Annotated in this window: 49 protein-coding genes; 16 read left to right on the top strand and 33 right to left on the bottom strand. The window is 40.3% G+C overall.

Features of this window, described 5'->3' with window-relative positions; translation table 11 throughout:
- Positions 1–332 precede the first annotated feature (332 nt).
- Entirely contained in the window at positions 333–1,244 is a 912-nt protein-coding gene (locus QNI22_RS32250; RefSeq protein WP_314517414.1) for a helix-turn-helix domain-containing protein, read from the top strand.
- 64 nt (positions 1,245–1,308) lie between these two features.
- Here the strand turns inward: QNI22_RS32250 and QNI22_RS32245 are convergent, their stop codons facing one another.
- The 5 genes from QNI22_RS32245 to QNI22_RS32225 form a co-directional block, all read right to left on the bottom strand.
- Entirely contained in the window at positions 1,309–1,800 is a 492-nt protein-coding gene (locus tag QNI22_RS32245; RefSeq protein WP_314517412.1) for an Imm26 family immunity protein, read from the bottom strand.
- A 208-nt stretch (positions 1,801–2,008) separates the two neighbouring features.
- On the bottom strand, positions 2,009–3,043 hold the full coding sequence (locus QNI22_RS32240) for a hypothetical protein (RefSeq protein WP_314517410.1): 1,035 nt from the start codon (positions 3,041–3,043) through the stop codon (positions 2,009–2,011).
- Between the two features lie 11 nt (positions 3,044–3,054).
- Positions 3,055–3,315: a hypothetical protein gene (locus QNI22_RS32235; protein WP_314517408.1), complete on the bottom strand. Its 261-nt coding sequence runs from the start codon at positions 3,313–3,315 to the stop codon at positions 3,055–3,057.
- Between the two features lie 45 nt (positions 3,316–3,360).
- Positions 3,361–4,398, bottom strand: a complete 1,038-nt coding sequence (locus QNI22_RS32230) for a hypothetical protein (protein ID WP_314517406.1) — start codon at positions 4,396–4,398, stop codon at positions 3,361–3,363.
- Positions 4,399–4,674: 276 nt separating this feature from the next.
- Positions 4,675–5,202 (bottom strand): hypothetical protein, encoded by a 528-nt coding sequence (locus tag QNI22_RS32225; protein WP_314517403.1) that lies wholly within the window; start codon positions 5,200–5,202, stop codon positions 4,675–4,677.
- Between the two features lie 118 nt (positions 5,203–5,320).
- Between QNI22_RS32225 and QNI22_RS32220 the strand changes: the two genes are divergently transcribed.
- Positions 5,321–6,172, top strand: coding sequence for an RpnC/YadD family protein (locus QNI22_RS32220; RefSeq protein WP_314517401.1), 852 nt, complete (start codon positions 5,321–5,323; stop codon positions 6,170–6,172).
- Between the two features lie 106 nt (positions 6,173–6,278).
- Here QNI22_RS32220 and QNI22_RS32215 read toward each other — a convergent pair whose 3' ends face one another.
- A complete protein-coding gene (locus QNI22_RS32215; RefSeq protein WP_314517398.1) occupies positions 6,279–7,556 on the bottom strand; it encodes a hypothetical protein in 1,278 nt (425 codons plus the stop codon).
- A gap of 283 nt (positions 7,557–7,839) precedes the next feature.
- Between QNI22_RS32215 and QNI22_RS32210 the strand changes: the two genes are divergently transcribed.
- Positions 7,840–8,277 carry a hypothetical protein gene (locus QNI22_RS32210; RefSeq protein WP_314517396.1) on the top strand — a complete coding sequence of 146 codons (438 nt, stop codon included), beginning with the start codon at positions 7,840–7,842 and terminating at the stop codon, positions 8,275–8,277.
- Positions 8,278–8,517: 240 nt separating this feature from the next.
- On the opposite strand, the gene QNI22_RS32205 is transcribed toward QNI22_RS32210, so the two are convergent.
- Both QNI22_RS32205 and QNI22_RS32200 read right to left on the bottom strand, forming a co-directional pair.
- Positions 8,518–8,661 (bottom strand): hypothetical protein, encoded by a 144-nt coding sequence (locus tag QNI22_RS32205; RefSeq protein ID WP_314035150.1) that lies wholly within the window; start codon positions 8,659–8,661, stop codon positions 8,518–8,520.
- Positions 8,662–8,850: 189 nt separating this feature from the next.
- Positions 8,851–11,856 carry a TonB-dependent receptor domain-containing protein gene (locus tag QNI22_RS32200; protein ID WP_314517394.1) on the bottom strand — a complete coding sequence of 1,002 codons (3,006 nt, stop codon included), beginning with the start codon at positions 11,854–11,856 and terminating at the stop codon, positions 8,851–8,853.
- A gap of 442 nt (positions 11,857–12,298) precedes the next feature.
- On the opposite strand from QNI22_RS32200, the gene QNI22_RS32195 reads away from it, so the two are divergent.
- The 5 genes from QNI22_RS32195 to QNI22_RS32175 all read left to right on the top strand — a co-directional run bounded on the left by QNI22_RS32195 (position 12,299) and on the right by QNI22_RS32175 (position 17,711).
- Positions 12,299–13,456: a Gfo/Idh/MocA family protein gene (locus QNI22_RS32195; RefSeq protein ID WP_314517392.1), complete on the top strand. Its 1,158-nt coding sequence runs from the start codon at positions 12,299–12,301 to the stop codon at positions 13,454–13,456.
- 250 nt (positions 13,457–13,706) lie between these two features.
- The gene (locus tag QNI22_RS32190; RefSeq protein WP_314517391.1) at positions 13,707–14,558 is read left to right on the top strand and encodes an RpnC/YadD family protein; all 852 of its coding nucleotides are present in this window, start codon (positions 13,707–13,709) and stop codon (positions 14,556–14,558) included.
- A gap of 225 nt (positions 14,559–14,783) precedes the next feature.
- The gene (locus tag QNI22_RS32185; RefSeq protein WP_314517390.1) at positions 14,784–15,560 is read left to right on the top strand and encodes an ABC transporter ATP-binding protein; all 777 of its coding nucleotides are present in this window, start codon (positions 14,784–14,786) and stop codon (positions 15,558–15,560) included.
- A 37-nt stretch (positions 15,561–15,597) separates the two neighbouring features.
- Positions 15,598–17,265 (top strand): hypothetical protein, encoded by a 1,668-nt coding sequence (locus tag QNI22_RS32180; protein WP_314517388.1) that lies wholly within the window; start codon positions 15,598–15,600, stop codon positions 17,263–17,265.
- Between the two features lie 83 nt (positions 17,266–17,348).
- Positions 17,349–17,711 carry a CoA-binding protein gene (locus tag QNI22_RS32175; protein WP_314001949.1) on the top strand — a complete coding sequence of 121 codons (363 nt, stop codon included), beginning with the start codon at positions 17,349–17,351 and terminating at the stop codon, positions 17,709–17,711.
- A 716-nt stretch (positions 17,712–18,427) separates the two neighbouring features.
- Here the strand turns inward: QNI22_RS32175 and QNI22_RS32170 are convergent.
- From QNI22_RS32170 to QNI22_RS32125, 10 genes are all read right to left on the bottom strand, one after another.
- Positions 18,428–19,069 carry an NUDIX hydrolase gene (locus QNI22_RS32170; RefSeq protein ID WP_314517386.1) on the bottom strand — a complete coding sequence of 214 codons (642 nt, stop codon included), beginning with the start codon at positions 19,067–19,069 and terminating at the stop codon, positions 18,428–18,430.
- A 30-nt stretch (positions 19,070–19,099) separates the two neighbouring features.
- Complete coding sequence (gene tgt / locus QNI22_RS32165; protein ID WP_314517384.1) at positions 19,100–20,230, bottom strand: tRNA guanosine(34) transglycosylase Tgt; 1,131 nt, start codon at positions 20,228–20,230, stop codon at positions 19,100–19,102.
- Between the two features lie 282 nt (positions 20,231–20,512).
- Positions 20,513–21,436 carry a sugar phosphate isomerase/epimerase family protein gene (locus QNI22_RS32160; protein ID WP_314517382.1) on the bottom strand — a complete coding sequence of 308 codons (924 nt, stop codon included), beginning with the start codon at positions 21,434–21,436 and terminating at the stop codon, positions 20,513–20,515.
- Positions 21,437–21,523: 87 nt separating this feature from the next.
- Complete coding sequence (locus QNI22_RS32155) at positions 21,524–22,672, bottom strand: Gfo/Idh/MocA family protein (RefSeq protein WP_313983735.1); 1,149 nt, start codon at positions 22,670–22,672, stop codon at positions 21,524–21,526.
- A 105-nt stretch (positions 22,673–22,777) separates the two neighbouring features.
- Complete coding sequence (locus tag QNI22_RS32150; protein ID WP_314517380.1) at positions 22,778–23,128, bottom strand: Imm51 family immunity protein; 351 nt, start codon at positions 23,126–23,128, stop codon at positions 22,778–22,780.
- A 67-nt stretch (positions 23,129–23,195) separates the two neighbouring features.
- Positions 23,196–24,146, bottom strand: coding sequence for a polysaccharide deacetylase family protein (locus QNI22_RS32145; protein WP_314517378.1), 951 nt, complete (start codon positions 24,144–24,146; stop codon positions 23,196–23,198).
- Positions 24,147–24,421: 275 nt separating this feature from the next.
- A complete protein-coding gene (locus tag QNI22_RS32140) occupies positions 24,422–25,492 on the bottom strand; it encodes a hypothetical protein (RefSeq protein ID WP_314517376.1) in 1,071 nt (356 codons plus the stop codon).
- Between the two features lie 376 nt (positions 25,493–25,868).
- Positions 25,869–26,594 (bottom strand): hypothetical protein, encoded by a 726-nt coding sequence (locus QNI22_RS32135; RefSeq protein WP_314517375.1) that lies wholly within the window; start codon positions 26,592–26,594, stop codon positions 25,869–25,871.
- Between the two features lie 77 nt (positions 26,595–26,671).
- Complete coding sequence (locus QNI22_RS32130) at positions 26,672–27,433, bottom strand: porin family protein (RefSeq protein WP_314517374.1); 762 nt, start codon at positions 27,431–27,433, stop codon at positions 26,672–26,674.
- Between the two features lie 185 nt (positions 27,434–27,618).
- Positions 27,619–28,437 carry a metallophosphoesterase family protein gene (locus tag QNI22_RS32125; RefSeq protein ID WP_314517371.1) on the bottom strand — a complete coding sequence of 273 codons (819 nt, stop codon included), beginning with the start codon at positions 28,435–28,437 and terminating at the stop codon, positions 27,619–27,621.
- 266 nt (positions 28,438–28,703) lie between these two features.
- On the opposite strand from QNI22_RS32125, the gene QNI22_RS32120 reads away from it, so the two are divergent.
- The 5 genes from QNI22_RS32120 (at position 28,704) to QNI22_RS32100 (ending at position 36,907) form a co-directional block, all read left to right on the top strand.
- Positions 28,704–29,873: an imelysin family protein gene (locus QNI22_RS32120; protein WP_314517368.1), complete on the top strand. Its 1,170-nt coding sequence runs from the start codon at positions 28,704–28,706 to the stop codon at positions 29,871–29,873.
- 139 nt (positions 29,874–30,012) lie between these two features.
- Complete coding sequence (locus tag QNI22_RS32115; RefSeq protein WP_314517366.1) at positions 30,013–31,446, top strand: di-heme oxidoreductase family protein; 1,434 nt, start codon at positions 30,013–30,015, stop codon at positions 31,444–31,446.
- 34 nt (positions 31,447–31,480) lie between these two features.
- Positions 31,481–32,587: an imelysin family protein gene (locus QNI22_RS32110; protein WP_314517364.1), complete on the top strand. Its 1,107-nt coding sequence runs from the start codon at positions 31,481–31,483 to the stop codon at positions 32,585–32,587.
- Positions 32,588–32,968: 381 nt separating this feature from the next.
- Positions 32,969–34,390, top strand: coding sequence for an HTTM domain-containing protein (locus tag QNI22_RS32105; protein WP_314517362.1), 1,422 nt, complete (start codon positions 32,969–32,971; stop codon positions 34,388–34,390).
- A gap of 63 nt (positions 34,391–34,453) precedes the next feature.
- Positions 34,454–36,907, top strand: coding sequence for a TonB-dependent receptor domain-containing protein (locus QNI22_RS32100; protein ID WP_314517361.1), 2,454 nt, complete (start codon positions 34,454–34,456; stop codon positions 36,905–36,907).
- Between the two features lie 307 nt (positions 36,908–37,214).
- Here QNI22_RS32100 and QNI22_RS32095 read toward each other — a convergent pair whose 3' ends face one another.
- The 3 genes from QNI22_RS32095 to QNI22_RS32085 form a co-directional block, all read right to left on the bottom strand.
- The gene (locus QNI22_RS32095; RefSeq protein WP_314517360.1) at positions 37,215–37,607 is read right to left on the bottom strand and encodes a hypothetical protein; all 393 of its coding nucleotides are present in this window, start codon (positions 37,605–37,607) and stop codon (positions 37,215–37,217) included.
- A 97-nt stretch (positions 37,608–37,704) separates the two neighbouring features.
- Positions 37,705–39,108, bottom strand: coding sequence for an NADP-dependent phosphogluconate dehydrogenase (gene gndA / locus QNI22_RS32090; protein ID WP_314001975.1), 1,404 nt, complete (start codon positions 39,106–39,108; stop codon positions 37,705–37,707).
- Positions 39,109–39,349: 241 nt separating this feature from the next.
- Positions 39,350–39,793, bottom strand: a complete 444-nt coding sequence (locus tag QNI22_RS32085) for an RpiB/LacA/LacB family sugar-phosphate isomerase (protein WP_313983772.1) — start codon at positions 39,791–39,793, stop codon at positions 39,350–39,352.
- A gap of 161 nt (positions 39,794–39,954) precedes the next feature.
- On the opposite strand from QNI22_RS32085, the gene zwf reads away from it, so the two are divergent.
- Together zwf and pgl are read left to right on the top strand one after the other, a co-directional pair.
- Positions 39,955–41,472: a glucose-6-phosphate dehydrogenase gene (gene zwf, locus QNI22_RS32080; protein WP_313983774.1), complete on the top strand. Its 1,518-nt coding sequence runs from the start codon at positions 39,955–39,957 to the stop codon at positions 41,470–41,472.
- A 153-nt stretch (positions 41,473–41,625) separates the two neighbouring features.
- Positions 41,626–42,378: a 6-phosphogluconolactonase gene (gene pgl, locus QNI22_RS32075; RefSeq protein WP_314517358.1), complete on the top strand. Its 753-nt coding sequence runs from the start codon at positions 41,626–41,628 to the stop codon at positions 42,376–42,378.
- A gap of 881 nt (positions 42,379–43,259) precedes the next feature.
- Here pgl and QNI22_RS32070 read toward each other — a convergent pair.
- The 11 genes from QNI22_RS32070 to QNI22_RS32020 all read right to left on the bottom strand — a co-directional run bounded on the left by QNI22_RS32070 (position 43,260) and on the right by QNI22_RS32020 (position 54,462).
- Positions 43,260–44,495: a DUF1028 domain-containing protein gene (locus tag QNI22_RS32070; protein ID WP_314517357.1), complete on the bottom strand. Its 1,236-nt coding sequence runs from the start codon at positions 44,493–44,495 to the stop codon at positions 43,260–43,262.
- A gap of 102 nt (positions 44,496–44,597) precedes the next feature.
- Complete coding sequence (locus QNI22_RS32065) at positions 44,598–45,479, bottom strand: helix-turn-helix domain-containing protein (RefSeq protein WP_314517355.1); 882 nt, start codon at positions 45,477–45,479, stop codon at positions 44,598–44,600.
- Positions 45,480–45,485: 6 nt separating this feature from the next.
- Positions 45,486–45,959 carry a nucleoside deaminase gene (locus tag QNI22_RS32060; RefSeq protein ID WP_314517352.1) on the bottom strand — a complete coding sequence of 158 codons (474 nt, stop codon included), beginning with the start codon at positions 45,957–45,959 and terminating at the stop codon, positions 45,486–45,488.
- A gap of 31 nt (positions 45,960–45,990) precedes the next feature.
- Positions 45,991–46,908, bottom strand: a complete 918-nt coding sequence (locus tag QNI22_RS32055) for a pyridoxamine 5'-phosphate oxidase family protein (protein ID WP_314517348.1) — start codon at positions 46,906–46,908, stop codon at positions 45,991–45,993.
- Positions 46,909–46,968: 60 nt separating this feature from the next.
- Complete coding sequence (locus QNI22_RS32050) at positions 46,969–47,334, bottom strand: hypothetical protein (protein ID WP_314517347.1); 366 nt, start codon at positions 47,332–47,334, stop codon at positions 46,969–46,971.
- 309 nt (positions 47,335–47,643) lie between these two features.
- Positions 47,644–48,738 carry an Ldh family oxidoreductase gene (locus tag QNI22_RS32045; protein ID WP_314517345.1) on the bottom strand — a complete coding sequence of 365 codons (1,095 nt, stop codon included), beginning with the start codon at positions 48,736–48,738 and terminating at the stop codon, positions 47,644–47,646.
- A gap of 127 nt (positions 48,739–48,865) precedes the next feature.
- Entirely contained in the window at positions 48,866–50,287 is a 1,422-nt protein-coding gene (locus QNI22_RS32040; RefSeq protein ID WP_314517343.1) for a S41 family peptidase, read from the bottom strand.
- Positions 50,288–50,421: 134 nt separating this feature from the next.
- A complete protein-coding gene (locus tag QNI22_RS32035) occupies positions 50,422–51,207 on the bottom strand; it encodes an SDR family NAD(P)-dependent oxidoreductase (RefSeq protein WP_314517342.1) in 786 nt (261 codons plus the stop codon).
- Between the two features lie 75 nt (positions 51,208–51,282).
- Entirely contained in the window at positions 51,283–52,191 is a 909-nt protein-coding gene (locus tag QNI22_RS32030) for a helix-turn-helix domain-containing protein (protein ID WP_314517341.1), read from the bottom strand.
- 146 nt (positions 52,192–52,337) lie between these two features.
- Positions 52,338–53,333: an SMP-30/gluconolactonase/LRE family protein gene (locus QNI22_RS32025; protein ID WP_314517339.1), complete on the bottom strand. Its 996-nt coding sequence runs from the start codon at positions 53,331–53,333 to the stop codon at positions 52,338–52,340.
- A 73-nt stretch (positions 53,334–53,406) separates the two neighbouring features.
- The gene (locus QNI22_RS32020; RefSeq protein WP_419836258.1) at positions 53,407–54,462 is read right to left on the bottom strand and encodes a DUF6807 domain-containing protein; all 1,056 of its coding nucleotides are present in this window, start codon (positions 54,460–54,462) and stop codon (positions 53,407–53,409) included.
- 278 nt (positions 54,463–54,740) lie between these two features.
- Between QNI22_RS32020 and QNI22_RS32015 the strand changes: the two genes are divergently transcribed.
- Complete coding sequence (locus tag QNI22_RS32015; RefSeq protein WP_314517335.1) at positions 54,741–56,180, top strand: choice-of-anchor L domain-containing protein; 1,440 nt, start codon at positions 54,741–54,743, stop codon at positions 56,178–56,180.
- Positions 56,181–56,316: 136 nt separating this feature from the next.
- Here the strand turns inward: QNI22_RS32015 and QNI22_RS32010 are convergent, their stop codons facing one another.
- Entirely contained in the window at positions 56,317–57,663 is a 1,347-nt protein-coding gene (locus QNI22_RS32010) for a Gfo/Idh/MocA family oxidoreductase (protein WP_314517719.1), read from the bottom strand.
- Positions 57,664–57,671 lie beyond the last annotated feature (8 nt).

Here is a 57,671-nt window from a genome sequence, read left to right as displayed (position 1 = left end):
AAACCTTGTTTTTGCAAAAGATATAGGCCAAGAAAAGACTCATGCCTTTTCTGAAAATGAAGGAAATAAGCTACAAAGAGAGCAAAGATGACTTCAATCGTGTATGGTCGTATAGGTGCGTTGGCAATCTTTTCTCCGCGAGGTTGGCCTTTGGCCTGCGGGCGGAAGGATCGGAGAAAAGTGCCCTTTTTTGCTTCGTTTTTTGGGCAAGCAAAAAATGAAGGAGCCACAGGAAGAGTGAAGAAAGGGACTTTAAACAAACTCAGGAAGAGAGTTATCTAAAAAGTTATCCAGCGTCTATAATTCAGCTTCACTAGTGTAAATTACATCCCATGAAAACTATCAACTCCATATCTCACTTTCATCGTTTGCTATCCCTACCCGAACCCTTGCATCCATTAATCAGTGTGATTCGTGTAGAAGATATCCGACTAACAGAAGAATTTTCTTCAGAGAACTTTCTTTTCAACTTTTATAGCGTGTCGCTGAAAAGAGATGTACAGGCGAAAATAAAATACGGGCAACAATATTTCGATTTTGATAAAGGAGTCATGAGCTTTATTGCTCCCAAACAAATCCAGTCCGTTGAAGTGATGGATCTGGCTTTGGAAAGCCAGCAATCAGGCAAAGGCTACGCCCTACTGTTTCATCCCGACTTTCTTTACGGCCATCCACTTGCCACCACTATCAAACAGTATGGCTTCTTTTCCTATACAGTCAATGAAGCATTGCACCTTTCAGAAAAGGAGGAAACAGACGTGGTAGATATCTTTCAACGAATGGAACGGGAGTGCCAGCATATTGATCGCCATACCCAGGATATTTTGATTGCACAGCTGGATTTATTGCTGAAATACAGCAACCGCTTTTACGAAAGACAATTCCTGGTTCGGAAGTCCGTAAACAACCACTTGCTTACCAGAATGGAAACCTTACTCCAGGACTACTTTGACAGCGAAGAAACATTAAAAAACGGACTTCCTACTGTGGACTATCTGGCAGGTGAATTAAACGTCTCCCCACATTACCTGAGCGACATGTTGCGTACATTAACCGGACAAAGTGCCCAGCAACATATTCATGAAAAGCTAATCGAAAAGGCCAAGCAATACCTGGCAACGAGTAATTTAACTGTGGCTGAAATTGCGTATGAGTTAGGCTTCGGTCACCCTCAATCGTTCAATAAGTTATTCAAGAAAAAAACAAACATGTCCCCACTGGAATTCCGTCAAGGCTTTAACTGATGTCATAAGTGCCATTGATGTTTGGTTGCGACATAGGTTATATACACATGTTAATATACAAAAGTTACACTAAAGAGTTTTGCAGAAATAACCGTGTTAATCGCTTTTCCACAAACCCTGATCCTCCTATGCCATCTTCATAATATAGTGACAAATCTGTTCCTTCAGGAATATTTTCACTTCCTGTTTCCTCCATGTCTTCATTATAGTATACAAAACAAGCAGGAGTAGAACCTGGCCTTCTCAGAAAAACAGGAATAGGCCATTCTGCCTTATCAAAAGTATCAAGCTTACTTATAATACGCCATGTATCTTCATCGAATCCCTGTATCCCAAATCTTTTCACTAAGATTACATTTCCCTTATTTATAATTTCGCTGTCTCTAATTGTAGGAATCTGATCATACAATTTCCTGAAAAACCACCCAAGAGGTACTTTAGTGCGAGGATGTATATGGGTAATCAGTCCCAGGCAATATCCCTTTTCTGCTAAGGGTACACAAAACACATCTCCTATAGAATATCTGCGTTTTTTTAATAGGCTAATCTTTGTCATAAGGGGAATATTGTCAAACTGTTTCTTGTTTCTGGAATCCATAAGCCTTAGAAATGCGTTCGTTACTTTTGTTCTATAATCTGATTCCGATTGAAAGATACATATAAACTGACTATATTATTTTGGAAATAAAGACCAGGACTCTTATCTCTGTCCCTGAGCAGGTCTCTATACAAAGATTAAAACGAAACAATGGGTGTTTGTCTTATTATTGAAATAGGTTTGTAAAGTTTGCTCCAAGAAAAACGCCTAATACAAAGTTGTTTTTGTCAGTGTTAAATGCAAATCCTTTATCACTTACATAGCCTGTAAATATTCCTCCATTGAAGTTAGCCCGGTCTTTGTCTGAAGTCAGGAAGTAAACCGGAAACTCAAATGAAAAAAGTTCCTGGTTAAGATCCAGATTGATATTGGGATTTATTCGCAACAATTTTCCCTGGTATCCACTGGAAAGATATTCGATCCGTACTCTATTGCTTGTTTGTCGTGTAGGAGCAGACGAACTCAGGTTTTTTTCAATAAGGACCCCTGTACTATTTACCGGCACATAATACTTGATAGGATCGTCTGTCTGATACCCTGCCGTATGTGTAAATGACAATGCAAAAATGCCTATACTGGTTAATGCCCCTACCGTAGCTGTGAGTTTTACAGCAGCTTTAGAGTCTGTTTGCGATAGAAACGATGTTGTGTCTGTAATATATTCAAAATCCTGTTGTTCAACTCCGAATTTAAGCCCTCCATACCAGGCAACCCCCCACTGTATCTTAGCCTTTCGGTCAAATATCCGTTGTTCTTCAGGTGTCAGATCATCGTACTTAAAATCAGCCATATCCTTCCCAACGGCTTTTATCGCCTCATTGTATTTTTTGGCATCATAGGCAAAGCCAGTGCCCCACCATATTTTCTGAGTTCCTATAGTGAAAGAGCTATTATTGGACAAACCCGCAATTGTCAGGGGCTTTACCCGCTGTGTTTTACTGGCAACAGGGGTTGAAATACTGGTATTGAGATTCCATGAGCTTTTTATCCTGTAGTTGATATTGCCTTCTGCAATCAATCCGTCATTCGTAGCACTTAGTTTTGTGAAACTATTATACGACTGAAACCCTGAAGCTGGAGACGACTGAAGCGTCAGTGAAGGTTGAGTGGTTTTTACGCTGTCAGTTGTTTTATCAGAAAGTTGACAGTAAGAACTGAGCACCTTACTAAAAAGTAAAAGAGTAAAGATGATTTTTTGCATGAGCGCTGGACTTAAATAGTAATACCGTGTTGGCCTGTAGTATGATTTAATTTTAAGTTACCCTTCACTGCCCATAATTCAGCAGGCGGATCGACAATGGCAACACTATAGTTGTCGCCTGGTAAGCCTTGCACAAAATAGGTGAGAAAGTGAATTCCGTTGTCCAGTTCGATAGTTGTTGTACCGGAACCATGAAGTACTTTGTCTCCATTGATATATACTTTCACCCAACCAGAATCTGAGAATGCGGAAATAGTAATGGGAGTTGCCATATTTCTGAATCAAAAAAGTGAATAGTAGTTTGACAAAACTGCGTTTTATGATTGGTTCTGCTGCTGTTGCTGTGAAGTAGGAGCAGGACTTACTTTATCTTTATTTTCATTGACCTTAAGTGCCGCATACGTACTGGCACTGATACCCATCAACGTAAGTATGGTGTCACTGAAAACAGGCATTTCCAGGTCTTTATATACTTGTACCCAGAAGATAAAACCCAGGATCAGGGTAAACAACAGGTTTTGAAAACGATGGATGCTGATTCCGCTTTCATCTGCGAGCAGATCTTCTATCAATCCCGCACTTCTTTTGTGTTGCAGCGCATGAGTTGAATCTTGTCGTTCCTGGTTGTTGCTAATGATTGTGCCAGACAGGGCAGTACCTGCGCTGATGCCAAGAAGTATAAGTGCTGTACTGTTCAGGGAGTTATAGTCATCTTTGATGATCCAGATGTAGATATAGGAACTGACAATAAGAAAAGTCCAGAACGCCAGTTGGAAACGTGCCAGACTATAGGGAGGGTCAGAACTTTTATTAGGATGTTTGATCAGGCGGGTATATTTGCCCAATAGTATAAAACCTATCAGTAAAAAAATGATTACCCCCAAAGCTCCTCTCAGCCAGTAGGTATCATAGAACACAATGGTGAAATTATTTGGCTGAACTACGGGTAATGGATTTTCTCCCCGTACCCCTGCACTAATGGTAACTGTTCGCTTCGACTCGCCCCGTGTGTAAAAGAGATTCCATAGTGTTTCAGTTGTTGTCTTCTCGTTCAGATTAAATATCAGATCCTGACGGTTTTTGACATTGGGACGTGCTTCACAACTATCGATAGGAATATTGTTGATGAACAAAATAATGTGTTCATTTTTTTGCAATAGCTCTGATGTACCTTTGGTTTTAACTAAAATCTTCTGATTCAGATAGGCTTGTTTGATAGTCAGTTCAGGCCACCGCCCAACATTGATGACAGAATCCGACAATGGTTTCTCCTTGGGTGACTGGGAAGTTGTATCGGTCTGTGCCTGAACCGTAGTGATACATACTGCAATCAGAAAATAGATAGCATTTTTCATAGGGATGACAATAGAAATTCAGATGATGCCTTTCTAAACAGTTCAGGATTTGTACTATACACAGTAGTAAGAACTTTATAGTACGTATACAGAAAAAATGCCATTTATAGTGGTGCAAATGGCGCTTTGGTATATAAATATAACTTAATTAAGGGAAAATACCTGACAGTTTTTTGAAATTATTTCTTCATAACTATCAGGTTAAGAATGGAGTAGTGGTTAAATTCATCAACATAACCATCTAGTAACAGGAGATTGTCTCGCTGTAAAATGATTCTATTTTTTAGCCTTTGTTACAGCTTCGTGGCTAGTATATATTTCTAATCCCAACAGCAATTCACTCCACTTTTCTTTTCCTTTTTTATTGAGTTGACCCCTTGCAGCCTGATTTTCTGGCTTAAAGAAAACTTCATGGCATGTTGGACTTATTTCAATAACTGCAACAATTGAATTATTAGCATTATAAAATAGCAGACCTCCTATGATAAATACCGTTGAGCAATCTCCTATATAGTAATTTTTGGTGTTATTTACAACGCTGAGCAGTTTATCTATTGTACTTCTATCTTCTATGGTTTTAAAAAAAGCAAAGTACTTGGATATTTCCTGTTTCTCAATAGAGACCAGCTCTCCAGGTTGCAGAGGGCTATACATTTCTTTCCTTATTTCTTCATATTGGAGAGTATCGATCAAATAGACCTTTACATAACTAAAGTCTTGGTATGGGAATTTCCGTTTTTCTTGTCCGCTCACTGTATATACAATCAGGAAGCAACATAAGGCGGAAGTAATAATTTTTAACATGACCGGATGGATATTTTATGCAATTTACTTCCTTTTTATAAGCTTCCTTTTTGCCTGCTTTACATATTTTTATTGTTCATTAGTTACTTTCGCACTCTGTTTATTTTTCTATCCATATATGAGCAACAAAAAAGAAGGGAATCAATATGATAAAATATTTAAAGAAAACCTGGAATCTGTTACTTTGGCACTGATAGAGAAAGTGTTGCAGATCCAAGTAGCTTCCTATGAAAAAATGCCTCTGGAACTACAACGGACTTTGGAGCGAAAGCCAGACCAGCTTTTAAAGATCACAGATAAGCAGGGCAATACGTTTTTGCTGCAACTTGAATTCCAACTCGCGGATGAGGAGAGGATGGTGGATCGCATGCTTGAATATCGAGCCATTCTTAACCGAAAATATGATTTCAATGTACGTCAGTATGTGCTGTTCTTATCAGATCAGATACCCCAGATGAGTACTCGTATCGAAAAAGAAAATCTTACGTTTTCATTCTATCTGATTCAGCTTTCACAAATTGACTATGAGTTATTTCTCTCTTCTGATAAAGGAGATGAGATTGTTTTTGCTGTATTGGCTAACTTTGGTACTACCACTCCTGAAACTGCGGCTAGTCTGATTGTGCAACGATTAAACCAGACTTCAATCAATAAAGTGGAACGAGATAGGCACTTGCAACAATTACGTGTATTGGCTAACTTGCGTAAACTAACACCCTTTGTAGAAATCATGATAGAATCTATTTCTCAATACATAAAAGAAGAAGATGACTTCCTTTTTAAGAAAGGCCAGCTAAAAGGGAAAGAAGAAGGAATAAAAGAAGGCAAATTGGAAGGCATTGAACAAAAGACTCGTGAAACGATTGTGAAGTTCCTGAAAGATGGCGTATTAACTACCCAACAGTTGGCTTCTTATTTTGATGTAACCGAAGAGTTTGTCGAAGACCTGCGTAAAAATCTTAATAAATAGATTATCCTTTATAAGGCAAAAATAGCATGAGTCCGAATTTTATATTTGGACTCATACTTTATATTTGGACTCATACTATACTCTTTACAAAGGTAGTATGCTTGTACTATCTGATATGGATTGTTAAATCCTTCTTATCCTCCATTATTTTTTTGGAAGCTTCTTCACATTTCTGTAGCCACTCTTCAATAGACATCGGAGGCATCTTGACGATTTCATATTTGGTACCGCTGGAAAATCCAGGCCGTCCATCACGGTGTACACTATTGAACTGCCTATGCATATAAAGTCCTAGCCGATAGATATATCTCCATTCGTCGTCTTCAATACTATTTTTGACGTTCTTTAACAACTCAAGATCATCCGTTAGAAAATCTACAATACAAGGATGTACGCGTTGCCAGTACCCTCCATTGCCTTTTCCCGGGATCAAATCGCCCTGAACCTTATCTGCATTACCAAATGAGTTGGCGGTGATCAGCTTCTGGTTTTTTTGAAGTTTGTAGGTTGTTACAAAGTGGGCAGGAAATTCCAGCATTACCACACAATCAAGGTCACTATTATATGCCGCAATTCGCAATGGGTTAATCTCAATCACAACAGCCCCATGGATAGTGCCAAACTGAATGACTTCACTGATATATTTGCGGTGATCTGCTCCGTTAAAATTATTTTTAGCGCATTCCACATCATAGACATACTCTTCTGATGAATTGCCAAATATGCGACTAAGAACTCCTTTTCTAACAGTTTTATAGTATTCCGGAAAAAGATAACGAAACTTCCTGTCAGAAAGAGTAAAGGGTTTGGAGTTGGTTGCTACCGTATTGGTATCCATATAGTTAATCTCCTCATTCTTATACCGATCCTCCATAAACTCATCCATATTCTTGGGTGACACCTTATAGCGGTATGCTTTGGCGTCGTTCGGAAAGTCAGCCAGTACCTGTCCCGACTTATCTTTAATAAATTGGGCCAGTATATCCCATACAGGATCTTTTCCTGCTTCAGTAGTGAGATAGTTATTTGTACTCTGCACTTCACCTGTTGTGCTGTCCATATGAAACTCCCCGGTAACTGTTCCGTTGTTGCTTCCCCAGAAAGAATGTTTGTCTTTACTGATTTTAAATCGTATGCCTTCTTCCAGAGTCCCTGCCAACGTATGAAAGCGGAGTCCATCTATCAGGTTCTCATCTGCCAGAAAAAAGGTCAGTCGGCCTGCAAAGAAAATATCAATAGTATTAGGTCGTTTGGCTGACTTTAAAAATGAATCATACGTAATTTCTTCAGGCGTTGAAAATTTGCATTCTAACGGAATTTCAATGTCTGAAATAATACTCTGCAGATTTCTGTTGATAACAAATCCATTCAAGGGATAGCGCATAGCGATTTGGGTGTTGCGTTTCGGATGCTTTTTCTGGTGATGGTACCACAAACCAAAACTATCATTTCCCAATAAGATCACCCTTTGCTATTTACTATAATACCTACAATGTACTATCCTGCTAAAATCTGCTATACTTGTATGAAAACAGGAAATACACCCGTTACTTTGTAATCTGGAATGACTAGTGAGAATACATTCTTTTCAGTGGAGAGAATCTGGCTGAATCACAGAGTTCCCTATCAAAAATAGAAGTTAACTTGTATAAACTAACACTTGTACAATGAAAGCAAAGCTCTATATATTCTGTTTTCTGATACTATCTGCATGTAACTCAATAGAAACCAATGATACGTTGAGTAAATCCGATATTGACTATATCAGAAGTCTTAACTTACTGGATAAGGACGAACAAATACACAGGTTTTACTCTGAGTATAAAAAGAGAGTAGCTGGCAATTTTTTTACGGATAAAAGGATGGCAAAGTATTGGATTGATGAACGCGACTCGAAAAAGAATAGTATTCACTCTGCTTTTTACAATGAAATTCAGGCAATTGATACCGTCTATTATGCGGGAGCTACCTATTCTCCTTATATGATGATTACCAAAGCGGATGGTAAACAATTTAAAGTTTGCACTGATGGAAAACGGGAAGAGATTAAAGCTTTCTTTGAAGAGGCAATACATTTATGGAGACAGAAGAAAGCAGCTAACTAATTCCTGCACTATGTTTTCTGATTTTTTACTTTCCTGTTAACTAAAATGACATTCCTGCCGTTGTCTGGATACGTGTAATAAGATTGGTGACCTTTGGGTTTGGGTATACTTATTTTCTCTCAGAAACCATAGATGGCTCAATTTGTCACAAGATTCTTTCAGAAGGACAGGAAAAAGAGAGTTTCTTTCAGGAGGATAGCAAACATGAGTCATCCCGAATTTAGAGGAGTGAATAACAAATTAAGACAAAGGAGTTACAAAGGGAGTTGTGCTGCCTTCAATCGTATGTGGCAGTGTAGGTGCGCTGGCAATCTTTCTGCCGCGAGGTTGGCCTTTGGCCTTGCGGGCGGAAGGATCGGCAGAAAGTGTCCTTTTTTGCTTCATTTTTTGGACAAGCAAAAAATGAAGAGGCCGCAAGTAGAAGGATGTAAGGGACAATAAAGAAACGAAGAAAGGGGGATCGCAAAAATAAACCCAAGCCCACACTTATTAAAAGGAATAGGCTTGGGTTTTACTCTCATCCAAAATTAAGCATGACTTATGTTTTCATTAACCTGGCATACCAACCTCCGCTTAGTTCATAAACTGATCAAACAATATGGATACATAGTACATGCTTCCAAAGGTTGGATTGCCCCAGGATTGAGTATATCCCTTATTCAGAATGTTTGATCCTCCGAGTTTGATGATGGATTTAATCGCAGTGACTTTATAGTTCACCTGTGCATCCAGCGTTCCATAAGCAGGTACTATACTCTTGTTCTGTCCTCTGATAACTCCGCCAACAAAGCTGGATTGCCATACAAACTGATCCTGCCATCGCCATGTCAGGCTAAATCCAAGGTTTTTAATCACATTCCGATTGCCAAACGATAAATTATAACGATACTCTGGTGTGTTAAAAGCTGTTTCAAATCCTGCTGGCAGCTTGTCTGTGTTTAGAAGCTTGTTGTAGGATACATTGCCGCCCACTGTGAAGTTCTTAGGGAGCAGGTAATCAATGCCAAGTGCCCAGCCATGATTGTTTAGGTTCTGAGTGACATTGACAGGAAAGCTGTATACACTGCGGGTAGTAGAGCTAAGCAGGGAGATAGGAGAGGACACACCATCATTCGGAATATCCTGAACCACTACCTGACCACCATCAAAATTGACAAAGGTGTTATAGTAATAATAGGCATCTATGAAAAGACGATTGGAAATTAAACCTTTGTAACCCACTTCGACAGTACGCACCCGCTCAGGCTGGTAGTCCTGGAATATGTGTTGTTGTAACAATGAAGCGGCCTGCTGAGGGTTTTGTCCCTGTTGTACAGCTGCTCCGAAGGCTTGTACAGACTGGAGTGTGTAGACAGGATTGTTGACCATATTGTATCGTTCCCGGAAAATGGGCAGACCACCCAGGATGCGGGATTGTGGAGTAAGCAGGTCAATATATTGAGCTTGTGTAGTAGGAATACGAAAGCCTGTCTGAAAGGAAGCGCGAATATTGTGTACCTTAGCTAATGTCAGTACGGCGGAAGCTCTGGGGTTAAACTGGCCTTTGAAGTTCTGGTTTTTGTCATAACGTACAGACGCAGTCAGTTTTAATTTGTCTTCCAATAGCTTCTTACCACCCTGTATATATCCCCCATATTCGTGAATCTTGAATTCGTTCCCATCATCATCTGTCGCAAAAAGTGTCTTATTGGAGTTTAGTGTGTATAGTCTATAGTTTCCACCCACAATGATTTCCACAATAGAAGGACTAAGAAGCTTGTTAAAGTTGTACATGCCCTCCACATGGTACATATTGGTTTTGTCTGTAAACCGGGCCCCGACTCCTTCTGAATTTCCAGGGATAGGCCGTGACTTAATAGCTGAAACAGCGTCATTAAAAGCTGTTGTACCGGGAACCAACCGTCCCTGATCTGCTAATCCACGTGCCTGATTGTGAATGGTGCTGGCGTTGCTGCCTGCAGCCGCTTGAGCTGCTGCAATGGCATTTTCTCCGGATTGTCCACTTGCCAGAGCCACTAGCAATGCTGTAGCATAGGTCTGAAATGCTCCATTGGCATAGGCACCGAAATATTGTGGAAACCAGGTAGTACTCGGTTTCCATGCTTCGTTTACTCCGGAACCTAATACCCCTATAGCATACGAATCACCTGAATTTTCCTGGGTAGTATAGGTGCGTACAAAGAAGTTAGATCCTCGAACTTCCGCTTTGTATTGACCCAAATTAAAATTAGCCAGCGAATATCGGTCTGAACCTGTATATACAGTGGTTCCTGTACCATAATTAGCCTGCAGAATAGCTTCTACACCTTCAGTAATACGCCAGTGCAACGCACCACTCAACTTTAAGCTATGTGTGTTGTAGTTAGCCAGATCTCTTTCTGCATAGCCTGTACGTGAGACGGCTACATTAGGAATCATCTGGTTAAATAGTTGCTGAGGGGTAAGCCCTGTGAGTTCGGGTAGCGTTTTGTTGCCTGCCTGTGGAATCTGAGTAGTAGCAATAGCTCCCAGAAACTGAGAGGTCCCACCAGCACCCGTACCTGGTTGTCCATTGCCATACAAACTTGTATAGAGGTTAACATTGGTTTCATCACCATAGGTATTTATGCCGTTGTATCCAGGATTCGTTTGCTGGGTACTGCTTAAGGAGGAACCATTCAGCAAACTTTGATCGCGGGTATCCGTAGCCTGCCAGTCTTTGGCAGTCAGGTAATTGATATTTATCTTAAATGCTATTTTGTCATTGAACGCTTTGGCATACCGGAGTGCAAAGTCATAAAAAGGCGTAGTAGCCTCAGAACGGTTGGATTCGTTCATAATACCTGCCTTTGCATAGCCACTGAGCCCCTGGTATTGGAAGGGGTTTTTGCTATTCATCAGAATAATGCCATTGATTGCATTGGGACCATATAACGCTGAGGCTGCTCCTGGCAACATTTCTACACTTTCCAGATCCAGTTCCGAAATGCCTACCACATTACCTACTGCAAAGTTTAATCCTGGTGCCTGATTGTCCATTCCATCAATCAATTGTACTACCCGGGTATTACCATTGGAATTAAATCCACGGGTATTGATAGAGCGGAATAATAAGCTTTGAGAACTCATTTCAACTCCTTTCAGATTGATAAGAGCATCAAAGAAGCTGGGGGTAGCTGCATAGCGTATTGAACGTAAATCGAGTTTTTCTATGGTAACAGGAGACTGCATTACGGATTCTTCCACACGGGATGCAGCTACCACCACTTCCTGACCCAGAATAACCTGCTCTGTCATCTCTATGGTAAGATCTGATTTACTACTGGTAATTTCCTGTTCCAGGGTTTTATAGCCTACCGAAGAAATAGTGAGCATAAAGGGTGGTGGAGTATTGGTAGTCAGAAGAAAGTTGCCTTTGGTATCCGTAGTAGTACCGAGCACTTTTCCTTTAACAGTAATACTTACTCCAGCTAGAGGGACTTTGGTTACCGAATCTGTGATAGTTCCGGAAACTGTTACGGATTGTGCCTCTGCCTGAGTGAGGACTCCTATAAGGAAAGATAGAACCAGAAAAATTTTCTTTGTAGAAAATGGTCTCATAAACAGATTGTTATGGTGCTATAGATAATAAATCTATAAGAAATATATTATTTAATTTAAAGAATATGTGCGTTTTGTTATATTTTATTTTTGGGATTTTTTCTGACTATATTTAATATCCAGTAATGCTCTGAAAATGAGACTTTTGTGCTTTTGTTTTATCTGAGGATAGAGTGTTTTATCAAGGTTTTTATATATGTGTACATTGAAATACAGGGTGTTCTATTAAAATGTATACTAACTAAATTGGCTAAAGATGTTTTTAGGAAAAACAAAACTTGCTTCCCGCTTTGGTTTCTTTTTTCACTTATCTCATTTATAATTGCAAAAAAGAGAAATACCAGAAATAGTAGATGATAGCAGCCAGGTCATTTGCTCCATTTGCGATTTTTACTGTTTACAGATCATATATCCTTTGTTAACGTTAACCTAGTCAATACTCATGAATAGAAAGATGCGAATGGGAATGGTAGGAGGGGGAATCGGAGCTTTTATCGGAGCCGTACACCGTATGGCTGCTGCCATAGATAACGAAATAGAACTTGTATGTGGTGCCTTCAGTAGTGATCCTGAACGTTCCAGGCAGTCAGGTGAAATGTTATACCTACCGGAAGAGCGGGTATATCCGGATTATCGTACGATGATTCTGGAAGAAAAGAAATTGCCAGAAGGCCAGCGGATGGACTTTGTGGCCATTGTAACGCCTAACCATATGCACTTTGGCCCGGCTAAGATGGCATTGGAAAACGGGTTCCATGTAGTGCTGGACAAACCCATGACCTTAAATACAGAAGAAGCAAAAGAGCTGAAAGAGGTAATTGAGAAGTCAGGCTTGCTGTTTTGTCTGACACATAACTATACTGGCTATCCAATGGTAAAAGAAGCCCGTAGCATTATTGCATCAGGCAAGTTAGGCAAGATACGTAAAGTAGTCGTAGAGTATCCACAAGGCTGGCTCAATGTACTTGTTGAGGCTAGTGGCAACAAACAGGCGGAATGGCGTACAGACCCTGCACGATCAGGAGCTGCAGGTTGTATTGGAGATATTGGTACTCACGCCTTTAACCTGGCCGAATACATCACGGGTCTGAAAGTAACTGAAATCTGTGCTGACCTGACTACCTTTGTAGAGGGACGTAAGCTGGAAGATGATGCCAATCTTTTACTGCATTTTGAAAATGGAGCAAAAGGAGTCCTGCATTCCAGCCAGATCTCAGTAGGAGAGGAGAATAATTTTAACATCCGTATCTACGGAGAAGTGGGTGGACTGTGGTGGCATCAGATGGAGCCTAATACATTGGAATATACACAACCTGGCAAGCCTAAACAACTGCTGCGTACAGGAGTGGGTGAACTATCCAATGCCTCTAAAATCAGTACCCGCATCCCGGCAGGGCACCCTGAAGGCTATATCGAAGCATTTGCGATTCTATACCGCAATTTTGCCAAAACACTGCGTAGCCGTCTGAAAGGCGAGACACCTGATCCAGCGTACCTGGATTTCCCTGGGCTGGAAGCAGGTTTGCGTGGTATGTTGTTTATTGACACTGTAATAAAGTCCAACCAGAGCAATGAGAAGTGGACTAAAATGCTGGAGTAATTTGGTCGCTTAATATAAAGTAGCTTGAATAAATTTTAATTTGAGACTATAGCTTTCAGAATGGCGTAAAATTATTTTAAGAGTAGACAGTAATCAATGCTGTCATTTTTATACCTCCATCTATGTTGTTTGGAAAAGGAGTGTTCCAACGTTTGTGGAATACTCCTTTTCGTTTTTATTACCAGATTGGCTTCTTTATTTTGACGATTTATTGGTTACTTTCGCGCTCTGTTCACTTTTTTATCCTTGTATGAGCACCAAAAAAGAAGGCAATCTATATGATAAAATATTTAAAGAAAATCTGGAGTCTGTTACTCTGGCACTTATTGAAAAAGTGCTTCAGATTCAGATTGCATCTTATGAAAGACTGCCACAAGAGTTGCAACGAACTGTGGAACGAAAGCCTGATCAACTACTCAAAATCACTGACAAACAAGGAGATACGTTTTTACTGCAACTGGAGTTTCAGTTGATAGATGAAGAAGAAATGATCTATCGGATGCTGGAATATATAGGAGTACTCTGGCGAAAATACAAGCTACCAGTCAAACAGTATGTGATTTTTCTTTCAGATCAGGAGCCTAGGATGCAAACGAAGATTGAAAAGGAAAATCTTATGTTTTCCTTTTATCTGGTCCAATTTTCTACGATTAGTTATGAGTTATTTCTCTCTTCTGATAAAGGTGACGAAGTGGTTTTTGCTGTATTGGCTAACTTTGGTACTACCACCCCTGAAACTGCGGCTAGTCTGATTGTGCAACGATTAAACCAGACATCAAGTAATAAACTTGAGCGGGATAAGCACTTGCAACAATTACGCGTATTAGCTAACTTGCGTAAACTAACACCCTTTGTAGAAATCATGATAGAATCTATTTCTCAGTATATCAAAGAAGAAGATGACTTTCTGTTTAAGAAAGGCCAACTAAAAGGAGAAGAGAAAGGTCGTTTGGAAGGGAAACTTGAAGGTATTGAGCAAAATAAACGTGAGACGATTTTGAAATTCCTGAAAGATGGCGTATTAACCACTCAACAGCTGGCTTCTTATTTTGAGGTAACCGAAGAGTTTGTTGAAGATCTGCGTAAAAACCTGAATCAATAGATTTTTCTTTATAAAAGAAAGATAAACCTGGCTTGGATATTCGTTCATGCCAAGTTTATGGAACATGCTATAATTATAATAGGCCACACCGATACAAGTCATTGTATCGGTTTTTTGTTTTACTAAAGTTAAATACCTTTGGTTAAAAGGTTACTTTCCGGAAAGAGGCTCATAAATTCAGACGTGTGTCCTAAACACATTTGTTATTACCTAACCTGCAATCGTATGTATACAGAACCTGTCATTACTGTTTCGCACCTGTCAAAGAGTTATGAAAAGCCGGTGTTGAATGATATCAATTTTACAATTACTCCTGGTCAGATCATTGGGTATCTGGGACCGAATGGAGCTGGAAAAAGCACAACCATCAAAGTGTTGTCGGGTATGATTACCGATTTTACAGGAGAGGTACAGATTATGGGGATGGATGTACGCAAAGACCCTATTGAAGTAAAAAGACGTATTGGATATATCCCTGAGAACGCCCTGCTATATGATACGCTTACACCTATAGAATACCTGCGTTTTATAGGGTTGCTTCATAAGATGGAGTCTGCACGAATTGAGAAAAAGTCACTGGATCTGTTGCGTATCTTTGATCTTCAGGCTAAAGCCGATACCCGCATGACAGCCTTCTCCAAAGGTATGCGACAAAAGGTGTTGCTTATTGCAGGTTTACTGCATAATCCGGATATTATTTTTTTGGATGAACCTCTCTCCGGATTGGATGCCAATGCAGTGATTCTGGTAAAAGAAATTCTCTCCAAGCTGGCATTAGAGGGCAAAACGTTGTTTTACAGTTCGCATATCATGGATGTGGTAGAGAAGTTTGCTCACCGGATTATGATTCTGCATCAGGGAAAGATTATTGCCGATGGCACCTTTGCCGAATTACAGGAACGGGAAAAAACGGAATCTCTGGAGCAGATTTTCACAGAACTTACCGGCAATCATGCCCATCAGTCTCAGGCAGGTGAGTTTATAGAGGCACTGCGCGGGTAATATGAGATGTTTTTCTATCAACAAATCACATTAAAACATGAGTAAAATTGTACTGTTTATTCTGGATCTGTTAAAGGGCGTATTTCAATCTTTACACATTGACTATAGCCAGTTGCGGGCCATTCTGGAGATAAAGCTGCTGATGGACAAACGTCGTAAACCAGCAGCTTTTGCAAATCAGCCCAGTAAGTCAGATGCTAATACGAAGTATCAGTACTGGATAGCCATTTTTATGTATGCTATATTGGGTGGCCTGGTAGGAAGCCTCATTTTTGCCATGCCTAATGTATACTGGGCTACCACCATTGTGTTTGCCTATATTATGGTAATGACAATTATGACATTGATTACAGACTTTGCCTCAGTAGTAATGGATACCACCGATTATGCTATTCTGTCGCCTCGTCCTGTGGATAGTCGTACTGTGTGGATGGCACGATTGATCCATGTGGTAGTGTATGTGCTTACACTTACTTTCTCAGTGGCATTGCTACCTATTGTTTTTGTGGGAATTAAATATGGATTGGGTGCCTTGCTTCTGTTTGTGGTGTTGGTAATTCTGTCTGCTTTATTTGCCGTGTTTCTGACCAATCTGCTGTATGTGTTGTTAATACGGTTTACCAGTGAAGCTCGTTTAAAGCAGATTATTGCTTATGTGCAAATTGGCTTTACTATGGTCTTTGTGTCTGGCTATCAGATACTACCCCGGCTTATCAAAGTAGAGATGTTGCAGAGTATCTCTCTGGAAGTTGTGTGGTGGCAATATCTGGTACCGCCTTTCTGGATGGGAGGGATTATGGAGGCATTTGTCAGCAGGCGTTTTGAGACTCCCTATATTGTTTTCACTTTGCTGGCTGTTGCTTTACCTATAGGAATTATTTACCTGATGAATAGTGCTGTCTCTAAAAGCTTTAGCCGGAAATTGCTGGAGATGAATGACGCTTCTGGTGATAAAAACGAAACAGGTACAACAGAGGATAGAAGTAAAAAGCCTCTTTCTGAGAGACTATCAGCAATCTTTACCCGCCATCCGCTGGAGAAAATGGGTTTTGAACTTACCTGGAAAATTACCAGTCGGGATCAGAAGTTCAAGATGCGAACCTATCCGACACTGGGTGTAATGATTCCTACTATTTTTGTATTTCTGAGAGGGCAACAACTAGGGCAAAGCGACTGGCAATACATTCTGATTTTATATGCCATGTCATTTGCTATCAACGCCTTTTATACAAACATCCAGTTCTCGGATGATTATAAAGCCACCTGGTTTTATGGCTCTGTACCTGCTGACCCGCCAGGGTATATTCTATCTGGTGCGCTAAAAGCTGTATTCATCAAGTTTATTCTTCCGGTTTATGCATTCCTGATCGCCGCTATCTTCTGGTTTTGGGGAGTAGATGCACTGGCCAATGTAATTCTGGCGTTATTCAATAACATGCTGTTTATCTGCATTTTTGCATTGATCTCTCCAAAGCGGTTTCCTTTCTCACAGGCTCCTGCTGAGGCACAACAGGCTTCGAGTATTGGTGTTGCCTTATTAATGATGATGGTAAGTACCATGATAGGATTTGCCCACTATGGATTAGCTCGTTTTCCGACTGGTATCTGGATTGCTATAGCCGTTGTAGGTGGTACAGTATTTTATTTTCTACGATTGTATAGTCAGACCACCTGGAACCAGATACGGGCGTCTGTGATAGACTGAACCAGATGGCCTGACTTTTATGTTATCATGTTACAACAGCAAAAGACTCAATCTGGGTCTTTTTGATAAATAAACTGGAAGTTATGAAAAAACGTACCTTGGTGGTAGGTGCTTCAGACAATCCTACCCGATATGCTTACAAAGCCGCAACCATGTTGAATGAATATGGCCATCCAATTGAGTTGCTGGGATTAAAGACAGGACAGGTAGCAGGTGCTGCTATCCAACGTGGAGAGCCGGATCTGGACTCCATCGATACGGTTACCTTATATGTGGGCACACGCAACCAGCCACCTTTGTATGATTATCTGCTGCGACTAAAACCTAAGCGGATTATTTTCAATCCAGGAACAGAGAATCCGGAATTTGCCCAGAAAGCCCGACAGCAGGGCATTGAGACGGTGCAGGGTTGTACACTGGTAATGCTTGCTACAGGACAGTTTTAGGGTATTTATATAGTTTGGATGTGAGATCAGAGCCTATACTTTTTGAGAAGTGTGTAGGCTCTGTTTAGTTATTTGAGAAATCTTCCTTCCTGAGTTTGTTTATTGTCCCTTTCAGTGTTCTTCTACAGGGCTCTTCAATTTTTGCTTGTCTTTTCCTTGATTAGTTTATAGTCACTTACTTTTCTCTTCCTGTGGCTTCTTCATTTTTTGCTCACGCAAAAAACAGGGCACCAAATGAGAATTTGGTGAGCCAGATTTTTGCGTGAGCAAAAAAGGGCAAAAAATTCCAAAGCTTCGCCCCGCAGGGCCAACGCTAGGCCCGCGGAATTTTTATCCTCACGCACCTACACCACCCTACACTATTGAAGTGAACATTATTTTCTTTGTATCATGTACTAATTTATAAGGAATAGCCAATAAATAGTCTAGGAGCAACTTTTAGAGGCTACAAAGAGAGTAAAGATTCCTTAAATCGCGAACCGTTGTAGCTGTGCGTTGGCAATCTTTTTGCCGCGAGGAAAGCCCCTGGCTTTGTGAGTGGGAGGTTCGGCAAAAAGTGCCCTTTTTTGCTTCGTTTTTTGGGCAAGCAAAAAATGAAGGAGCCACAGGAAGAGAAAAGTAAGTGACTATAAACTAATCAAGGAAAAGAGATTTCTTAAAAATTAATCGTCGTTTTTACTCTTTTTAAAAGTATAGTCATTGGTCTTCGCGATAACTCATGTATCTTTCTTTAAAACTTCAATCAGTTCGCTGAGCATCATGGCTGTGGCACCCCACACGGTTTGCCCTTCCAGATCGAAATACGGAGCCCAGAGAGAAAATCCCCGTACCTGTATTTCTTTGGCAGAGCGGCGGGTGTCATCCAACAGATCAGGGAGAGGTACTTCAATAATTTTAGCTACTTCTCGTGGATCAGGTATAAACACAGGGGCTTGGGAAGTAATGCCAACAAACGGATGTACCATAAAGTTGCTGGCTATTACCAGCAAGGGAGTTAATGCACCAAGTATCTGCACCGAGTCAGTAGGCACACCTATCTCTTCGTGCATTTCCCGCAAGGCTGTTGCTACATAGGTAGGATCGGTTTCTTCTACTTTTCCTCCTGGAAAAGCTACCTGTCCACTGTGTGTACCATCATATTCCGGCCTTACAATCAGTGGCAGATGCCATATACCCTGCTTCTGATAAAACAATATACACACTGCCCCCTGACGTGTTTTCCCGTCAGTTTTAAAGTTGAGCTGACCCGCATTTCGCAGAGAGCTTGCCATCTTTTGCTGTGCAGCTTCGCCTGGTAATACATCTGTCAGGCGTTCATGCAGATGATCAGCTAGTTGAGAGTATGTATATTGTATCACTGATTGTTTTCTGATAGATAAAGATGTTTATTATAACCTCTGAGAAACCTGCTTTACCATCTGGTTTTTCCATTCAGTGAAGGTTCCTTCTTTAATCTTCTCACGTGCCTGACCTACCAGCCACAGATAAAACGTGAGGTTGTGTACACTGGCAATCTGGGCTGCCAGGTATTCCTGACTGATCAATAAATGTCGTAGATAGGCCTTGCTGTGAAATGTACTTACATATCCTCCGAGTGTTTCATCAATGGGAGAGAAATCATCTTTCCACTTTTCATTCTTGATATTGATGACTCCTTGTGTGGTAAATAACAAACCGTGTCGGGCGTTTCGGGTCGGCATTACACAGTCAAACATGTCTACTCCTAATGCAATGCTTTCCAGGATGTTGGCAGGTGTACCTACTCCCATCAGGTAACGTGGTTTGTCCTTAGGTAGAATGTTACATACCAGTTCGGTCATTTCGTACATCATCTCGGCAGGCTCTCCTACAGACAATCCTCCAATGGCATTCCCTTCCCGTTCAAAGGAGGCAATTACCTCGGCAGACTGCTTTCGAAGGTCTTTGTATACACTACCCTGCACAATCGGAAATAATGTCTGTTGATAGCCATATAACCCTTCTATACTATCAAAACGGTCACAACAGCGACGTAGCCAGCGATGAGTCATATCCAGACTCTTGCGGGCATAACCATATTCGCAAGGGTAGGGAGTACATTCGTCAAACGCCATAATGATATCAGCCCCAATAATACGCTGAATATCCATTACATATTCCGGACTAAAGATATGTTTGGAGCCATCTATGTGACTACGGAAGGTAACGCCCTCTTCCTTGATTTTACGGGTATTGGCCAGGGAATAAACCTGATATCCTCCGCTGTCTGTCAGAATAGGATGATTCCAGCCATTAAACTTATGCAAACCTCCTGCTTTCTGAAGTACGTTTAATCCGGGACGTAAATACAAATGGTAGGTGTTGCCCAGAATAATCTGAGCCTTAATGTCGTTTTCCAGTTCCCGCTGGTGTACTGCCTTCACAGAACCCACAGTTCCTACAGGCATAAAGATAGGGGTTTGAATAATGCCATGATCAGTGGTAATCTCTCCTGCACGGGCATTGCTCTGGGAATCGGTTGCTTGTATATCAAACTTCATGTAAAATCCTTAAAAAGAGTGCAAAAATAGCATCTTTTAGAGGCATATCCTAGAGTAGTGGGAATGGGAGTGACAAGAGTAGAAAAAATGTCTTTCAAGTTTTGTAGAAATACCCCCTTCATGTCCTCTTGGAAGGATCTCGTGGCAAGACCGGCGGCCTTTCCGACTAGAGAGTAATTCTTCCAGAAACCAATCATGGCTCTATTTGTCAAAAGTTCCTTTCAGGAGGACATGAAGAAGTTTTATAAATTAATCTTGACGCGCATAGTCTACAGTACTAAACTACAACACTAAAAACTGACTCAGATAGTTGCGGCTTGTCAGGATGGCTTCTTTCACATCTTCGTCAGAGCCTTCATAAGCTTTGTCTTCCACTTCGATACAGACGGGTCCCCGGTAGCGCACATCGGTCAGTGCTGCAAAGAATCCACGCCAGTTTACATCACCCAGACCGGGTAGTTTAGGTGAGTGGTATTCCAGTGGATTTGCCATAATACCTACCCGATTCAGTTTGTCACGATACAGCTTTGCGTCTTTCAGGTGAATGTGATGCAGACGATGTTTGTAATCATAAATAGGGCGGGTTTCATCCATCATCTGCCAGATCATATGGGATGGATCGTAGTTAAGGCCCAATGCCTCACTAGGAATGATTTCAAACATGCGATCCCATATAGCAGGAGTAGTAGCCAGATTTTTCCCTCCAGGCCATTCGTCATTGGTGAAAAACATCGGACAGTTTTCAATACCAATTTTGATATTGTTCTCCTCGGCAACCTTGATAATAGCAGGCCATACTTCAGCAAACGTTTTCAGATTATCTGCTATGCTCTTTTGAGGATCACGTCCGATAAACGTATTCACTACCGGAATGCCTAACTTGGCTGCTCCCCGGATTATCTGTTTGATGTGTTCTCTGTAAAACTCAGCTTTTGCTGTGTCTGGATCCAATGGATTGGGATAGTAGCCTAGTCCAGAGATAAACACACCTGATTCTTTGCATTTCTGCTGGATCTGTGAAATAGCAGTCGCATCCAGTGCATTGACATCAATATGAGATACACCTGCATACCGGCGGGTGTCAGAGTTGTCTCTCGGCCAGCACATAACTTCCACACAGGCAAACCGATTGGCAGCTGCAAAGTCTATAACTTCATTGAATGAGTTATCAGCAAGAATGGCGCTTACAAAACCTAACTTTAACATAGTGATAAGTGATTTGAAATGAGAATGGCTGAAACATTGAATAAAAGTTATTCAACGGTTCAGCCATCAAACTACATATAAACTAACTTAAATTTTAACCCAAGCCTGTTTTTTGTGACTTTCAATCATTTTATCACAAAGAACCAGTTCGCGTAATCCATCGGCAAATGTAGGGAATAATGGATTTTCAGGCTGTTTACCTTGTGCTACAGCCGCGTATACTTCTTTGAACAGTTGTTTCGAACAATCTGCAAAGCCTTCGTTGTGTCCACCTGGATAGGAGATAATCTGAGCGGCTTCTTTGTATACCAGAGAAGGGTCACGCATCAGAGACTGGTTGGCTGTTTCGCGTTTACCGATCCACAGTTCGTTTGGCTTTTCAGAACACCACTCCAGATTTTGTTTGGAGCCGGAGATCTCTACATTCAGGCGGTTTTTGCGTCCTGCGGCTACCTGGCTTACTGTAATTACTCCTTTGTTGCCATTGTCAAAACGTAACAATACGTTTGCATGGTCTTCCGTGTTGATGGCTACTTCCTGATAGTCTTCCGGGGTCAGCATTTTACCCGAATACGTTTCTACAGGTTTCAGCGGCTTCATACGAGTTTTGTGAACCGTAGAGAAGTCAGCCAGTACTTCGGTTACATGCAGTCCGGTTACATATTCAATCAGGTCCATCAGGTGAGAGCCGATATCTGCAATAGCACGGGATTCTCCAGACTTATCTGGTTCCAAACGCCAGTTGTAGTCTGTATTCAGAAACAGCCAGTCCTGAAGATACGAACCTGTGATAGAGAAAATATCACCCAGATCTCCTTTTTCACGCATGGTCTTCATCTGACGCACCAGCGGATAATAGCGTACATTAAAGTGAAGCGCATTTACCACACCCTTTTCACGAGCTATCTGCACTAACTCTTCTGCTTCTTTGGTACTGGTTGCCAGAGGTTTTTCGCACACTACGTTTTTGCCAGCCAGCAAAGCAGCTTTAGACATCGGATAGTGAAGGAAGTTGGGCGTACAGATGTGTACACAATTGATGTCAGGATCATTTACCACTTCCTGAAAATCTCCATACGAACGAGGAATACCCAACTGATCTGCTTTGGTTTTGGCAAGTTCGGCATTGGCTTCTGCTAAGCCTACAACTTCAACATTCGGTAAGCGGCGAAGTGCCTCAATGTGGGCAGGACCAATAAAACCTGTACCAGCAACAGCAACTTTAATTTTTTCCATGAAAGAAAGTTAGGTTTTGGATGTTTAGGGTATAGAATAGATATAAATAAAAATTAACTGCTTGGTTATTTTAACTACTAACTACTGGATTTTTCTTGCTTACCATCAGGCGTCTATACGATCTTTGTCTATGGACTGCAGATACTCCCGAAAGCGTGTCTCATTTGTAAAAATGACATGCAAGTGATTGGCTATTTTATGTTGAATTTCCTCTGATGGGAGGATAAGTAAGCAAGCATCTGCCTCAGAATCAAAGTCGACCAGGGGTAGTATATCAGGCATATCCCGCTCCAGAATTTGTTCGATCAACCCTTCCCAGCAAGGTCCATTTCCATATAATTCATACTCTTCCAACAGATCAAAGAAGAAATGTGTATCTGTTGATGATAGTTCAATAGAATAAGTATCTTCGTAATAATGTAAAACACATGGAAATAACTCATGCTCTGATTCCATATAATTATATAATGTATACTACTAAGTAGTGTTAGTTGATTGATATTAATTTATCTACCATTTCCAATTACAAACCCAGCTTATCCATTTTATCTTTTTCATACTCACTGTCTTCAGCCGGATAGCGGAGAATAGATTCGAACTTTCCGGATTCCTTTGCCAGAGCCCATATCAGGCTTTCTCCTGCTGGGATGTTGGTAGGTTGTTTCTGATAAATGGCATCTGCATAAGCTTTTTCCGCATCCATGACATTCCAACCCTTATCTTTAAAGTACTGAATCAGATCATCCAGAAACAAGGCAGCTGCTAGATTATGATGCAGTAAAATCGTATGATTAATATGACGGTTCGTTAACTGATAAGATAAAGACTCATAGTATTGAGCACGATCATAGAGGTGTTCGAGATAAAATGTTTTGAAGGCTTCTACGTTGGCTTTTGTATTCTGTTTCAACCGTTCCCGTAGGCGACTATCGACATACCAGTCAGAAGCGTCAATGGTTACATAGCCGTTGCGGTATCCCTTTTCCTTCATAAACAATCGGAATCCATTTACTTTCTCTGCTGTATTGCCTTCTTTCAGGTAGGGAAAACGAAATAAGGGAAGATAGTTTGAGTAGGTTTTTATGATGGAATCATTCATCATAAGTTCCCACTCAAAATTTTCCAGTGTTGTCTTGTTACTGTTAAAGTTGGGATGTGTAAATGTGTGATTGGCAATCCAATGGCCTGCATCATTCCAGCTCTGGAGGACATACTTGCCTTTTTGGTCTGTCTTATTGGCTCCGGACGAAAAGAGAATGGCTTTCAGATTGTGTTTCTGAAGGCTTTTAAGTAATAGTGCATTCCATACCTCAAGAGTGTATCCAGGCATATCAGCCGTATTGCCATCATCGAAGGTAAACGAAATGGTAGGTTTCTGAGCAGAAGAAATATCCGAACCAGCAGTGTGTGAAGGATTGGTTGCCTTGCATGCAACCAATAAAAGCAGCATTCCAATAATGACTTGTTTTTTCATCCTTTTGAATGAGTGGGCTAGTCAGTAATAAATATGTCTTTTACGTTTAGTTCGTTTTAGATGAATGCCCTTGGATACGTTTACTATTACCGATGGCCTGTTACCCTACAAAATCTTCACTTGTATCTTGAAACAGTCTTATTATTTATCAAAAGTAGTGTTTGAGGCCGGATTCACAAAGGGTGGACTTGAAAAGTTTATTTTGATTAATGGTTATAAAACAATACCCCCTTCTTTGGAAAGGGGGTATTGTTTTATGTAGAAGCTGAAAAGATTTAATTTTCAGATATTTGGGCAATAGAAGATTCAGGAGTAAAGTGACGACTGTTGGATTTGTTTTTCTCGAACAGAGCTTGCAAATCCTGAGCTGCTTTTAACAATGTTTTACCATCTTTGGCATCATAATCATTTGTGATCAGCTTTTCTGCATAGGCCATCGTCTGAGTAGGATCATCCAGGTACAGGTAGATTTGTGCCAGATTGTAATAACTTGCATAACGAAGTTTTTTATCTGCTTTTTCATCTGCTGCATATTTGGTTGGAATTTCTTCCAGATAACTGATAAAGCCTTTCAGCTTTTCTTTGATAGCGCCAACCGGTTCATCAGACTTCATTTCTGACATTGCATCTTTGAATGCCTTAAAATTATCCTGATATGTCTGGTATTCAGGATGCTTTTTAGAATCCTGAATCCAAAGGATATCTGTGCCTTTGCGTACAACATACCCATATCTGTCTCCAAGGTATCTGCTAAGATTTGCCAGAGCAGCATTGGTTTGTTCACGGATAAATCGTGATTTTAAGCTCGTTTTGTTGTTATTGAAGTAGTTGGCTGCACCTTCATAACTACCAAATTCATCACTTTTAAAGGAGTTTTTTGATGTCCGATCTGCCAATGTTATCTTCTGATCTATTACATTTCCTTTTAGATCAGCTACTTTGGCATTGGCTGCGAAAGAGTATTGCATTTCCAGCCAGTAGTAATATTTTCTTCCGGTTTCTTTGCCGTTTTTGTCTTTGCTTATGTCCACTCGTTCTTTCACTTCTGAAGCGTCAATGATCACATCATCAATGTTGGCAGTGATAATTACGTGGGCATTATTCTCTACTCTTCTCCAGCCTTCAATAGCTATACCACTTTTAAACTGATCATCAGAATAGTTAGCCTTTACAGATGAAGTAGCAATGATTACTGATGAGTAGGTTTTATAGGTCTGATCCAACGGATTGGTTGGCAGGTCTCTATACGTATAGGAGAAAGATGCTCTGTCCAAGTCAACTTTCTGCGCGTATACTGATGCTGAGATAAATAACAAAACGGCCAGTTTTGTAAATGTCTTTTTCATAAAATGCACAGTTTTTTTGAGTGAGAATAAACGATTATGATGTAAATAATGTAATTTATACTCATTTTATGTGTTACTTGTGGTGGGAGGCCAGTCTGTGGAGGTTAGATATAGAGACGAATTTTAGAGATTCATAGGGATTATCTTACAAATAAGAATACATCCTTACAAGTTATTGTATAGGAAAAATGTTATAGATAACACTAATAAATATATGAAAATAAGGTAATTTCTAGACGTTGTAGTACTAATATATTTTGTCTTTACAGGGTAAGTATGTATAAGTAAACAAAGACAGTATGAATATTACATAAGTTGCCTTATGGTGATTATACATAAAAAAGACATGTGGATATTGAATTTATATAGTTATAAGCTATAAATCGTCAGAAATTTCTGTTAATTGAATGAATAAGGGTCTTACCTTTCTTAATTGTCTGATAAACAACTGTTTGAAATTTTGCAAGATGAGAAGATCTGCTTGGGTAGTTTGTCTGTATAGAAAAACCGAGAGTTCTGGAAGATATCGGATAATATCTTCCTTAGTATATAATTCTTTTTTGTCAAGAAGTCCCAAGGCTTGCCCTAACTGGAAGGCTATGGTTTTCCAGCAATCCTGAGGATCGTTTTTGTGAAATTCTGTCCATTGTGTCAGGTCCAGGTTTTCCAATACAGGTAACTTCACATCCAGATCACCTTGTAATGCCAGTTTTATATCTGAACGAATAGCAGTTCGTGTATAAAAAGAAAGAATGGTACGACAGGCGCGAAGCATTTTTAGTTGCCAGTTGCGTTCTACCGCCCGTGTAATTGATAAGGGATAAAACTGTTTATGCAGAGAATAGGTATATAATACAGAATTATTCAGTTCATCAGGAGTGCCTTTGTGAACAGCAGTAATGATTCCGTTTTCGAGAATAGCTATATTGGTGTTTATCTTCTTGAAAGGCAGGTTTCTGGTATTAAAAAAAATCTCAAGATGTTGGGCCTGCTGGTTACAGAAGTCCTGGTTTTCTTTAGTAGTTCCTAATCGATTGGCAAAAACAACCACATCATAGTCTACTGAACTTTGAGAGCCAAAAACATAGAATGGATAGTCCATAACAGAGGGTATAGAAAAATACGGGTAAATTTGACAATAATTAATGCAAAAATACTCGCATTACAGAACCTTCTTTTTTATTTGTCTTCTTTCTGTCTCCAGTCAATGGTGAGGCCAACTGACGCAAAGTCCAGCCAGGACGATATATAGACATTATCTCCACGGGTTCCACCCTGAATAACCCTATAGCCAGCTTTGGCGGAAACAATAGGGGTAAAGCGATAGCCAATGCCGGCAAATACATCAAATGCTTGTCCCGCATTGGCATAACTTCCGTCGGCCTCTGATAAAATCAGTAATCTACGAGTAGGATTCCACCAGAGATCATAGTGAAGCAGTGGCACTATACCTCGATTATCATATGCCGTATTGGTTGTTGGATTTTGTAATCTGACAGATGCATTTCGTAGAAGAGCCGTTGCACCTACTCCTAATCGAAACCGGTTTTCATGGATAATATCGTATGAGTATGTAAACCGATAGGTATCAAATATAAATGTACCTTCTGTGGATTTACCCTGTTGATAAAGCTCTCCATTGTAGGAGACATTTTTGTCCAGCGTTCCATCCGATTTTACAGATAGCGGAGCCGCCAGAAGAGAGATTTTGTGCCGTTTACCGAGGGTATAACCAAGCCGTACCCTATAAAACCATGCTTTTTGTTGTTGCAAATCTTTGGAGAGATCAACCTGAGTACCTGTCTTTCCGGGTGCCCTTACCTGATTGTAGGGACTAGAGAATACAATACCTGTTTCAAGATCTGCAAAGAACTGGCCATAACTGATTGACCAGAAAGTGGGTAGTAGCAGAAGTACAAAAAATAATACCTTGGCTTTCATGTGATTATGGGGTAAAAAGTTAAAGGTATCAGGGCAAAATGCATGCCTTGATACTCATATAAGCCTTGGTAGTGCAGAATATTTTGTAGAAATAGTAAAACGCTAATGCAGAAATAGAAATTAATGTCTAATACTATTAATTCAGGGCCCAACGGATGGTTGAATCAGTATCTTTCCTCACTCCTTTAATTAGCCTTAACCCGAAACGTATTGATAATAGGGGATAAGGTCGGATTGCACTGGTAGGAAGACCAACTGCCATCTTTATAGATTTCTACAATGCGGTACCCTTTATACATAGTGCCCCAGTTTCCCCCAAAATGTCCGTCAAAGAAAAAGTGTTTGCCTCCATTTACCTTGTGATCATCAATTTCATGGTCATGTCCATGAAAAACAGCTGCCAGGTTTGGCGTTTTTTCCAGAATTTCCTGTACAGGAGCGCAGTCAACACCGCTGTCTGTCCACTTTTTATTGGGAGGAATGTGCATGAATACAAAGATCCATTTTTTAGCTGCATGTTTCTGTAACGTTTTTTCCAGCCAAGCTGCATCTGCACAGAGATATTCTCCTTTTTCGTTTGAGGTATCAGCTAGTACAAATGCATAATCGCCTACTACAAAGTCATGATTGGGAACGTACCCCCAGGTTTGTTTCCAGATGTCTTCACTTACTCTGTCATGATTGCCCCGGGTGACATAATAGGGTACAGGCAACTGATTAAAGGATGATTTTACTTTTGGAATAAATACAGGATCATCATGAAACAGATCTCCATTGATAAAAATAAGATCCAGCCCCTTTTTCGTTTTTTCTCCTTTTAACCACTTGTTCAGATTCGAAAAATCTGTTTCATAATTCGTATCTGGTTGACCATAATGCCCATCCGAAGCTACTGCAAACCGAAATACAGGCTGATTATCTTTTTCCAATGAAAATCTAAAAGGCTTAGACCATGAAATGGAAAGACCAAGGAAGGAAGTCTGAAGGAAGGTGCGACGTTTCATAAAGTGTTGCTAGGCACAAAGAGAAACAAAGGTAGACAGCCAGGTAGAAAAAGACTAGACTCTACTGCTTTTCTGGTAAAAAATAACATTTGCATAATGATTACATATAAGATTGCAAAACTGAACTTTGGATTGAATCTCAAAAGTGTATGGATTATTTATAGGCGTTAAGATTATTTAGAGAAAATCTAAATAAAAATTGTATTTCACTGTGAGCTACTATACTTTTGCTTCTTTAGAAATACTCTAAATAAAACACCATACGTATGACCAAGTTTACCACCCGATGTTTGATCGTGGTTTGTACTCTTTTAGCGTTTTCCTGCAAAAAGGATGATGAACCATCTACAGAATCTCTTGAAAAAGAAGTTGTTTCAAATTATGCTGCTATTGTGTACGCTTCCTATGAAGATAGCTACAACACAGCCGTAACTCTCCAGCAAAAGATCAATGCCTTTGTAGCTGCTCCTTCTGCGGCAGGTTTGGAAGAATGCAAAGCTGCATGGAAAGCTGCTCGTATTCCATATGGGCAAACAGAAGCTTACCGTTTTTACGGTGGTCCTATCGATGATGCAAACGGACCTGAAGGATTGATTAACTCTTGGCCTCTTGATGAAGTATATATTGACTATGTAAAAGATATGCCAGATGCTGGTATTATCAATAACATCAAAATTGAGATTACGAAGGCAAAGCTTGACTCACTGAATCAGGCTGGAGGAGATACAGATGAGCAAAGCGAAGTAAATGTTGCGACTGGTTACCATGCTATTGAATTTTTGCTATGGGGACAAGATTTTAATGCCAATGGCCCAGGTGACAGACCCTATACAGATTATGTAACAGGTGGTACTGCTAAAAATCAGGCGCGTCGTGGACAATACCTGAAAGTAATTGCTGAACTGCTGGTTGAAGATCTGGCGTATGTAAAAGACCTGTGGGCTGAAGATGGTGCCTATCGCAAAACATTTACGTCTCAGATGACTGTAAAGACGGCGCTGTCTGACGTTTTTACAGGTCTTAGTGAACTAAGTAATGATGAACTTGCTGGAGAGCGTATGCTGGTTGCTATTTCTGAAGAAGATCCAACCAAACGTCAGGAGCATGAGCATTCGTGTTTCAGTGATAATACGCATATTGATATTCAGATGAATTTCAAAGGAGTGAAAAATGTGTACTATGGTACCTATACACGGGTAGATGGTACAGTAGTGCAAGGCCGCAGTATTGCAGAAGTTCTTGCCAAACAAGATAAAGAACGTGCGTCAGCATTAGATGCTACTTTCACAGCTACAGAAACCAAAATACTTGCTATTCCAGCGCCTTTTGATCAGGCCATCATCAATAATGTAGATAAAATTCAAGCAGCAGCAGCCAGCTTAAAAACATTAAGCGAAGAACTACTGGATGGAGCATTTGCCTTAGGTATAAATTAATAATGGAATAATTGCATGAACAGTAACCCCCGTGCACTGAGTACGGGGGTTTTGTAGTAGAAATATATAAGAATTCAAGGTATTTTCTGCGTCACATATTCAGAAAATGCTTTCCGGATACAATAGATAGTATCAAAAAATGCGAACCCCGTTTTGTGTGAAAAGCTATCAGCTCATTCTAGGGATGCTTGCTGGTAGTATGTTATGTGTGAGTGCCTGTAAATCGACTGAAGCTGATATTCAGCGAGCTTCTGCAGAAGACAAGGAACAGTATTCAGGAGGTGATAATTTAACATCCAATGATTTATCTGATAATGCGTTTGGTAAGCAGGCAAATAACATCACCTTTGATGAAGGTGTATTATTTGTAGTGGGTAATTCCTTATTTCAATCCAACTGGGTGACAGCCCCTTCTTCTGTTACCTCTTTAGATGGCCTAGGGCCACTGATGAACCAGTCCTCCTGTGGTGGATGTCATTTCAAAGATGGCAGAGCCAAACCCCCCGCTACTGAAACAGCTACGTTAAATGGACTCTTATTTCGTCTGAGTATTCCTGGCACAGGCGTGCATGGTGAGCCTGTTCATGATCCGGTTTATGGTGAACAATTACAGGATAAAGCTATTTTAGGTGTAACACCTGAAAGTAGTGTCCGGGTTACTTACCAACCTGTCAGCGGACAATATGAGGATGGAACTATCTATACACTGCAAAAGCCTGTATACGAATTGTATAATCCCAATTTTGGAAGTTTTCATGCAGGTTTGATGGTTTCTCCCCGTATTGCACAGCAAATACCCGGTTTGGGTTTGCTGGAGGCGGTGGCAGAGCAGACAATCCTGTCCTTTGCCGATGAAACAGATAAAAATAAGGATGGTATCTCCGGACGTCCTAATTATGTATGGGATGTAGTCAACAACAAAACTTCCTTAGGCCGGTTTGGCTGGAAAGCCAATGTGGCAACCATTAAACAGCAAACTGCAGGAGCCTTACAGGGTGATATGGGAATTACCAGTTCTGTTTTTCCTGCCAGTGGACTGAGTGAATCAGAAAATGAACTCTACAGTTCCCTTCCCAATGGAGGATCTCCTGAGATCTCTGATGAACAGCTTAATAAAATTATCTTTTATGTGCAGACTTTATCAGTACCTGTGCGTCGTGACTGGACAGATAAAGATATATTAAGAGGTAAGTATCTGTTTTCACAACTCAACTGTTCGGGATGCCATATCCCCAAAATGCAGACTGCCGGGACACATACAGTGTCTGTGCTGAATAACCAGACTATACGGCCTTATACTGATATGCTCCTGCATGATATGGGTGAGGGGCTGGCTGATAATCGACCTGACTTTCTGGCTAATGGACAGGAATGGCGTACTCCTCCGCTGTGGGGCATTGGTATGGTGAAAACGGTAAATAAACATACCAACTTTCTGCATGATGGCAGAGCCTTTAGCCTGGAAGAAGCTGTACTCTGGCATGGTGGTGAAGCAGAAAAGTCTGCTACTGACTTTAAAAAACTATCTGCTACAGACCGGGTCAGTCTGATTAAGTTTCTGGAAAGTTTATAAATCAACTATAGTATTGATCACTACCGCTTTTGATATGAAAATACATAAAATACTCCTGAATCTGATTGTTGTGTCTGTTGGTGTAACAGGTTTTATTGCCTGTGATTCTGAAAAAAGTTCTTCCGATTCATTTGATCGTAAGACTATGTTACAGGTCTATGCAGACAGCCTGATTGTTCCTGCCTTTACCGATCTGCAAACCAAAACGAATGCATTGCAGACAGCTGCTACAACGTTTGTAACCACACCAACCACTGATAATCTGACCACTTTGCAGCAGGCATGGGAAACGGCCTTTATTTCCTGGCAATATGCCAATGCCTATAACATAGGCCCTGCAGATGAAGAAGGTACACGTCGGAAATTGTCAGAGGAGATTGGCATTTTTCCTATAAATACTTCCTCCGTTGAAAGTAAAATATCGGCTGGAAATACCAGTATGACAGATGTGACCCGGGATACACGTGGTTTTCTGACAGTGGAATACCTGATCTTTAATCTGCAAAATGACAATACCTCTATTGTAACACAATACCAGAATTCTACTTCCAGAGGTAATTACCTGCAGGCAGTGATTACAAACCTGAAAAGCCAGATAGATGGAGTTGTTACAGCCTGGGCAGGTAATTATAAAACTACTTTTGTAACGAATGATGGAATTAAGGTTGGTAGCAGCATGTCTGCTCTGTACAATAACTTTGTACAAAGCTATGAAACCATTAAAAATGGAAAAGTGGGTTTGCCCTTAGGCAAAATGGTGGATAAGGCTTATCCTGAAAAGGTAGAAGCGTATTACAGTGGCAAATCGCTGGAAATGATCAAACACCACCTGAAGGCTATGGAGAATATCTGGCAGGGAAGAACCAAAAACGGAACAGATATTATTGGCTTTAAAGAATATCTGACCAGTGTGGATGGAGGTAACGCTTTGAATACAACAATTGAAAGTCAGTTTACAGCGATTAACAATGCGCTGACTGCCGTTTCTACGAATGCAACACTGGCATCCCAGATTAAAACAAACCCAGCTCCGATAGAGACTTTGTATACTGAACTCCAGAAAAATGTAGCACACATCAAATCTGAAATGGCTGTGTTATTAGGGATCTCTATTACATTCACCAGTGGCGATGGTGATTAATGACCTGTAAATCTTCTTCACAAAATATGATTCATCCCCAAACTTTGAGGAAAAAATTTGGATGAAATACATCAAGAATTAAATAAAGGTATTACAAACAGAGTAAAGATTCCTTTAATCGTGGTAGGTCGTACAGGTGCGTTGGCTTTCTTTCTGCCGCGAGGAAAGCCCCTGGCTTTGCGGGCTGGAGGTTCGGCAGAAAGTGCCCTTTTTTGCTTCGTTTTTTGGGCAAGCAAAAAATGAAGAAGCCTAGAGAAGAGGGATGATTAGGAAGTTGAGAAAAAATAAGGAAGAAAGACTTGCCGAAACAAAACTAGGACCTAAACTTTTCTCAAAAACATAGGCTCTGGTTTGTAAAATAAATATACTCCAATATTTGGGATGACTCACGTTTTCGTGTTTTGTAGAAAGATGGAACTGCTTGAGGATAGAACGAATCAAATAACACTACGAAAGACTTGGATTGGTGCCCTGACGGAGGCATGCTTTAAGCCTGTATCACCTGCACCACTGATCACCTTTCGGATTGTATTTGGCGCACTGCTGGCTTTTAGTACCATTCGATTTATATGGATGGGCTGGATAGATACACATTATAGTCAACCTGTTTTCCATTTCACCTATTATGGATTTGGATGGATACCCGTTTTTTCCGCTCCAGTTTTGTATGTAATTCATGTGTTGATGGTGATAAGTGCCATAGGAGTGATGCTAGGCTTTTATTATCGTTTATCCGCAGTGATGCTCTTTCTGACGTTTGTCTATACAGAACTCATAGATCTCACCTATTATCTTAATCATTATTACTTTGTCAGCCTGGTTTGTTTTTTGCTGATTTGGTTGCCTGCCAATCACTATTTTTCAATTGATCACTGGTTATCAAACAGAAAAGCAAAACTTTCGGGGATGCCTCTTGTACCAGCCTGGACAGTCGGTATTCTCAGGTTTCAACTGGTTATCGTGTATTTGTATGCAGGCTTAGCCAAAATTAACTATGATTGGTTGATTGACGCAATGCCACTGAAACTTTGGTTGCCTGTAAACGATACATTGCCTCTGATTGGACCTGTTTTTACATGGAAAATTACTGCTTATGCTTTTAGTTGGATAGGTATGCTGTATGATTGTGCTATACCTTTTTTATTGCTGAACAAGAGGACTCGTGTAGTTGGATATGGGCTTGTTATAGTGTTTCATGTATTTACCTGGATTTTATTTCCAATTGGAGTATTCCCTTGGGTGATGATAGGGGCTACATTGATTTTCTTTTCTGCTAACTGGCATCAGAAATTTTTGTCTATTGCTAGTACTGTTACACTGCCAATAGATACTTTAGGATCTGTAACAGATAGGAAAAGATATGTTACCCTTGTATCTGTAGTGCTTTTCTGCTTGTTTCAGATTGTCTTTCCCTGGCGGTATCTGCTGTATCCGGGTAATTTGTTCTGGACAGAAGAGGGTTTCCGTTTTTCCTGGCGGGTGATGTTAATGGAAAAATCAGGTGTGGCTACTTTCTATATAAAGGATATCCAAACAGGACGAGAAATAGAGGTGCAGAACCGAAACTATCTAAACGAGTTTCAGGAGCGACAGATGTCTGCACAGCCAGATTTTATACTACAGTTTGCTCATTTTCTTGCTAGCCAATATGAGCAGAAGGGGTTTAAACAGCCACAAGTCAGAGCAGAAGTCTATGTAACTCTCAATGGAAAGCCCAGTCGGTTATTAATTGATCCCCATACAGATCTCACAAAGATTCAGGATGGCTGGGGGGCCAAAAGCTGGATCTTACCAGATCAATAAAAACTATCCTTCGGTATAAATGTTATTTAAATTCTATGTATCAGAATTATCTACTTTGTTTATATGTCTTTACGTTTTCCTCTCTGTCTGATCGGTTTTATCTTGTCTCTTTGTAATGTCTATGCTCAGCTTGCTACACTTTCGGGACAGGTACAAACCTCGGATAGTAAGCCTGTTGCAGACGCTGTGGTAACCTTGAAAGGAACTAAATACTATGTCCGGACATCTGCAGACGGAGCTTTTGTGCTGAAAGATATCCCATATGGTTCCTATACCCTTGTTGCTTTTTCGTATGGAAAGGAATTACTTGAAAAACCTATTGTTGTCTCAATTCCGGAGCTAACAGTTGACTTTGTATTAGGGGATCTAAATAAAGAACTGGATGAAGTGGTCGTACAGTCCGAACGGGAAAGGACTTTTGGCATTACCAGAATGAAAGCTGTAGAGAACTTTGGGATTTATGAAGGAAAAAAGACAGAGGTGGTAGTCATGAAGGATATTACAGCTAACCTGGCAACCAACAACCCTCGTCAGATATTTGCCAGAGTGCCTAGCCTGAATATCTGGGAAATGGATAGAGCCGGACTCCAGTTAAGTATTGGAGCACGAGGACTTAACCCGAACCGAACAGCTAATTTTAATACCCGACAAAACGGCTATGATATTGCGGCTGAATCTATTGGCTATCCTGAAAGTTATTATACCCCTCCAATGGAAGCGCTGGAACGTATTGAGGTAGTACGAGGTGCTGCCTCCCTGCAATATGGACCACAGTTTGGAGGGATGGTAAATTTTGTCATGAAAAAGCCCGCAGCCAAACCTTTTGAGTTTGTTACTCGTCAGACAGTAGGTTCCTGGAAGTTTTTTAACTCATTCAACAGCATTTCGGGTACCTATAAAAAACTGGGATATTATGGTTTTTATCAGTACAAAGCAGGAGATGGCTGGCGGCCTAATGCCGATTTTACACAACATACGGCTTATCTTGCCTTACCACTACAGCTCTCTGATAAGTTAAAGATTACACCAGAGTATACGTATATGACCTACTTGGCACATCAGCCGGGAGGATTAACAGATACAGAATTTGAAGAAGATCCCCGCCAATCCAATCGGGCACGTAACTGGATGCGGGTAAACTGGAACCTGGTTGCATTGAGTGCAGAATACAAACTATCTGATCAGACACAACTCAACTGGCGTAACTTTCTCAACCTGTCCAGCCGTGATGCTATTGGTAATCTGGAACGTATTAATGTCTATGATGATCCTTCTTCCAACCGTACATTGATTGCCGATGAGTTTAAAAATGTGGGGTCTGAGTTGCGTATGTTGCATCAATATAGACTTGGTGGGCAACAAAATCATTTACTAGTAGGAGCCAGGTTTTACAGAAGTTATAACCTGAAGCAGCAGGGGGATGCCAATAATGCTTCTACACCGGATTTTTACTTTCTGAATCCGGATAACCTGGAAAACTCAGACTATACTTTCCATAATACCAATGTCGCTCTGTTTGCAGAGAATATTTTTACCATTACAGATAAATTCAGTATTACACCTGGCATTCGTTGGGAATCCATCAGTACAAACTATACCGGATATTATAAAAGAAGAGTGTTTGATACTGCGGGTAATTTGGTCTATGAAGAACGTAATGACGAAACCCGAAAAGTGCCACGTAATTTTGTGTTGTTGGGAATAGGGTTAAGTTATAAGAAAAACAACTTTACAGAATATTATGCCAACTTCTCTCAGAACTATCGTGCAGTGACTTTTGCAGATGTTCGTATAAACAACCCAAGTATTGTTGTTGACTCAACCATTAAAGATGAGAGAGGATATAATATAGATTTAGGAATTCGGGGCAGTCATGAAGACTGGTTTACTTATGATGTAAGTCTGTTTTACATGCGATATAATAACCGGATAGATCTGGTGCCACAATGGGATAGCACACTTTTAATTCAGAGACGTTTTCGGACAAACATAGGTACATCACGGCATATTGGGGCGGAGGTATTTGCTGAGGTAAATTTGTGGAGGTTTCTGAGTTCTTCCAGTATAGATAAACGATTGACAGTATTCGGCGCTATGACTCTGGCTGATGCACGATATGTAACGATCAGAGATGAAGTAGAACGAGAGATTTCTACTGAAGTTAAAAAAAATAATTTTGTCGCTTTTGCTCCTCAGCTAATTGGACGGGGAGGAATTACTTTTGGCTGGAAAAACTGGAAGGCAATCTATCAGGCATCTTACACGAGTCTACAGTATTCGGATGCTGCCAACAGTGATAGCAACCGGGAGGCAACAGCTACACTTGCTCCTATTTATAGCTATTATGTGATGGACTTGTCCTTATCCTATCGATATAAGTTTTTGGTGTTTGAAGGTAGTGTAAATAACCTGACCAATCATGCTTATTTTACCCGTCGGGCAGATAGTTATCCCGGACCCGGTATTATCCCTGCTGATGGGCGAAGCTTCTATCTGACCGTACAGGCCCGATTCTGATTATCGCTCAAGAGTATCGAAATACTGAAAGTTTAAAAAATCGACTGGAGTTCCGGTTGCTGGTAAGAGTAACCGGAACTCCAGTCAAACAGAATTTTGACCTAAACTCCGATCAAGCTCAAAAGTGAACAGAGTTCAGGTCAAAATAAAAATTGACCATTATTCGAATATTTCTGTAAAGTGATCGGTATTCCGGTCAAAAGCAGAAATGATCAGAATACTGGTCATTTTCTATTTTAGTCTGCAAACTTTTTTATCTGTCTTCCGTTGGAACGTTGAACAGAATTCGAATAATTTAAAAAAGTCGTTAGAGTTTTTCTGGTGGGGACCATAATACAAAATCTTCAATTTCATCATCTGTTAACTCGTCAACCAATTGCCAGTTGACAAAAGATGCAATGGGAATGAGTACATCCATTATTTTCTTAAAATCTTCCTTCTTGCCTTTGGTGCAAACAATATTTATCAGGTTTGTTTTATTGATATCCGTATCCCTATCTGACCAACTGGTAGGAGATTGGGCTCGTACTAGGAAAATTATGGTAAATGGAAATGATTCTATATTTCTGAATTCAAATTCTCCATACTGCATTAGCTGTGGTATGGATTGCAGAAAAGTTATAAGGCGAGCAGTACTTACTTCAGCACTTAATTGCTTATCATAGTAAATATTCAAATAATAATATCGATCCGACCACATAGTTTTTACATTGGTAGAGACTACTAAATAAAAATCCTCGAAAAAAGCATTGTGCTCTTTCGAGGATTTTTATTCACTTATTTATAGGATTAATAGCTTATTCCCACTCAGTATGGAAAATGCCTTCTCTGTCGAGACGTTCGTACGTATGTGAGCCAAAGAAGTCACGTTGCGCCTGAATCAGGTTAGATGGCAGACGTCCACTACGATACGCGTCGAAGTATGACAAACAAGCTGCCAGTGCAGGAACCGGGATGCCACTGGTAACACCATAACTAACTACCTGGCGGGTAGCAGCCTGAACAGCATTTACTTCTTTCGCTGTTGTTTCATCCAGTAACAGGTTAGCCAGATCAGGCGTTTTGCTGTATGCCTGACGGATATGTTCCAGTAATCCAGCCCGGATGATACAACCACCACGCCAGATACGGGCTACTGTTTCCAGTTCCAGACCATATTTGTATTCTTCAGAGGCAGTAGTCAATTGAGCTAGCCCTTGTGCATAGGTAATAATATAGGCAAAGTAAAGAGCTTGTTCAATCTGATCTACAATTGCTTTTTTGTCGCCACTGATAGCAGAGGTAGTACCATATAGTTTTTCTGCCTGTACCCGTTCTTCTTTCAGAGCTGACAACTCGCGCATGGTTACTGCCATATCGATAGTAGGTACAGGAGTGCCCAGATCCATCGCATTCTGAGACGTCCATTTTCCAGTACCTTTTTGTTTGGCGCGATCCAGAATCGCATCTACCAGTTTGCCAGATGCCAGCGTATCATCTGTAGTAAAGATGGATGCTGTAATTTCGATCAGGAAAGACTGCAGGCGTTGGGTATTCCAGCGAGCATATACTTCGTGTAATTCTTCGTTGGTAAGTCCCAGACCCCGTTTCATCAGATCGTAGGTTTCAGAGATCAACTGCATCAGACCATACTCAATCCCGTTGTGTACCATCTTTACATAGTTACCAGCCGAGCCAGAACCCAGATAGGCTACACAAGGATCTCCGTTTACTTTTGCAGATACGGCTTCCAGAATAGGTTGCACAATACCATACGCATCTTTAGGGCCACCCGGCATGATACTTGGACCGAAACGAGCACCTTTAGATCCGCCAGAAACACCAATACCCATAAAATGAATTCCTTTTTCACTCAGGTATTTTTCACGGCGGTTGGTATCTGTATAAAACGAGTTACCTCCATCAATGAGCAGATCGCCTTTATCCAGTAACGGAAGCAGGTCTTCAATTACTGCATCTACAGGGCCACCTGCAGGTACCAGCAGCATAATTGTTCTCGGACTTTTCAGGGATGATACAAATTCCTGTTTGGAGGTAGTTCCTTTTACAGGTTTGCCGGAACCTTCCTGATGCAGGGCGGTTGATTTGGCTGTATCAGTATCCAAGCCAATGGCTGAAAATCCATGATCGGCAACGTTTAAAATAAAGTTTCTACCCATCACGCCTAACCCTACCATTCCGAAGTCATACTGCTGTGACATATCTTAATTGAATAATTATGGATGAAAAAATAAAACAGTGTAATTAGAAAACATATGAACGGTTTATTGCCTCCTTTGATTCAACTTTACCTATTAATAAATATTCTTTTGGTTAAGTGCAAAAAGATAAGGTAGAGTCAAACCGAAAATCATTTCAATCCCCAGGTTGGTGTTATCACCAACCTGCATGAAGGAAAGCAACTCGTTGGTGATAACACCAACGACAGGCAGAAACCTCAAATTATTTTTCCAGTTGCTTGACCTTATTCAGTCGGCGTTCATGACGCTCTTCTCCTGAATAGGTTGCTTTCAAAAAAGCCTCTGTAATTTCCCAGGCAAGATTTTCTCCAACTACCCTTCCTCCAATACAGATCATATTCATATCATCATGTTCTACTCCCTGATGGGCTGAATATGTTTCGGTAATCAGTGCAGCGCGTATTCCTTTGACCTTATTGGCGGTAAAGCAGGCACCTACGCCACTACCACATAATACCACACCCTTGTCAACCTGTTTTGCCGCTACGGCCTGAGCCAGTGGAACAGTAAAATCAGGATAGTCATCGGCAGCATCGTACTTTGTAGCGCCAAAGTCAGTGACTTCGTATCCAAGAGACTGGATTTTTGCCTTCAATTTCTCTTTTAGTTCAAATCCACCGTGATCGGCAGCGATTCCTATTTTCATTTTACAAAAACTTTACAGATAAAAACTTTAGATATATAGGTGCAATAAAAAACATGTTTGTTACCTTAGCTGCACAATTAAACTATATAATGGTGTGTTTTAAAGGCAGTAACAACCCACAACATCTGTACTAAAACGCTCCACACCCCAAATCTAAGAAAATGAAACAGACAGACAATCACATTCTAGTCATTTTTGGAGCGTCTGGAGACTTAACCGAACGCAAACTGATTCCGGCTATTTATAATCTGTATTGCAGGTCATTTTTACCAGAGAAGTTTGCGGTATTGGGTGTCAGTCGCACCAAATTTACAGACGAAGAATATCGAAAAAAAGTTATTCTTGAAAACAAACACCTAAAGGACAATGGATCGGCAGACAAGCAAGCTGCTTTTTCTGAAAAGATTCATTACCATGCCATGGAGACCAGCGATCCGAATGCCTATGGCTCTCTCAAAGATCGTCTGACACAATTAGATATCTCCGGCAATTACATTTTTTACCTATCTACCCCACCTAGTTTGTATGAGGTAGTTTCCAGAAGTTTGTCTAATGTGGGGCTAAGCAATGAAGAGGATGGATGGAAACGTATTATCATCGAAAAGCCATTTGGGTATGATTTGAAAACGGCACTGGAGCTAAACAAGCAATTGTTATCTTACTTTGCAGAGCCACAAATTTATCGTATTGATCATTACCTGGGTAAAGAAACCGTTCAGAACCTGTTGATCACGCGTTTTGCCAACAGCATTTTTGAACCACTGTGGAATCGTAACTTTATTCATCACGTAGAAATTACGGCTGCTGAAACAGTAGGAGTAGAGAAGCGGGGTGGATATTACGATGGTTCAGGTGCTATGCGGGATATGATCCAAAACCACCTGTTGCAGTTAGCTGCTCTGGTAGCGATGGAACCTCCTGTACAGGCTACAGAGAGTGCCATACGTAACGAACGGATGAAATTATTCCAGTCTCTGCGTCCGTTGTCTCCTGAGGATATTGAGAAAAACGTAATACGGGGACAATATACCAGTGCCACTATTCATGGTGAAACCGTTCCCGGCTATCGGGAAGAAGAAGGCGTTTCGCCTGAATCCCGTACGGAGACCTATGTTGCCATGAAATTCTTTATTGACAACTGGCGTTGGTCGGGGGTACCATTTTATATCCGTACCGGTAAACGCATGCCTACACGGGTAACAGAGATCGTTATCCATTTCAATCCGACTCCGCACCACCTGTTTGTTAAAAATACAGGCGTGATGAACCAGGATAACATGCTCATTATTCGTATTCAGCCAGATGAGGGTATGCTGTTGAAGTTTGCCATGAAGATTCCGGGTGAAGGATTACGGGTAACAGATGTGGATATGGATTTCCATTACAAGGATCTGGCAGATACCTATATTCCGGAGGCTTACGAACGACTACTGCTTGACTGTATACAGGGCGATGCTACACTGTATGCCCGTGGAGATGCTGTTGAAGCCGCCTGGCAGTTTATCGATCCAATTCTGAAAGCATGGGAAACCAATCCGAATATCAAGATGTATGGATATCCGGCCGGAACCTGGGGACCTGAAAATGCTGATGATCTGGTAGAAGGCAAACACAAAAATATTACGTGGCGATATCCATGTAAAAACCTGTCTAATGACGGAATTTACTGTGAATTATAATTGTGTTATACAACATCTGGCTTTAGTAATGTCAGATGTTGTTGTTTCTGCTCCTGGTAATAATGACAACACAATCTCTTAATTGTGTGGTATAATTATTTTTAGTTGTAATTCCTATGATTTATAACCTGCCATTTTTAACCTGTGACTGATATGACGCCCAACATTCAGATTTACGATACTTCGGGAGAGCTTGTAGAAGCTTTATCACGCCAGATTGCCAGTCTGGCTAATCAGAAAGATACTTTTTATCTGGCTGTATCTGGTGGAAAAACCCCCGTATATCTATTCGATCATCTCGCAACCCACTACAAAGACTCTATTAACTGGCAAAAGGTGAAAATCTTTTGGGTGGATGAACGTTGTGTAGCGCCAACCCATGAAGAAAGTAACTTTCTGCTGGCACAAAAACATTTATTAGAGCCTTTGGCTATTCCCGAATCCAATATATTCCGGATGCATGGAGAGTTAGATGCCTATAATGAAGCTATCCGCTATGAACGCACTATCAGAGAGGTAGTACCTTCTGTAAATCAGGTTCCTCAGTTTGATCTGGTTTTACTGGGAATGGGTTCAGATGGACATACAGCTTCCCTGTTTCCTGACAGAATAGATCTTATAGACTCTGATAATCTGTGTACCATTGCCAAACATCCTCAGTCCGGTCAATTACGGGTTTCTTTTACGATGAAGCTGATTAATCATGCCAGTCATGTAGCCTTCCTGGTTACAGGTGCTGATAAGGCAACAAAGGTTGAAGAGATTCTGGGCGAGAAACCAGAAGCAGACATGTATCCGGCTGCCTATGTAAATCCACAAAGTGGTAATTTATACTGGTATCTGGATAAAGCTGCTGCTGATGACTGGGAAAAGAAAAATATCCTGGCCAAAGCAACCCGTGCTTAATGAAATACTCTAAAATCAGAAAAGATAGAAGGGCATGTTTTACTACATGTCCTTTTTTATTTTACAACTGTGTGGATAGTAGTTTATCTATGGTAAAATGTAGAGTCTATTAATCGATGTTCTAACGGAAAAACTCGGTTTTTTTGACATAAAGTTTTTATAAAAGGCAGTTTTTTCTCTTTGTTTTCTGCTGATATTTTCGGCTTTGAATGGCATGTAAGATTTTTATTATTTTTTTTCGGTTACATTTTTTTCTTCCAAAATAGCTCTTCAAAAAGAGGCACCGACTAAATCGGTACCTAAAAAAAGCCTGTAAAAATGAGTAAGAATTATTTTGTAAAGAACATGCAAAATAAAGTGTTCATAGAGAGGATTGTAGGGTAAAAATAGCAGAAGTGGTGGGGGGCTTGGTTTTTGGGGAAATAAAAAACCCTTTTTGTAGAGCAAAAAGGGTTTCCTAAACAAAATAAGTGTTAAACAGGTGTATGAATAATCTTTGTTATTCTAAATCTTAATACTACTCATGTAAGAAAAGGTAACCGAGATTTAGAAAAAAAAATGATTTTTTTTTCAAGTGCCCAATCAGACCTATAATTGAGCGTATGGACTTTTCTTCTTCATACATTTTGGCACGGCTGTTTTCAATAATCTGGACACTCCAATCAGATACTGTCTCTATACTGACACCTATCTTGAGTAAAGCTACTATTTCTAGATCCAGTCTATTTTCTTTCAGTCGAAAATGTACCTATATATTCCCATTCCATACCTAATGGTAAATGCTAAATGGCTTATATATGCAAGATCCTTTTTTGGGGGAGATAGTTGCAAGGAAGATTAGCATTTTAACTAATATTAACTATCGTTAACACTCCTTAACACTAGGAGGCTCCTTTAAGTTGAGTCAACAGTCGCTGAGCATCTGCATTTGCCTTGTCTAACTGGATGGCTTTTTCAAGATAACTCTTTGCAGAAGATTTGTTTTGATTTAGTAATACGGCTTTGGCGAGCAGATAATTTGTGTAAGACGATTCGGGATACTGTTTCAAAATTTTTTGACCCAGATCTATACTTTCTGCTGATTTTTGCAGATCTATCAGAATGCTAATGGCATTGTTCCAGTCTGCCAGTGTAAAGGTGGTTTCATCCAGCAGCAGTTTTATTTCGGGTGCATGACGCAGACAATAGAAGGCTGGAAGATTTTCTTTCCAATAAGGATTCTCTTTGATGGCTTTACTAATGATAGAGATAGCCTTCTTTTCATCATTAAGCAGGAGATAGGCTTTGGCTAGCTTGCCATACATACCATTCCATCCTTCAATCATTGGCTCAGCCTGGCTTAACAATAATTTACCTCTTGCAATATTTTTCATTCGTATGGCAAACATCGCCTGATTAAGCCGAATCCTCCCATAGTGATAGTTTAGTAATTTTTGGAGGTCTTCAAATGGCTGTACAGAATGATCCACTCGCAGGTCTATCTGATTAAACCATTCGTTTTTCTCTCCTTTCACAACCAAAGCAGCTGATTGCTTGCCATTGATCTGACCGCCTGCCTTTTGTCCTGCTATGAGGCTTTGCAGCAATCTTTCCGCTAATGTGCCTTGTGAAGTCCGGAATGTTTCTGCCATACTGGTAAGCACATTGTCTGCCAGTTGATTACCCATTACTACAAAGCTTTCACCTGTCAGGTGGCCTGCTTTGCCTTTCCAGTATTTTAAGGAAGAACCTGTCATTGCATACACGTGGCCTTTTCCATCAATACCTGCCACCTGTCTGTAATCGGCTAATGAGTCTGTCGAGGCAGTAGATACAATGGCTTGCTCAATGGTTTTTCCGTGTTGCAGCTGTTTAAAGCCATTGATGGCATACAACGGTTTGGTCTCTGCAATAACTGAAAACGCTCCCAAGCCAGGTTCTATATAGATAGTTGAGCTGCCTACATAAATATTGTTGGTAGCTACAGCAATACCCCATTCCTGAGTGGCTTTGTCATAGGCAATAATACTGAAAGTACTATTGATGTTTCGGTCTGTTACCAGACTAGGTAAGTTCTGAGACATGCAGAGTTGCACAATCCCACAAAAAAGCAGATGCAGAGCGATTTTTAGTTTCATTTTATATATCTTTTAGGAAATAGTCAAAAGAGTAAAAAGAAACCGGAGGGTTGCATACACTAAAAATAAGCTGGCCTGAGTGATGTTGATTCAGAAAGCTTTTTAACTTCCGCCTTTATTGAAGCCTACTGTATCTCTATATAATTGAGGTGATACATCTGTTTTGCCTTTAAAGAACCGACTGAAATAATATTCATCTTCATATCCAAGCTCATAGGCAATCTCTTTGATCGTTTTTCCTGTTAGATATAGTTCTCTTTTTGCTTCAATGATAATTCGTTCATTAATCAAGTCCGAAAGCGTTTTATTAAAATGGATTTTCGTAATTCGTGCCAGTGTAGTGGGTGTAACATTCAGCAGGGCTGCATAGTCACTTGCAGAATGCTTGATTCGAAAGTTTTCTTCAATTGCATCTCGTAAGCTTTGCACGATAAATACTTGTCTGCCATTAGCAGCATCATCTTCCTGAACAGGCTGCTGCTCAAGTTTTATTCTGGTGGCAAGGACTAAAAATATCTTCAGGTATGAAACAATGACCTCATCTCTTTGTATCCCTTCCACTTTTAATTCTTCGATAATCTCTCCTATAATATTGAGCAAGGTTTTTCTTGAGCTTTCCTGCAACTGGATAAATGGCTGCTGATAGATATTATTAAACAAAATACCATTGGTCGCTATCTCTTTATGATGTCTGTATATACAGAAGAAATCATGGTGAAATTGGATAGAAAAGCCTTTTAAGGGTGCCTTTGTACTTATCATGAATGGCTGATACGGATAAAAAGCAAACAGGGTATCAGCCCCAAATACATACTCACAAAAATCAACTTTGGCTATTCCGTCTCCGGAAGTAATAAGAATAAGCGTAAAATAATTATTTCGCTGGATATGATCAAAGTAACTGGTATTATCGAATTCAAAAATTTTAAACGACAAATTGCCATTCTGTTGATTAACCAGTGTATGAACAGACTGAGAGAGCATAATTCTTTACAATGGATTTGGCGTTTGTGTTAGCATAAATTGTCTGGTAAGTTCATTGCATTCTTCCTGGCATACACCTCCAATAATATTTGGTTTGATTCCCCACTTTGGTACTTGTTCGGTAGAGAGTATAGTAAATTGGGAAGTCAGTCCGCCAACAAGTGGTACAGATACTCCATAGACAATTTCAGGTATTTTGTAATGCCGTATTACATAAGAACACATGATGCAGGGTTCATGTGTTGTGTACATGCGTGCTAAAGGCAACTGGTCTGAGTAACCGTTTTTGATTGTGTCTTTTATGGCAAGTATTTCAGCGTGATTGGTAATATCACCAGTAGATTTTCCCGATTCAATTCCGGTACCCAGTACCTTTTGTTCAAACACGATTAGTGCTCCCACAGGTGGATTGCCTGCTGCCATAGCCGTTTTTGCAAGCTCCAGACATTGGTGCATATACTTTTCAAATTCTTCTTGCATAGTTTTATAATTCAATTTCAGGACTGTATCCTTATGAATTGAAAGGTGAGTATTCTAAAAACTCCCACTCTACCTGGTGGTGGTCAATGGTATGTATCCAACGAGATGTATGGAAGAGCCAATAACGGCATGTACCCTTGGTTTTAAGTAGATCCGTTTCTGTGTTTTGGCCAAAAAGCAGGCTTGCGCTACCTGTCAATTGTAATGTTTGTTTTCTCTCAAAATCTATAAAGAGTAAACCTACGTTTGGATTTGCCAGAATATTACCCAACGTATTAAATAAGCTATTGCCTGGATAATCCGGTATTTTCAACAGACCATCCGGAGTTAGTTCGATAAAGTTGGTATTACCCCCTCGATGGGAAGCATCCAGATTCCCAGCTGAATCTGCACTGGCTACAAAAAATGTGTCTGCATTAGTAATCCATTGTATTGTCTGGTCTGTCAATCCACTTCCTTCAACTACACTGGATGGCACTTTCTTAAAATGGTCGGGGGTGGAAATGATCCTGCGTTGTATGTACTTGGGACAATTGGGATAAGCCTGCTTTACACTTAGTTCAATTCGTGAATTGTTAATCTGGCTGGTTCCATTCACTCTGTATCGTTTTCGGGAATCCAGTTCGATGAATAAACTGCCAATCTGATTGTTTTGGGCTATGTTTGAAAAGAAAATATCTGACGGATTGCTGGTAATCTGTTCGGTATCAAAGACAATAGTGCCTGGGTCGGACACTTTTACAAAGCCAAAATTCCCGATTAATAGAGATGCCCATAGTTCATTCTCCTTATTTCTGCTACCAACTATTGCCATAGGTTGCTTCTCAATAAAATGAATAGCACCCCTTACTATCGAATTTGAAATGAGTGGTTTGTTCCTATCGGCTATCAGTGATTCACCCACTCTATTTTGGATTTCTCGTTCGCCCTGATGAAATATCTCTAGCATAAGATGAAAAGTAGACAATTGCCCCTTACAGCAAGTAAGGAGCAGTGATGGGTAAATTAATTAAAAAATAAGGACATTGAATCCATCCTTTTTCAGCTTGATAAAACTAGGCAAGCCGGTAGTTCCCGGTACCTGATTATCTTTTATAAGATCAAATCCTGATGGGTTTGCAGCAAACACTGTTGCACATCCACTGGAGATGCCTTCGATTTTGTCTTCTACCGCCAGATAGAGTGCATTCACAGGGTGTTCTGGTTTTTGTAGGTGTTCTGGCCATCGGGTTGCTGTACCTTGAAAAATAATTTTTACCTCTTCTCCTTCCGTTTTAAAGTCGTAAGCTGCTGCCAATGCATTAAATACACGTCCCAGCGCCTCTTCAGATTCACTCTTCGGATCAGAAAGAATCACGATTGCTGTTTCGTTCATAGGAATTGTTTTAGTATGTACAGCAAAGGTGGTTCAGGATTAGCTCACAGAGAATGGACAAATTATGCAATCTAATGGATAATTTTAAAAGTCAGATCATGATGAACAATCTGTTTTACTTTGTCAGACTTGTTATATCTTATTAAAAATCTTTCACTATGCATTCAATACACTATAAGTCTGATCTATACCAAATTTTGGGTGTGAGTTCATTCTTAGAAAATTTGAGAGTGGTCAGCTATAAAGCACAAAAGGTATCCAATTGTGTGAGGATACCTTTTGTGCTTAGTATATTCTTATCTATCCGGATTAATCAAGATTCCAGGTTACATTAAAACGCTTTGCTAATTCGCGCAAGCTATCCACTACGATAGGTAGAATCGGAATGCCATTCTGACGGCGTTCTGCTTCAAGTATTCTTTCAGGATCACCCGGAATAAGTACCCGGTCCTGCCCATCTACAGGCGTAGCTTTCCGGAACGCACGTATCCAGTTGTCCATATGTTGTTTAAACTCCTCTGCCGGACGGAATGCGTCAATACGCATAGCCCCCACAAAGTGTCCTGTACCTGCACCTACCAACTGTTCGGCAGAACTCATGAAGCCTGCTGTAGCAAATGGTGGTACCCATGGACCATAATTGGCTCCTGATAACACACCTGAAAATATATCTACCCAGGCTCCTAATCCGTATCCTTTGTGGCTACCATGTTCACGATCTCCACCCAATGGCAATAATGCCCCTCCGTTTTTTACTGCATGGGCATCAGTAACAGGTTCGCCGTTGCCATTTTGTACCCAGCCAGTAGGAGTAGGTAGGCTTTTACGTTGTAAGATCTCCAGTTTGCCATAGGCTGCTGTAGTTGTTGCCATATCGAGTACAAACGGAGGTTCCTCCAGTGCTGGAATCGCAACCGCAATAGGGTTAGTACCCAGAAGTTTATCTTTGGAGAATGTAGGGGCTACCAAAGGACCTGCATTGGTCATGGCAAAACCTATCATATTATGCGGCAAGGCTAACATACTATGGTATCCGGCAATCCCAAAATGGTTGGAATTGCGAATGGCTACCCAACCTGTACCCGCCTGTGTTGCTTTCTGAATAGCAATTTCCATAGCCTTTGGAGCTACAACCAGGCCTAAGCCTGCATCTCCATCCACTACAGCTGTACTAGGGGTTTCATGTACTATCTTAATAGATGGAGATGGATTCAGACGTTTCAGATCCATTAATCGTACATAGCCGTTGAGACGGGCTACTCCATGTGAGTCAATGCCACGCAGGTCAGCAGAAACAAGTACATTGGCTGCCTGTGTGGCATCGTCAGGAGAGCAACCCATTTGCAGAAATATATTCTGAACCAGTTCCTGAAGTAGAGAATGAGAATAGGTATGTTGTTCCATATGTTGCGAAAAAGATGCGCAAAAATGGAAGAAGATATGGAGAGATAAAAGCAATCACTCAAAAACGTTTCCACATAGGAATGAACAGTAAAGCTAAGCTACTATAGTAAAGGGTAATTATAGGAAATTACTTTTTTAACAATAGTGCTTTGGCAAAGGAAAGTTGCACATCGTTTCCCAAAAGAATATCTTGTACTGTAGGATGAATTGTATAATCCGGTAATGTGCCTCTGCCTTTGAGTTTCGGTGTGGTTGCTAGGTCATATTGAACAAGTCCAAATGTAACAGGGATCTGTGTATTGGGTAATAGAAGTTCTGTTAGTACTCCAGATGTATTGCCATCAACACCTCCGCCTGTTTCTTCACCTATAAACTTGCCTCTGTTATGGCTTTTTGCAATGGCACAAAACTCAGCTGTAGTGGAAAATGATTGGCCATTTATCAGAAAGACAACTTGGCCTGTGTACTTATTGGGATTGGGAGATACGGGACTCAGATTCGTATGAGCTTCTTTTTTCAACCGAAATCTTTTGGTAGTCACTTTCTCCAGCATTTCATGTGTAAGACCATTGAAAGATGTAAAACTACGTGCAAACTTTTCAAAAGGAAGTGAGTCTGTACTGGTTTCTAGCTGCTTGTAATAGGGGATCTTTTTACTAGTCAAGTAAGAATAGAGTAGAGAACCATACAGATCTCTACCACCTCCATTGTCCCGTAAGTCAATAATTAGTTTTTTAATCTGACGTTGATTAATCTGTTCAAAAGAAGATCGGAGAAAATCTTCAAAATTTTCGTTTGCTTCCTCAAGTTCTAAGCGGGAAAACGTTTTGATGGTTATTAAAGCAATTTGGTTGGTGTCGATAGAAAGACTTAACAGTTTCTGAGGCTCTGCCTGAATGGGTAGCTGTGGGATATCTTTTTCAAAAACAGCTTCCAATGTAATACTTTGTTGTTTGCCGGATTTGGACTGATACGTGATTTCAAATCGGGAATGCTCCCCATAGGCCAGCAAGTAATAGAAATGGAAAACGTTGTTGAGTATATGGTATTTTTTTGTTTCAATTGATCCATCAGATACAATAAACCCGAATAAATTCTTCTGTATCTGACCAATAGGACGCTTATCAATCGCAATGATTTCAGCTCCGGCAGGTAGAGTAGGATTATCGGACTTAAGTATAAACGCATGATTGTTAGTGAAATACAATCGAATAGGAAAAAACTTTGCTTGATTGTGGATATACTCTTTTAAATCAGGAGACAAGCCAGATGATAAGTGCCCATCTTTTATGGTACTCAAATAGAGCTTTATCAGTCTGTAGAACTCTATATTGGTAGTGGTCTTCTGTATAGAGTTGTAACAACTGTCAAAAAGAGAGGTTAATGTTTTTTTATCTGCATATCGATAGAGAGACGGATATTTTTGTTCAAGTGTAGTTCTCAGTAGCTGAAAGTCCTTCTGTAATATATTCTTATGGTTGCTTGGAGTCTGACTAAGAAGTAAAAGTGGAAAGCTATAAAGCAGGATAAAAATAACAGTACTTTTCATATAACGTTTAAGTACGAATGCATTATTCTGGTGACAAATATGTCAAGTGGATATACATAGTTAGACAGGTTATGTGTAAAAACAAAATAGGAGTACTTATCTTCAGCATATAATTCTGAAGATAAGTGATGGTTTTACATTCGCTGGCCGCCGATAGTAAGTCCGCCGTCAACCAGAATGCTTTCTCCGGTTACGAAGGAGGCAGAAGGGCTGCTTAGCCAGACTACTAGTTCTGCTACTTCAGTAGCTGTTCCGAATCGTTGTACAGGTGCTTGTTTTTTGATGGGTTGGGCTTCAGCACTATCCGGATCAAAAAATCGGGAGAACATAGGTGTGAGAATATATCCGGGATTAATGTTGTTAACCCGAATATTGTAAGGACCTGTTTCAACGGCTAATACACGTACCAACCCATCCAGAGCGGCTTTGCTGGCTGAGTAGATGCCTGATCCTGAAAATGCTCCCTTGGAAAGCCATGAGGATGTATTAACAATAACGCCTCCCGTATTCTGTTTTTTGAATTGTTCAATCTCATATTTACAGGCAAGCCAGACACCTTTCAGATTGATATTCATCAGTGTGTCATATTCATCTTCTGTTACATCTTCAATTAGAGCAAAGCGACCTTCAATGCCCGCATTGTTGAAGGCAATGTCCAATTGTCCGTATAGCCGGACTGTTTCCTGAATAAGCTGCTGCACACTATCCTTGTGGGAAACATCTGTTTGAATAAAATGAATGAATGGACTAATCTGTTGAAGTTGTTCTACTGCTTTCTGACCTTCTTCCTTTCTGCGTCCTGCAATGACTACTTTGGCTCCATGTTTTAGAAATAATTCAGCAGTAGCATAACCTATTCCAGTAGTCCCTCCGGTAATTACAACTACTTTGTTTGTAAGATCTTTTTCGTTTGGTGTCATAGTTTTTTAACGTTTACTTATGACACAAAAGTAAAGAGGAGAAGGGTGGTGAAGTTATGCTAATCAAACAGGAAGTTATGAGATAGCGACAACCTGCTGTTGACGAAACTGATTAGGGGTTTGATGAGTATGCTTCTTGAAGAATAGTATAAAATTGGATGAATGTTCAAAACCCAAACAATAGCCAATCTGGGCAATATCCCAACTACTGTGTAACAATAAGGCCTTCGATTCTTTGATAAGACTATCTGTAATCCACTCAGTGGTTGTTTTGCCTGTTGTTTCTTTCAGTGCTCTATTCAGATGATTGGTATGGATAGAAAGCTGATCTGCAAATTCGTTGGCATTCTTTAACCGAATCGTATGATGAATCGATTCTATTGGAAATTGCCGTTCCAGTAATTCCAGAAACAAAGAACTTATTCGCCTGGCTGCATTTCCCTGATGTATTTGTGATTCGGCAGGGTGTATTTTCAATGCTTCGTGCATAATAATCTGCACATAGCTACGTAACAGATCATATTTATTAACATAGGCAGATTGCATTTCTGTGTGCATGCTGGAAAAAATATTTTCCAGAAATTGCATACTCTGTGTATTGGGTAGCAATACAGGGTTGCAGTCTATCTTAAACAGAGGTGATTGTGAAAGACTTTCTATTTTCAGATGACTGGTGATAAACTCTTCTGTGAATACACAAAAGTATCCCGTTTGATCTTCTGTGAGTGGCTCCCATGCATAAGGCGTAAATGGATTAAGAAACGTAATCGCATTTCCATGTATATGGATAGATTTATCTGCATAAGAAAAGAGTCCTTCACCATTGGTTACCAGTGATATCTTGTAAAAGTCGCGCCGGATAGGAGATAAGGAAGTAGTTTGACAGGCAAATTCTTCACGTTTATACACATTAAACTGCCCAATACCTGTATAATCCTGATGATGCTGGTAGTAAAAATCCTGTATTGTTTCCTTTGCTTTCATTCTGTAAAGTTATGAAATTCAAATAAACAAAACATACTCGGAGTTTTAATGATCTACTTTGATAAACAGGGAGAAATGGATTATAATCAACATAAAAAAAGCCCTTGAATAACTATATTCAAGGGCTTGACAGCGTAAAAATGTTGTTATTTTTTATTTCCAATTACTTCAGCTGCAGGTTTTGGACCTGGCAGGATGCCTGCAACATTCATACGAATACGATAAATCCCTGTGCGTGCTGTAACATAGAGTGTTTTACCATCTGCATCACCCCAGGCGCAATTGGAGGGCATTTCCGGAAATAAAATACCTCCCAGATGTTCTCCTTCGGGCGATAATACCCATATCCCGTCTGGACCTGTCGCATATACATTTCCCTTTGAATCTACTTTCAATCCATCCGGATTGCCTTTCACAGTATAATTTGTAGCATCAAAAAAAATAAATCCTTTTTTAAAACTTCCTTCCTGGGTCACATCATATGTTGCCCATACCTCACGGCCACTATCTAGATTGCCTATATAAATATAGCTTTCGTCTGGAGAGAAGGCAATCCCGTTCGGACGATACATGCCCTTTTCTTCCAACGTTACAACTCCGTTTTTTATACGATAAATGCCATTGTATGGAAGTTGTTTAGCCGTATCTTCATCCGCTTTAGGTAGTCCATAAGGAGGATCTGTAAAATAGATTGTTCCATCAGAGCGAACAATCACATCGTTGGGGCTATTAAATTTTTTGCCTTTATACGTTGCTGCAAGTACTGTACGGGTACCATCCTTTTCAATACGGGAAATACAGCGTGTCTGTTCCTCACATACAATTAACCTTCCTTCCATATCAAAAGTTAGTCCGTTGGCACGATTGGTTGAGTCTCTGAAAACAGAAACCTGTCCATTCTGCCATTTGTAAATTAAACTTTTAGGAATGTCAGTGAATAGCAGATAATTTCCTTCTGTTGACCAGAGTGGACCTTCTGTAAAGGTAAATCCATCTGCTATTTTCTCAATTTTGGCATCTGCCGAAACCAGTTCATCCAGACGTGGATCTATACGTACTACTTTACCAGTTTGAGGGTTTTGTGCCAATGTCATTGACATTCCCCAAATAATACAGAATAAGGTTTTAAGCGTTTTTCGCATGGTATCTGTTTAAAAGATAGAATTAAAATCCTTTTTCTGTATTTGTAGTTGTAATGTATTGAAAGTGAACAGTTTATTTTTTATTACTAATCGCCTCCATACTAGTTTTGTATTTTTTCTCAAAATCTGCTGCTAATTGCTGGATCTCCGGAACAGATAATTCTTTACTGGCTATCGCAATCCGGTAACGGAATGTCACACTCTGACCGGCAGGGAGTATATAGTTTAATTCTTCTTTTCCATTTGTAAAGGCTTTTACCCCTAATGGATTTGCAGCATACAATCCATACCCACGTGCATGCCAGTAAGTAGGATATCCTACATTTTCAGAATGATCAATCATTACCAGTGAAACATTCTCATCACCAATTTTTCCTGTCAGATCCATCCAGATAGCTCGCTTACCCCAAACATCTTCACCTTCTACTCCTTCGCTATTGCGATAATGACCTGTTACACCTGTATTGTCAAGCATAGGTACAGCTGTTGCCTGACCACTTGCATCTGTAAATACTTCCGGTTTGTTGGATGGATGTTCCAGTTGTCGGGCTAGCCGAATGGCAATCATTCCCTCTTTGTTGTCTTTGAATGAGATGTCATTGTCAAGAGCTGTTAACGTTGTAATCCGGTCAATCAGTCTCAATGTAGTATCACCGAAAAAAGTAAAGGCAGTCTTTTCTTTTAGCAATGTAGCATTGTCTTTATCCAGCCAGTCAGCTGTAACGATAAGCTGAGCCTGTTTCTTCCCACTTTTCATTTGCAGGATGCCTGTATGTACAATCGTGCCAAATGGTCCTTTGTGTTCCGGGCCTACAGATGTGGAGTTATTCCAGAAGTCATGCTCATTTACATCTCCATAATTGAACCACAGACCCACATGATGAGGGTGGTCTACTCGCTCTCCTGAACGAGGTTCCAGCGGATATCCACGTGTGATCGGAGCCCCTTTTGATGTAAGTATTGGAAATAAAACCGGCTTTTTGCACCCTTGGAGTTCTGTGACACCGAACAAATATTGAGTAAACAGTTGATTATTTACCTTCACCACTACTTTTCCATTCTCCTGTGTAAGGGTTACTTGATTGGCCTGAGAACGGCCTTTACGCTGCGCAGAAGCACTATTTTGCATGCAGAAGGCACTCCAGAATGCTAGTAACAGCAGACTTTTCATACCCATTGCAGAGCAATTTTGTAAGTTTTTCATATTTTATCGTTTACCTTATGTAAGAAATATGGAATTAATGTAAAAAGCAACGGATTAAAAATATAATAAAAGTCATATATAGGCTTTGTAAAATAATAAAAAAGTACGACTTTTAATAAGTGTTTTTTTAAATCCGCTGGCAATCAAATAAATAGGTGTGTAGAAAAAATAATTCTCTTTCTCTCAAAATCCTTACATGCGCCATGCAAGTTTTAAATAAATTCTTCTTTCTTGTGATTTTTCTGTCTGGTGTTCTTTCTGCACAGGCTCAATTGAAGATCGATACTTCTTATACTGTAGAAGATATGGTCAATAAGATCCTGATGGGGAATGGTGTGAAGGTAGGAAACATTCGTATGAAGGGAAGTAAGCTGGGTGTAGGTTACTTTCACGTAAACTCAGACGTGATCGGAATGCGAAACGGAATTTTGCTCTCAACCGGTAAAGTACACGATGCAATTGGCCCAAATAACGTTCCAGGCCGTTCTGGAATCATCTCTACCCCTCAGACTTTAAAAAACAAAGACATTGGTGATGTGGATTTAAATCGTCTTTGCGGTGGTAGAACACAAGATGTAATGGTAATAGAGTTTGACTTTATCCCTGTTCACAATAAAATATCTTTCCGTTATTGCTTTGGTTCGGAAGAATACAAGGAATATGTAGGATCACGTTTCAATGATGTATTTGGTTTCTTTATTGATGGACCTGGATTGCCTAAAAGAAATCTGGCTGTGATTCCTGGAACGGATGAGTCTGTGGCCGTTAATAATATCAACCATAAGAAATACCGTAAGATCTACCTGAATAACGATTATTTCGTTGATGTAAAAAATACAGATCTGGCTGCTTTGTCCGGACAACAATCAGGTTTGAAAAAGTTAACCAGTACAGTTTTTCAAAATGCAAAAGTGTCATTGAATGATGATGCTGTATTGATTGATGAAAAAGAAAGAAGTCGTATAGATCACGAACTACTTACAAACTTTCAATATGATGGCTTTACACATGTATTAACAGCAGAGTGCCAGGTAATTCCTCATAAAAAATATCATTTGAAGCTGGCAATCGGAGATGTAGGTGATTATGCACTTGACTCAGGTGTGTTTCTGGAAGCTGGTTCTTTCTCCAGTGAAGATGATCCTCGTCTGCCTAACTTTCATGCATCTGCTCCTGGTACTACAGATGTGATTCCTGTTACAGGTGTTGATCAGGATGCAGTAGCTACCATCTCAGGTAATAAAAAAGATATGGTGAGTGATGTTGCACCTAAGAACATTGATGTGTTTAAAACTACCAATGTATACTTTGCTACAGACTCATATAGTGTACCTGATAGTTCTAAGGATGAATTGGACAAACTGGCAGCATATCTGTTGAAGAATAAAACACTGGTATGTCAATTGTATGGTCATACAGATAGTATGGGTAGTAAAGAACATAATCAGCAATTGTCTGAAGACCGGGCTGTAGCTGTTATTAAATATCTCATCTCTCAAGGGATTACTAAAAGTCGTCTATCCTATACCGGATATAATTTTGAAGAGCCGGTTGGGAATAATGAAAAAGAAGTAGGACGTCGGTATAATCGTCGTGTAGAGATTACTGTGATAGATTCTGTTATGCAGGCTTCACGTCAGTAAAGGTTAGATAAACGTAAACCTACAAACCACTTATAACCTATAACCACTTACACCATAATTTCTTTAAAAAGAAAAAATCCCTGTTTGTAAAAGCAGGGATTTTGTTTTTATAGAAGATTGTAAAACAGAAAAGATATTAACTCGTAATAATTTCCTGTTTCTGAGCATCAAAAGTGACACGTTTGCCTGTATGCAATGCCATTGTAGCCATGATATTTGCAACAGAATGATTATATCCTGCTTTTACAGATGCATTAGGTTGCTTGCGACTTCGTACACATTCCAGCCAGTTGCGCATATGCAGAGATGTCATTGGATCACCTCCTGTATTGGCTCCGGTTTCCATCTTTATATCCGAACGCAAGGAGGTTTCTGCCAGTAAGTTAGGTTGCATGTTCATTGCTTTGGCATATTCAGCTTTTAAACCACCTTCCGGAGAAATTTTATTGGTATCCAGATTGATCATTCCTCCATTAGAGAAATAATATTCTTTCACGCCACCTGCTTCATTATGCATACGGGAAGAATACAATACCTGAAAACCTTTGGTTGGATCATTGTCCGGACCGTAATCAAATACAGCAGTGAATGTATCAGCATTCATACGGCCATCTTTCCACACGTAAATGCCTCCATTGGCCACTACACTTCTTGGATGATCATAACCAGAGAACCAGTGTACGGTATCTATCTGATGGCTCATCCACTGTCCCGGTATACCTGAAGAATACGGATAGAACAAGCGATACTCCAGATAATAACGAGGATTCCATTCTACTTTAGGACGGTTGAGAAGAAAACGATCCCAGTCTATATCTTCTTTTTTTATCTCAGCTACAAGCTGAGCACGGCGCCAGCGACCCGGCTGGTTTACATTCCATGTCATTTCAACCATACTAATATCGCCGAACTTGCCGGATTTGATATAGTCATTGGCTGCCCAGTAATTTGGTGCACTACGGCGTTGAGAACCAATCTGAACGATTTTACCTGTTTCCTCCACTGCTTTGAGGGCTGCTTTTGCATCATCCAGAGATTCTGCAAAGGGCTTCTCTACATAGGCATCGCGGCCTGACCGTACAGCTTCCACACAGTGTAGTGCATGCTGAAAGTCGGCAGTACTGATAATAACAGCATCTACATCTTTACGCGCATACAATTCATCATTGTTGCGAACTTTGAAAAACTTCTTGTTTACATTGGGTTTGTCCTTTAGGTGAGCTTCACATTCATCCCGACGGCGATTCCAGAGATCGGATACCCCAACAAGTTCAAAATTAAGTTCTTTGGCATGATTCATAAATGCAGGCAACAGTGACTGACGGAATCGATCCGAAAAGCCAACAATGCCTACCCGTACTCTGTCATTTGAGCCAATGATACGTGCATAACTGGATGCACTCATACTCATGGCTAATCCGGCTGTTCCCAGAGCGGTCTTCTTTAGAAAATCACGGCGGGAGGTTTGATGATTGTTTTCCATGGAAATAC

Source organism: Xanthocytophaga agilis, from assembly GCF_030068605.1.
In the GTDB taxonomy this organism is placed as follows: Bacteria; Bacteroidota; Bacteroidia; order Cytophagales; family 172606-1; genus Xanthocytophaga; species Xanthocytophaga agilis.
Note: the sequence above shows the minus strand (reverse complement) of the source record. Positions and strands in the feature narration are given on the sequence as shown.

Coding starts and splice junctions, on each gene's coding strand:
- QNI22_RS32250 (WP_314517414.1), top strand. CDS start 333: ATGAAAACTATCAACTCCATATCTCACTTTCATCGTTTGCTATCCCTA.
- QNI22_RS32245 (WP_314517412.1), bottom strand. CDS start 1,800: ATGACAAAGATTAGCCTATTAAAAAAACGCAGATATTCTATAGGAGAT.
- QNI22_RS32240 (WP_314517410.1), bottom strand. CDS start 3,043: ATGCAAAAAATCATCTTTACTCTTTTACTTTTTAGTAAGGTGCTCAGT.
- QNI22_RS32235 (WP_314517408.1), bottom strand. CDS start 3,315: ATGGCAACTCCCATTACTATTTCCGCATTCTCAGATTCTGGTTGGGTG.
- QNI22_RS32230 (WP_314517406.1), bottom strand. CDS start 4,398: ATGAAAAATGCTATCTATTTTCTGATTGCAGTATGTATCACTACGGTT.
- QNI22_RS32225 (WP_314517403.1), bottom strand. CDS start 5,202: ATGTTAAAAATTATTACTTCCGCCTTATGTTGCTTCCTGATTGTATAT.
- QNI22_RS32220 (WP_314517401.1), top strand. CDS start 5,321: ATGAGCAACAAAAAAGAAGGGAATCAATATGATAAAATATTTAAAGAA.
- QNI22_RS32215 (WP_314517398.1), bottom strand. CDS start 7,556: ATGCGCTATCCCTTGAATGGATTTGTTATCAACAGAAATCTGCAGAGT.
- QNI22_RS32210 (WP_314517396.1), top strand. CDS start 7,840: ATGAAAGCAAAGCTCTATATATTCTGTTTTCTGATACTATCTGCATGT.
- QNI22_RS32205 (WP_314035150.1), bottom strand. CDS start 8,661: ATGAAGCAAAAAAGGACACTTTCTGCCGATCCTTCCGCCCGCAAGGCC.
- QNI22_RS32200 (WP_314517394.1), bottom strand. CDS start 11,856: ATGAGACCATTTTCTACAAAGAAAATTTTTCTGGTTCTATCTTTCCTT.
- QNI22_RS32195 (WP_314517392.1), top strand. CDS start 12,299: ATGAATAGAAAGATGCGAATGGGAATGGTAGGAGGGGGAATCGGAGCT.
- QNI22_RS32190 (WP_314517391.1), top strand. CDS start 13,707: ATGAGCACCAAAAAAGAAGGCAATCTATATGATAAAATATTTAAAGAA.
- QNI22_RS32185 (WP_314517390.1), top strand. CDS start 14,784: ATGTATACAGAACCTGTCATTACTGTTTCGCACCTGTCAAAGAGTTAT.
- QNI22_RS32180 (WP_314517388.1), top strand. CDS start 15,598: ATGAGTAAAATTGTACTGTTTATTCTGGATCTGTTAAAGGGCGTATTT.
- QNI22_RS32175 (WP_314001949.1), top strand. CDS start 17,349: ATGAAAAAACGTACCTTGGTGGTAGGTGCTTCAGACAATCCTACCCGA.
- tgt (WP_314517384.1), bottom strand. CDS start 20,230: ATGAAGTTTGATATACAAGCAACCGATTCCCAGAGCAATGCCCGTGCA.
- QNI22_RS32160 (WP_314517382.1), bottom strand. CDS start 21,436: ATGTTAAAGTTAGGTTTTGTAAGCGCCATTCTTGCTGATAACTCATTC.
- QNI22_RS32155 (WP_313983735.1), bottom strand. CDS start 22,672: ATGGAAAAAATTAAAGTTGCTGTTGCTGGTACAGGTTTTATTGGTCCT.
- QNI22_RS32150 (WP_314517380.1), bottom strand. CDS start 23,128: ATGGAATCAGAGCATGAGTTATTTCCATGTGTTTTACATTATTACGAA.
- QNI22_RS32145 (WP_314517378.1), bottom strand. CDS start 24,146: ATGAAAAAACAAGTCATTATTGGAATGCTGCTTTTATTGGTTGCATGC.
- QNI22_RS32140 (WP_314517376.1), bottom strand. CDS start 25,492: ATGAAAAAGACATTTACAAAACTGGCCGTTTTGTTATTTATCTCAGCA.
- QNI22_RS32135 (WP_314517375.1), bottom strand. CDS start 26,594: ATGGACTATCCATTCTATGTTTTTGGCTCTCAAAGTTCAGTAGACTAT.
- QNI22_RS32130 (WP_314517374.1), bottom strand. CDS start 27,433: ATGAAAGCCAAGGTATTATTTTTTGTACTTCTGCTACTACCCACTTTC.
- QNI22_RS32125 (WP_314517371.1), bottom strand. CDS start 28,437: ATGAAACGTCGCACCTTCCTTCAGACTTCCTTCCTTGGTCTTTCCATT.
- QNI22_RS32120 (WP_314517368.1), top strand. CDS start 28,704: ATGACCAAGTTTACCACCCGATGTTTGATCGTGGTTTGTACTCTTTTA.
- QNI22_RS32115 (WP_314517366.1), top strand. CDS start 30,013: ATGCGAACCCCGTTTTGTGTGAAAAGCTATCAGCTCATTCTAGGGATG.
- QNI22_RS32110 (WP_314517364.1), top strand. CDS start 31,481: ATGAAAATACATAAAATACTCCTGAATCTGATTGTTGTGTCTGTTGGT.
- QNI22_RS32105 (WP_314517362.1), top strand. CDS start 32,969: ATGACTCACGTTTTCGTGTTTTGTAGAAAGATGGAACTGCTTGAGGAT.
- QNI22_RS32100 (WP_314517361.1), top strand. CDS start 34,454: ATGTCTTTACGTTTTCCTCTCTGTCTGATCGGTTTTATCTTGTCTCTT.
- QNI22_RS32095 (WP_314517360.1), bottom strand. CDS start 37,607: ATGTGGTCGGATCGATATTATTATTTGAATATTTACTATGATAAGCAA.
- gndA (WP_314001975.1), bottom strand. CDS start 39,108: ATGTCACAGCAGTATGACTTCGGAATGGTAGGGTTAGGCGTGATGGGT.
- QNI22_RS32085 (WP_313983772.1), bottom strand. CDS start 39,793: ATGAAAATAGGAATCGCTGCCGATCACGGTGGATTTGAACTAAAAGAG.
- zwf (WP_313983774.1), top strand. CDS start 39,955: ATGAAACAGACAGACAATCACATTCTAGTCATTTTTGGAGCGTCTGGA.
- pgl (WP_314517358.1), top strand. CDS start 41,626: ATGACGCCCAACATTCAGATTTACGATACTTCGGGAGAGCTTGTAGAA.
- QNI22_RS32070 (WP_314517357.1), bottom strand. CDS start 44,495: ATGAAACTAAAAATCGCTCTGCATCTGCTTTTTTGTGGGATTGTGCAA.
- QNI22_RS32065 (WP_314517355.1), bottom strand. CDS start 45,479: ATGCTCTCTCAGTCTGTTCATACACTGGTTAATCAACAGAATGGCAAT.
- QNI22_RS32060 (WP_314517352.1), bottom strand. CDS start 45,959: ATGCAAGAAGAATTTGAAAAGTATATGCACCAATGTCTGGAGCTTGCA.
- QNI22_RS32055 (WP_314517348.1), bottom strand. CDS start 46,908: ATGCTAGAGATATTTCATCAGGGCGAACGAGAAATCCAAAATAGAGTG.
- QNI22_RS32050 (WP_314517347.1), bottom strand. CDS start 47,334: ATGAACGAAACAGCAATCGTGATTCTTTCTGATCCGAAGAGTGAATCT.
- QNI22_RS32045 (WP_314517345.1), bottom strand. CDS start 48,738: ATGGAACAACATACCTATTCTCATTCTCTACTTCAGGAACTGGTTCAG.
- QNI22_RS32040 (WP_314517343.1), bottom strand. CDS start 50,287: ATGAAAAGTACTGTTATTTTTATCCTGCTTTATAGCTTTCCACTTTTA.
- QNI22_RS32035 (WP_314517342.1), bottom strand. CDS start 51,207: ATGACACCAAACGAAAAAGATCTTACAAACAAAGTAGTTGTAATTACC.
- QNI22_RS32030 (WP_314517341.1), bottom strand. CDS start 52,191: ATGAAAGCAAAGGAAACAATACAGGATTTTTACTACCAGCATCATCAG.
- QNI22_RS32025 (WP_314517339.1), bottom strand. CDS start 53,333: ATGCGAAAAACGCTTAAAACCTTATTCTGTATTATTTGGGGAATGTCA.
- QNI22_RS32020 (WP_419836258.1), bottom strand. CDS start 54,462: ATGCAAAATAGTGCTTCTGCGCAGCGTAAAGGCCGTTCTCAGGCCAAT.
- QNI22_RS32015 (WP_314517335.1), top strand. CDS start 54,741: ATGCAAGTTTTAAATAAATTCTTCTTTCTTGTGATTTTTCTGTCTGGT.
- QNI22_RS32010 (WP_314517719.1), bottom strand. CDS start 57,663: ATGGAAAACAATCATCAAACCTCCCGCCGTGATTTTCTAAAGAAGACC.